The organism is Cnuibacter physcomitrellae (genome assembly GCF_014640535.1).
In the GTDB taxonomy this organism is placed as follows: Bacteria; Actinomycetota; Actinomycetes; order Actinomycetales; family Microbacteriaceae; genus Cnuibacter; species Cnuibacter physcomitrellae.
In genome coordinates this window covers 737,621-793,572 of sequence record NZ_BMHD01000001.1, presented here as the reverse complement: position 1 = coordinate 793,572, position 55,952 = coordinate 737,621, and the positions used below count along the sequence as shown (strand labels likewise).

The window sequence follows — 55,952 nt, the reverse complement described above, 5'->3', positions numbered from 1 at the left end:
TGGCGGTGCCTCCTGCACAGGGCGCCGCGCCTCCTGCACAGGCTGCGGCGCCTCCACAGAGCGGGGTCGGGCGGACCGGGCGTCGGATGCTGCCGATAGTGTGCTGGCAGTCGCAAGGAGCAGGTCGATGATCGTCGTACGCGAGGGCGAAGCCCCCACCACGGTGCTGTACAGCGCCTCCGACCTCACCGCGGCCGCGACGTGCGAGTTCGCCCTGGTCCGGACGCTCGACGCCAAGCTCGGCCGGATCCCTCCGCTCGAGGAGTCCGTCGACCCGATGCTCGACCGCGCCGCGCGCCTGGGCGATCTGCACGAGGAGCGCACGCTCGAGCGGTACCTCGACGAGTTCGGCCGGTTCGACGGGAGCCGTCCGGGCGGCGTCGCCCTGATCGAGCGTCCCGACGAGCGGCCCACCGTGGAGATCCTGCTCCGCGGGCAGGAGGCCACGCTCGCCGCGCTCCGAGGGGGCGCCGACGTCGTGTACCAGGCCACCTTCTATGACGGACGATTCCTGGGCTACGCCGACTTCATCCGCCGCATCACCACGGCCGACGCCGCCGAGCACGTGTACGAGGTGTACGACACCAAGCTCGCCCGGCGGGCGAAGGTCACCGCGCTGCTGCAGCTCGCGGCCTACGCCGACCAGCTCACGCGGCTCGGGATCGCGACCGGGCCACAGGTGCACCTGCTCCTCGGCGACGGCACGACCTCCAGCCACGACCTGGTCGACGTCCTCCCGGTCTACCTCGAGCGTCGGTCGCGCCTGGAGAGCATGCTCGACGAGCGGCTCGCCGATCCGGTGCCCGTGGCGTGGGGCGACCCCCGCTTCGCGGTCGACGGGCGGTGCGACGTGTGCGCCCCCGAGGTCGAGGCGCACCGCGACCTCCTCCTCGTGGCGGGCATGCGCGCCACGCAGCGTGTGCGTCTCCTCGAGGCGGGCATCGGCACGATCGACGAGCTCGCACGGTCGACGGGTCAGGTCTCCGGCGTCTCGGCCTCGGCGCTCGAGGCGCTGCGCGATCAGGCGCGGATGCAGGTCGACCACCCCGACGAGCTCGTCGCCAGGGTCTTCGAACCCGCAGGTCTGGCGGCCCTGCCCGCCCCCGACGTCGGCGACGTCTTCTTCGACTTCGAGGGCGACCCCCTCTACACGGAGGGCGCGGGCGAGGAGTGGGGGCTCGACTACCTCTTCGGGGTGGTCGAGCACGACGGCGCGGGCGGCACGCGGTTCAGGCCCTTCTGGGCCCACGACTACGCCGAGGAGAGGGAGGCGCTGCGCGCGTTCCTCGACTACGTCACGCAAAGGCGGGCCGAGCATCCCGGCATGCACGTCTACCACTACGCCGACTACGAGCGCGCTCATCTCCAGCGCCTCACCGCCCGGCACGGGGTGGGGGAGAGCCAGCTCGACGACCTCCTGCGGGGCGATGTGCTGGTCGACCTGTACCCGGTCGTGAAGCGCAGCATCCGCGTGAGCTCGCGCTCGTACGGGCTGAAGAAGCTCGAGCCGCTCTACATGGGCGACCGGCTTCGCGAGAGCGACGTGACCACCGGCGGCGACTCGATCCTCGCCTACGTGAGGTACGCCGAGCTCCGCGACGCCGGGATGACCGCAGAGGCCGAGGCGCAGCTGCGGGAGATCGCGGACTACAACGAGTACGACTGCGAGTCGACCCTCGGGCTGCGCGACTGGCTGCTCGCGCGGGCAGCCGAGCACGCGGTGGCGCCGGCGGCCCTGCCCGCGCTGCTGGCCGAGCTCGACGACCGGCCGAGCGACCTCACCGCTCGCCTGCGCGACGGTGTGCCCGCGAAGGCGGCCGACCGGACGGCCGACCAGCAGGCCCTCGCTCTCGCCGCGGCGGCCGTCGACTACCACCGCCGCGAGGCCAAGACCTTCTGGTGGGAGCACTACGCCCGTCTCGTGCAGCCCCTCGACGACTGGGCCGACACCCGCGACGTCCTCATCGTCACGCGCGCCACGGTCGATCAGGAGTGGGTGGCCGAGTCGCCGGGGCGGGCGCCGCGCCGCCGGCTCGTCCTGCGCGGAGACCAGGCGCCCGGCTCCCGGTTCGACGTCGGCGACCGGGGCCGCTTCCTGTTGTACGAGCCGCCGCATCCGTGGCACGACCCCCGCGCCACGCCGACCGATCGTGCCGCGAGCCCGCGCAACGAGATCGTCGAGGTCAGGTCGGGCGACGACGGGGCGACCGAGCTGGTGGTCGAGGAGTGGCTCCGTTCCGGCGACGAGCCGTTCGACGCCCTCCCCGTGGCCATGACGCCGTCCGCGCCTCCCGCCACCGTCTCGATCCAGGGCGCGATCGGCGAATGGGGCGAGCGGATCGCGGCTGCGCTGCCCGCGCTGCCGCGCGATCCCGCCCTCGACCTGCTGCGGCGCCGGGCCACGACGTCGTCGGGTCCGGCCGACGTCACCACCGCCTCCGGCACGAGCGACGACGCGGTCGCGGCGATCACCTCCGCGCTGCAGGATCGCGACGGCTCCTTCGTCGCCGTGCAGGGTCCGCCCGGTGCCGGCAAGACCTACACGGGGGCGCGGGTGATCGCGCGGCTCGCGCGGGAGCTGGGCTGGCGGATCGGCGTGGTCGCGCAGTCGCACGCGGTGGTCGAGCACCTGCTCGAGTCGGTGGTGGCGGCGGGCATGCCCGCCGAGCGCGTGGGGAAGTCGGCGGCGCCTGAGTCCGCCTCGTTCTCCGACGTGCCCCGCAACGGGTACTCGAGCTTCCTCCGCGACGCACGAGAGCGGGCCCAGGGCGTGGTGCTCGGCGGCACGGCCTGGGACTTCACCAACCTGGGGCGGGTCTCCCGCCGGGAGCTCGACCTCGTCGTGATCGACGAGGCGGGCCAGTACTCCCTCGCGAACACCATCGCGGTGAGCATGGCGGCGCGGCGCATCCTCCTCCTCGGCGACCCGCAGCAGCTGCCGCAGGTCACGCAGGGCACGCATCCCGAACCGGTCGACCGGTCCGCCCTCGGCTGGCTGGGCGACGGCCACGACGTCCTCCCGGCCGAGCTCGGGTTCTTCCTCGCCGAGACGTGGCGGCTCCACCCGGCGCTCTGCGCGCCCGTGAGCGCCCTGTCGTACGAGTCCCGCCTCCGCCCGCGGCTCCCGGAGACCAGCGAGCGCTCGCTCGACGGAGTCCGGCCCGGCCTCCACCTCGAGCCGGTGTCGCACCTCGATCGATCGACGCACTCGCCCGAGGAGGCGGATCGGGTGGTCGCGATCATCGACGATCTCGTGGGCCGCACCTGGACCGACCTGCCGGCCGGTCGCAGCGGACCGCTCCGCGACGACGACATCATCGTCGTCGCGGCCTACAACGCGCAGGTCGAGCTCATCAGGGCCGGTCTCGACGCGGTGGGCCGCACGGGCGTGCAGGTCGGCACGGTCGATCGGTTCCAGGGCCGGGAGGCCGCGGTGGCGATCGTCTCGCTGGCGGCGTCGAGCGCCGTCGACGTCCCCCGGGGCATCGGCTTCCTGCTCATGAAGAACCGCCTCAACGTGGCCCTCTCACGGGCGAAGTGGGCGGCCTACCTGGTGCACTCGCCCGCTCTCCGCGACCATCTGCCCTACAACGCCGCGGATCTTGCCGCGCTGTCCGCGTTCCTGCTGCTCACGGCCGACGAGGGGACGACCGTCCCGGGGGCGCTCGCCGCCAGCGCATGAGCGGAGCGGCGAGGGAATCGGCGAGCGTCGATCGCGATCGGGGGGCGCCGGCGTGACCGGCATCCTGATCACGGGAGCCCGCGCCCCGGTCGCCCTCGACCTCGCTCGCGTGCTGGCCGCGCGGGGGAACCGGGTGGTCGTCGCCGACAGCACGCGATCGATCACGGCGTCGTCGCGCGCCGTCAGTGCCGCCTACCGGATCCCGGCGGCTCGGTACGATCCGCTGGGCTTCCGCGACGCGGTGACGGGCATCGCCGCGCGGCACGGTCTCGACCTCGTCGTGCCGACCTGCGAGGAGGTCTTCTGGCTGGCGGGCACGATGACCTCGCGTGACGGAGGCGGCCCGGCGCTGCTCGCGCCACCGCTCGACGTGCTCCGGACGCTGCACGACAAGGCCGCCTTCTCGGTGCTCTGCCGGCGCATCGGGGTGTCGCACCCGGCGACGGAGGTGATCCGGTCGGCGCACCAGTGGCGCGACGCGCGGAGCCGCCGGCGCGGCGACGCCCGGGCCGGTCTCGTCGCGAAGCCGGCCTTCTCCCGCTTCGCGGCCGAGACGATCCTGCTTCGTGAGGGCGATCCGCTGCCGGAGCCGCCACGGCTCACCCGCGACAGGCCCTGGCTGCTGCAGGAGCGGGTCGACGGCGACGAGGTGTGCGTGTCGGCGGTGGCCTCGTCGGGGCGGCTCACGGCGGCTGTGGTGTACCGCCCGGGCTGGCGCGCGGGCCGAGGGGCGGCGGTGGCGCTGGTGCGGGTGCCCGACGGAGATCCGATCGCGGTCGGTGCTCTCGACGTGGCCCGTCGCATCGTGGCCGAGACGGGCTACACCGGCCTGATCGGCTTCGATCTGCTGGCCACCGACCGGGACGTCGTCGTGCTCGAGTGCAACCCCCGCGCCACGAGCGGGCTGCACCTGTTCTCGTCCGCCAGCGGACTGGCCTCCCGCATCCTTGAGGCCGGCGTCCGGGCGACGTCGATCCCGGCGGAGGCTCGTTCGGACACCGGCGCCTCTCCAGGACCACGCCGTACCGATCTCGTGCGCGCCGATCGCGACGAGGTGAGGCTCGCGGTGCCGTACGCGCTCTTCGCGGTGCCCGGGATGGTGGCCGGTGGTTCGCCTCGTCGGTGGGTACGCGGGCTCGCCGCTCCCGACGTCCTCCGGGTGCCGGGCGACCGCGTCCGGCGGGGCGCGCTGGCGGGCGCGTTCGGCGCCCAGGTGCTCGCCGCGGTACGCACCCGCCGTCCGCTCCTCGCCGCCTCGACGCACGACATCGAGTGGAACGGCGATCCCCTGCCCGGCGACGTCGCACCGTCGGCGTGGCAGGCGGCCGCCACGCGTGCCCTCGTCGCCGTCGACCCGGTCTCGGTGGCGGAGAACCTCCCGGTGACCATGGAGTCGGTCACGATCGGGGAGCACGAGCTCCCTGTCACGGTCACCCGGCACGATGATCCGCGGCGCGACCGCAGCTACGTGGTGTCTCCGATGGCCCACTACGTCGACTACAGCCGGGAGGAGCTCCGCAGGCTGCCGTCGGCCATGGCACGGCGGATGCTCGCTCCCGTGGTCGACGCGATCGGTGTCCTGCTCGACCGGGCTCGCGCCGACGACCTGGTCGTGATCGGGAACCACCTGGTCTCCACGAACCTCCACGCGTCGTGGACCGCATCCGACCTCGCCCGAGCGGTCGACGAGCTGGTGCGCCGCCATCCCTCGTCGGCGATCGCCGTGCGGAGCGTCCACGCGCGGCTCGGCCGGCTTCCCGACCTGCTGCGGTCCGAGGGCTGGACGCTGGTGCCGTCGCGGAGCATCCTCCTCGTGCCCACGGCCGACGACGACTGGCTCCGGCGCCGCGACGTGCGCCGCGACCGCGCCCTCGCCGCGCGATCGGAGTACGTGGTCGAGCGCCTCGCGCCGGGATCCGAGCTCTCGCCTGGCCTCGCCGAGCGGCTGGTCGAGCTGTACTCGATGCTCTACCTCGAGAAGCACTCCAGGCAGAACCCGCGCTACACCGCCGACTTCGTGCGGGTCGCGGTGCGCACCGGCCTCCTCGAGCTCAGCATCCTGCGGCGGGGCGACCGCATCGACGGGGTGGTGGGCACGTACGCGGCGCACGGCTGGCTCGCCGCGCCGTTCCTCGGCTACGACACCTCGCTGCCGGCCGAGCTCGGTCTGTACCGGATGCTGTCGCTGGCCATGGCCGACGACGCCCACGCTCGCGGGCTCGACCTCCACGCCTCGAGCGGCGTCGCAGCGTTCAAGCGCTCCCGCGGCGCCGAGCCCGAGCTGGAGTGGACCGCCGTGTACACCCGCCACCTCCCGCTCGCGCGCCGCGCCGCCTGGACCGCCCTCGCCACCCTCCTCGACACCGCCGCCGTCCCCCTCCTCACCCGCTACGCCCTCTGACCCCGGCCCCGCCCGCGCCCCGCCCCGCAGGCTGCAGCTCGAGCCAACTCCGGACTCTCCCGGCGACACGCCGTCGAATGTCCGGAGTTGGCTCCGAGGAGGCGAATTCTCCGGAATTGGCTCCGTGGGCGTCCGGGATGCTGTGTGCAGAACTCCAGAATCGGCGGCGGAGGGGAGCCGAGCACTAAGGTACAAACGCATTTAGCACGAAAGCGTCGGTGGGGAACGCTCTGGTTCGGTTCGCGGGCGGCAGGTAGTCATGAGGTGTGTCATCTGCCCACTCGGAGGCCGCGCGGCTGCTCGGCTCGCGCATCCGCGAAGAGAGGCAGCGGTTCGCCATCAACCAGATGGAGCTGGCCGAGCTGGCCGGACTCCACTTCACGAACCTCGGCAAGATCGAGCGAGGCCAGGCGAACCCCTCCCTGCACACCATCCTGCGGATCGCGGGTGCGCTGAACGTCGATCCGGCACGCCTCGTCGAGGGGATGACCGCGGAGATGCTGCCCGACCGTCCGCACAAGATCACCGTCGCCGACCTCATCAAGGCACGCGAAGAGGCTCAGCGCGCCGACTGACGTCGGGCGACCGCGGAGACGATCGCCCGACGTCGGCGGCCTCAGAAGCTCACGCGCCAGAGGTACTCGTCGTCGTTGGGGCGGAACCAGCGCACGATCAGCACGCCCGAGCGGGGGAGGTCGTCGGCCCGGATCGTGAGCCGCACCTCCTGACCGGGGCGGAGCAGGAGCGGCGCCGTCGCCCGCATCACGGCACCGCCGAGCAGGCTGAAGGAGAGCCCGCTCAGCGGTTCGGGACTGACGTTGCGCAGCACGTAGCTGCGTGGTGCGTCGTGTCGGTCGAGGCGGAGCGGCACGGGGTAGGCGGTGATCTCGGTGTCGTATGGGGAGGTGTGACTGCTTGCCATGCGGTGAACGTAGTGGTGGCCACTGACGGGGGAGGTGAGCTGCGAGGAAGGGGCGCCCACCTGGGGAGAAGCCGAGTACGCGGCGGCGTCGTGGAGGAGCCGAGTGGATGTCTCTATTCTGTTCCGTGAACATCCGGCGACGTCGGTTGCTGGCAGAATCGTCGGTGGCGTCATGCGGGGACGACGGCCGTGCGCGGTCTCGATGCGATTGATAGGTTGGTGCGGTGAGCCCAGAGTCAGAGACACCGAGCGACCAGGGCTCCACTGGGCCGGACGGCGCGGAGGCCCGAGCGCCTCGAGCGCGGACCGCTCCTCGTGCGACGGGCACCAAGCGTCCCGCGGCGAAGACCGCCGCCGCTCGGACGACCGCGGCCAAGCCGCAGGCGGCCGCGAAGCCGCGCACCCCGTCGAAGCCGCAGAATCCGGCCAAGCCGACGGTGCAGCGCCCGACGAAGTCGACCGCTCGCCCGGCGGCGCGCTCCGCCTCGAAGGCGGCGCCGGCCTCCGCCGCGCCTGCCTCGACGGAACCGGCCGACGGCTCGATCACCGTGGAGGAGCTCTTCTCCGACGCGTCGGCGGCCCCTGACCTGCCGCAGACGGTGACGGTCGAGGTCATCGAGCCGACCGAGCCCGAGGCGGCGCCCGAGCCCGAGCCGACCGAGCCCACCGCGACAGCAGGGCCCGAGGCCGCCGCAGCGGCCGAGCCCGCCGGCCAGGCCGCACCGAGCGCCCCCTCCGACGCCGACCCCCTGGAGCCCGCCCCCGCGAAGCCCGCGCGTCCCGCCTCGGCGCGGAAGCCCTCGGCCCCTCGCGCCCCGGCGAAGTCGGCGGCCGCCCCCGCCGCCAAGGTGGCTCCGCGCCGCCCCGCGAAGCCGCGTCCGGCCGCGCGCTCGAAGGCAGCGGCCGCGGCCGTGCCGAGCGTCGTGCGCGACCTCGACCCCTCGGTCATCGCACTCTCGATCAGCGGTCTCACCAAGCGCTTCGGCAGCACCGTCGCCGTGGCCGGCATCGACCTCGACGTCCCGCAGGGCTCGTTCTACGGCATCGTCGGCCCGAACGGCGCGGGCAAGACCACCACGCTGTCGATGGTCACCGGCATGCTCCGTCCCGACGGGGGGAGCATCACGGTCCTCGACACCGACGTGTGGCGCGACCCGGCCGCGGCGAAGCGGCTCCTCGGTGTGCTGCCCGACCGTCTCCGCCTGTTCGACCGCCTCACCGGTCGCCAGCTGCTCTACTACTCCGGCACGCTCCGGAAGCTCGACAACAAGACGGTGACCGCGCGGAGCGCGGACCTCGCCGCGGCGCTCGGGCTCGAGGATGCGCTGGGTCGCCTGGTCTCCGACTACTCGGCGGGCATGACCAAGAAGCTGGCGCTGGCCTGCGCGATGATCCACTCCCCGCGGGTGCTCGTCCTCGACGAGCCGTTCGAGTCGATCGACCCCGTCTCCGCCGCCAACGTGACCGAGATCCTCGAGAAGTACGTGGCGGGCGGCGGCACGGTCGTCGTCTCGAGCCACAGCATGGACATGATCCAGCGGGTCTGCGACCGGGTCGCGATCATCGTCGAGGGCTCGGTGCTCGCCAAGGGCACGGTCGACGAGGTGCGCGCGGGCGAGACGCTCGAGGAGCGCTTCATGGAGCTGGCGGGAACCCGTCGCACGACGGAGGGGATGGAATGGCTGCTGAGCTCCTCAGACTGAGGCTCCGCATCCTCGCCAACGCGCTGAGGCCGGGGGCGGGCAATCGCGGATGGTCGGTCGTCGGGGCTCTGGTCGCGATCGCGGCGACGGTCGCGGCCTGCGTGGCGCTGGTGTCGCTGCGCGGCTCGGAGATCGACGTCGCCCGCGAGGCCGTCGTGATCGCGGGCTCCGTGGTGACCCTGTCGTTCCTCGTCGGGCCTCTGCTCTTCGGCGTGGCCGGGACGATGGACCCCCGCGCGCTCGGCATCCTGGGCCTGCGCGAGGGCGAGATCGCCCGGGGGCTCGTGCTGACCGGGCTGCTCACGATCCCGAGCGCCGCCGTCATCGTGACCGCGCTGGTGACCGTCGTCACCTGGTCGAGCTCCCTGGCCGTGACCCTGGTCGCCGTGCTCTCCGCGCTCGTCGCCGCGGCCACCTGCGTCCTCTTCGGGCGCATCGCGAGCGCGTTCTCGGGCTTCCTCCTCGACACGCGACGCGCCCGGGAGATCGGCGCCGTGCTCGGAGTCGTCCTCGTCCTGTTGCTCACGCCGGCGCTCGTGCTGCTCGTGCTCTCCGCACAGGGGGAGCAGGACGGTCTCGCCGCCTCCCTCGAGTCCGTCCTGAGCTGGACTCCGCTCGGCGCCGCCTGGGCGGCTCCGGCCGATGCCGCCGCGGGCCAGTGGGTGGTCGCCGTGCTCAAGCTCCTGATCGCCGCCGCGGTCCTGGCCCTGGCCTGGCTGGCCTGGCGCGGCCTCGTGTCGGTGATGCTGGTCGCTCCCGAGCGTCGCGAGGCGGCGACGGAGCCGGGCGGACTGGGCTGGTTCGGTCGTACCCCCACGACGCCGGCCGGAGCGATCGCCGCGCGTTCCCTCACCTACTGGGCCCGCGACTCGCGGTACTACGCGCAGATGGCGATCGTCCCCGTGGTGCCGATCGTCACGGTCTTCGTCTTCGTGTTCGTGGGCGTCCCCGTCGAGATCACGGCGCTCCTGCCCCTGCCGCTGATCTGCCTCTTCCTCGGCTGGGCCGTGCACAACGACGTCGCCTACGACAACACGGCGGTGTGGCTGCACGTCGTCGCCGGGCGGATCGGTCTCGCCGACCGGGTCGGTCGCATGGTGCCCGTGCTCCTCATCGCGATCCCCGTGGTCGCGATCGGGTCGTTCCTCAGCGTGCTCTTCGCGGGCGACGTGGATGCGCTGCCCGCGGTGCTCGGTGTGGCCACCTGCCTGGTGCTCAGCGGTCTGGGCTTCGCGAGCACGTTCTCGGCGGTCTTCCCGTATCCGGCCACGCGGCCGGGCGACAGCGCCTTCACCTCGCCGCAGTCGACGGGAGCCCGCCCGTTCCTGGCCCAGGGCGTCTCGCTGGTGGGCACGGTGCTCGTGTCGCTCCCCGCCATCCTCCTGGGCATCGCGGGGCTGCAGGGCGACGTCGACGCGTACTGGATGGCGCTGTGGGTGGGCCTCGGCACGGGAGTCGTGGTGCTCGTGCTCGGCACGGCGCTCGGCGCCAGGGTCTTCGATCGCCGGGGTCCCGAGATCCTCGCTGCGGCGCAGCGCAACTGAGGTCCTCCGAGCGGCGGCGAGCCTCGGATCCGCGTCTAGACTCGGTCCATGGTCCTTCCGGTCTCAGCTCGAACCTCCGATCCCTCCGATCTGCCGGACGGCGGATCGACGGCGGTGCTCGACCGCGAACTCGAGGAGCTCCTCGAGTCGGAGAGCATCGACCCCGGGGATCACGACCGCTTCTCGCACTACGTGCGCAAGGAGCAGATCCTGGAGTCCGCCGTCACGGGCAAGCCGGTGAAGGCGCTGTGCGGCAAGAAGTGGACCCCGGGGCGCGACCCCGACAAGTTCCCGGTCTGCCCGACCTGCAAGGAGATCTACGAGCGGATGCAGGCCGAATAGCTCGGACGCGCGCCGCGCAACGGGTCACACCACGTAGACGGTGGGGATCGCGGGCTCGCCCGCGGCCAGCCGGAAGGCGCGATCGGGCAGCTCGGCGACGGCCTGCCCGCGATGCTCGCGAGCCGCGGCCACGCCGTCCGGTCCCATGGCGCTCGCCTCGGGCACTCCGGCCGCCATCAGCGGGACGTGCAGGGCACGGGCGGATGCGGGTGCCTCCGCCGCGGCCACCGCGATGGTCTCCGAGACGGCCCGGCCGCCCTCCAGGACCCGGTAGGGGTGCTTCGACCCGCCGTGCGTCTGCTTGTGCGCCGAGCGCTTCTCGACGGGGAGCCAGGACCCGTCGTCGAGCTGCTTCGCGACGAGCTTGTAGACCATCCCCGCGGCGGGCGACCCGGATCCGGTGACCACCGACGTCCCGACCCCGAACGAGTCGACCGGGGTCGCGGCGAGGGCGGCGATCGCGTTCTCGTCGAGGTCGTTCGTCACCGTGATGCGGGTGCGCTGGTTGCCGAGCGCGTCGAGCTGTTCGCGCACCTCGCCCACGAGGGTGAGGAGGTCGCCGGAGTCGAGGCGCACGGCGCCGAGCTCGGGTCCGCCGGCGCGCACGGCGTTCTCGACGCCGGTCGGGATGTCGTAGGTGTCGACCAGGAGGGTCGTCGAGGGCCCCAGCGTGTCGACCTGAGCGCGGAAGGCGCTGAGCTCGTCGTCGTGGAGCATCGTGAAGGCGTGGGCCGCGGTGCCCATCGTCGGCACGCCCCACTCGCGTCCGGCCTCGAGGTTCGACGTCGCGCCGAAGCCGGCGATGTACGCGGCCCGGGCGGCGGCGACCGCGGACCGCTCACCGGTGCGGCGGGAGCCCATCTCGGCCAGCGGACGTCCGCGGGCGGCCGACACCATCCGGGCGGCGGCGGTGGCGACGGCGGAGTCGTAGTTGAGCACGCTCAGGATGAGGGTCTCGAGCAGCACGCCCTCGCCGAACGGCGCCTCGACGACGAGCAGGGGAGAGCCGGGGAAGTAGACCTCGCCCTCCCGGTAGCCGCGGATGTCGCCTCGGAACCGGAAGTCGGCCAGCCACGCCAGCGTCGCCTCCGAGACGATGCGCGCCTCGCGGAGGTACTCGAGCTCCTCGTCGCGGAAGCGGAAGCGCTCGATGAGCTCCAGCAGCCGTCCGGTGCCGGCCACGATGCCGTACCGTCTCCCGCCGGGGAGCGAACGGCCGAAGGCCTCGAACACGCACGGTCGCTCGTGGGCGCCGGAATGGAGTGCGGCGTCGAGCATGGTGAGCTCGTAGCGGTCGGTCAGCAGCGCCGTCGAATCGGTCACCCTCCCGAGCCTAACCGGGCCTCCCGGTTCACGCGGGTAGGCTGTCTCCTCGTGAGTGACGCGCCCATCGGTATCTTCGACTCCGGAGTCGGCGGACTCACGGTGGCCCGGGCGGTCCGCGACCAGCTGCCGCAGGAGTCGATCCTCTACATCGGCGACACCCGGCACTCGCCGTACGGGCCCAAGCCCCTCGCCGACGTCCGTCGCTTCGCCCTCGAGGTGCTCGACGACCTGGTCGAGCAGGACGTGAAGATGCTCGTGATCGCCTGCAACACGGCGTCCGCCGCGATGCTGCGGGATGCGCGGGAGCGCTACAGCGTCCCGGTCATCGAGGTCATCCAGCCGGCGGTCCGCACCGCGGTCTCCGTGACGCGCAACGATCGCGTGGGCGTCATCGGCACCACGGCCACCATCACCTCGCGTGCCTACGAGGACGCCTTCGCCGCGGCCCCGCACCTGCGCCTGTTCACCCAGGCGTGCCCTGAGTTCGTCGAGCACGTGGAGGCGGGCGACACCACCAGCGACGAGCTGGTCCGCCTCGCCGAGGGCTACCTGCGGCCTCTGGTCGAGCAGGACATCGACACGCTGGTGCTCGGCTGCACGCACTACCCCTTCCTCAAGGGCGCGATCTCCTACGTCGTCGGCGACGGCGTGCGGCTGGTGTCGAGCGACACCGAGACCGCGAACGACGTCTACCGCACCCTCGTGGGGCGCGGCATCCAGCGCACGTCGCCCCTTCCGCCCACCTACCGCTACGAGGCGACGGGGGAGAGCGCGGAGGAGTTCCTCCGCCTCGCCGACCGCTTCCTCGGTCCTGAGGTCTCGCGAGTCGAGCTCGTCGAGACCGGGACCATCACCATCCCCGCCCGCGCCCGCCTCCAGGAGGACCACTCGTGACCACCACCCGTGCCGACGGACGCACTCCGTCCGAGCTCCGCCCCGTGACGATCGAGCGAGGCTGGAGCGACCAGGCTGAGGGCTCCGCGCTCATCTCGTTCGGACGCACCCGCGTGCTCTGCACCGCCTCCTTCACCGGCGGCGTCCCCCGCTGGAAGCAGGGCAGCGGCAAGGGCTGGGTCACCGCCGAGTACGCCATGCTTCCCCGCTCGACGAACGACCGCACCGACCGCGAGTCGGTGAAGGGCCGCATCGGCGGCCGGACGCACGAGATCTCGCGCCTCATCGGCCGGTCGCTGCGTGCCGTGGTCGACATGAAGGCTCTCGGCGAGAACACCATCGTGCTCGACTGCGACGTCCTTCAGGCGGACGGCGGCACCCGCACCGCCGCGATCACCGGAGCCTACGTGGCGATGGCCGACGCCATCCAGTGGGCCCGCGGTCAGAAGCTCGTCGGGCAGCGGTCGCGTCCGCTGTTCGACAGCGTGTCCGCGGTCTCGGTCGGGATCATCGACGGCGTGCCCATGCTCGACCTGCCCTACGTGGAGGACGTGAAGGCGGAGACCGACATGAACGTGGTCGTGACCGGGCGCGGACTGTTCGTCGAGGTCCAGGGCACCGCCGAGCAGGCCCCCTTCGATCGCAGCGAGCTCGACACGCTGCTCGACCTCGCCGTGGCCGGGAACGCCGACCTGGCCCGCATCCAGCGCGAGGCGCTCGGCTACGACCCGCTCGCGCCCGCCTCATGAGCGCCGTCGTCCTCGCCACCCACAGCGCGCACAAGGTGCGCGAGTTCCAGCAGATCGTCGACTCGGCGGGAGCCGGGATCGAGGTCCTGGCCTACGACGGGCCCTCGCCGGTCGAGGACGGCACCTCGTTCGCCGCGAACGCCCTCATCAAGGCCCGCACCGCGGCAGCCCACAGCGGACGCCTCTCGCTCGCCGACGACTCCGGGTTGAGCGTGGACGTCCTCGGCGGCGCGCCGGGGATCTTCTCCGCTCGCTGGGCCGGCCACGGCCGGGGTGACGTCGCGAACCGGCTGCTCCTCCTCGACCAGCTCGCCGACATGGCGGATGAGCACCGCGCCGCGACCTTCTTCTGCACCATCGCGATGGTCGACCCGACCTCCGGAACCGAGCGTGTCGTCGAGGGCCGCTGGCCGGGTCGCCTGCTGCACGAGGAGCGCGGCGAGGGCGGCTTCGGGTACGACCCGATCTTCTTGCCGGAGGGACAGACGCGTTCAGCGGCCGAGCTGGCTCCGGAGGAGAAGAACGCCCTGAGCCATCGGGCGCGGGCGTTCGCGCTGGCGCTGCCCGTCCTGCGGGAGCTCACCGGCGCCTGAGGCCGAAGGGCCCGAGGACCGCGCGGTCCTGTTGAGAACGAGCCTCGTTCCCGAGAAGGCGACACGGGCCTCCTCGAGCTGCCACGGGCTCTACCCTGGTCCTGATGACCGAGAACCACGGGCACGCCCACTCCCACGACCACGCCGCAGGCGCCAATCGCACGCGCCTGATGGCGGCGATCTGCATCGTCGCGGTGGTGCTGGTCGTCGAGGTCGTGGGTGCGCTCGCCACGGGGTCCCTGTCGCTGCTGGCGGATGCCGGTCACATGCTGTCCGACCTCGTGGGCCTCATCATCGCGCTCATCGCGACTATCATCGCCGCGCGTCCGGCGACCGACCGGCTGACCTACGGCTATCAGCGCGCGGAGGTCTTCGGCGCGCTGATCAACGGGGTCATCCTGGTGGTCGTCGCGGTGTCCGTCACGGTGGAGGCGATCACCCGCCTCATCGATCCAGCGCCGGGGGAGATCGCCGGCGGACTGATGCTCGGCGTCGCGGCGATCGGTCTGGTCGCCAACACCGTCAGCCTCCTGATCCTCCGCGGTGGCGCCAAGGAGTCGATCAACATGCGCGGCGCCTACCTCGAGGTGCTCGGCGACCTGCTCGGATCGCTCGCGGTGATCGCCGCCGCCCTCGTGATCCTCACCACCGGGTTCGAGAAGGCGGATGCGATCGCGTCTCTCCTCATCGCGGCGATGATCGTCCCCCGCGCCGTCTCGCTCCTCAAGGACGTCGTCGGCGTGCTCGCGCAGTCGACCCCGCCGTCGATGGACGTCGACCAGATCCGGGAGCATCTGCTCGCCCAGCCCGGAGTCGCGGCGGTGCACGACGTGCACATCTGGTCGATCACGTCGGGCCGGTACGTGTTCTCCGCCCACGTCGTCTGCCGACAGGAGGTGTTCGAGTCCGGCGGCACCGCCGCGCTGCTCGAGTCGCTCGACTCGTGCCTGGCCGAGCACTTCGACGTCGAGCACTCGACCTTCCAGCTCGAACCGGCAGAGCGCGCCGAGAACGAGGACCGCACGCACCGCTGACCCGCGGGCCGGATGCGCCGGGGATCGGGTCGTCGTCAGTCGGCGTTCTTGCGGGTGCTCGGGTCGTCGAAGACGTCGGGCTCGAGGGTGAGCTGCTCGGCGGCCCCCGTGATCTCGACCTCCTCGGCCTCGGCGGCGCCGGCCTCGCGCTTCGCGCGACGCGACTCCCGGACGTAGTGGAAGACCGTCGGGATCACGGTGAGGACGACCACGCCGATGAGCACGATGTCGAGGTACTTCTCGGCGAACTCGCGCACGAACGGGATCTGGCCCAGGCCGAACCCGAGGAGCGTGACACCGGATCCCCAGATCAGCGCGCCGATCGCGTTGTAGAGCGAGTAGCGCCGATAGTTCATGTGCCCGACGCCCGCGGCGATGGGGGCGAACGTGCGGACGATGGGGACGAACCGGGCGACGATCACGGCGAAGCCGCCGTAGCGCTCGAAGAAGGCGTTGGTGCGCTCGACGTTGCGCACGCTGAAGAGGCCCGACTCCTTGCGCTCGAAGACGCGCGGGCCGAGCTTGTGGCCGATGAGGTAGCCCACCTCGCCGCCGAGGAACGCGGCCAGGGAGATCGCCAGGCAGACCCACCAGATGTCGACGCCGAACTTGCCGGTGGTGGCGAGCACGCCCGTGAAGAACAGGAGCGTGTCGCCGGGGAGCAGGAAGCCGACGAGGAGGCCCGTCTCGGCGAAGACGATGGCGCAGACGACGACGAGGGCCACGGGGCCGAACACGCCGCCGAGCAGGGTGTTGGGATCGAGCCAGGGGATGAGTGCTGCGGGCACGGAATGCGGGATCACGGGGTCTCCTGTCGGCAGGGCGTGGGCACACTGCGGCGGTCGACGACCGCGACCGGAGTCAGGTCGTCGTGCGGAAGGAGGGACTTGAACCCTCACGCTCGAAAGCACAGGAACCTAAATCCTGCGTGTCTGCCAATTCCACCACTCCCGCTGAGGCGATTCCAAGTGTAGGGCGTGCGAGTCAGCAGACTCACGGCTGAACGCTCCTACGGCGTTGCGGGGCGCCGGGGCAGGTAGCGGGGGATCCACCGGGCGAGCATGGCGGCGCCCGCCAAGCCGGTGACGCCCACCAGGGCGGTGGCGAGGGGCAGCGAGGCCACCGCCACGACGCCGGCGACGAGGACGGGGGCGGCCGCGCTGCCCGCATCCGCCGTGAACCGGAAGGCGCCGAGGAAGGGCGCCGGATCCGTGCGGGGAGCCAGGTCGGCGCTGAGCGTCATGATGATGCCGCTGCCGATGCCGTTCGCGACGCCCATCGCGATCGCGATCACCGTGAACCAGATCGTCGAGGCCGAGAGGTCATGGGTGAACGACAGCACGACGAGGGCGATCCCCATCCCGACCATCGACGGGATGACGCTCCAGAGCCTGCCGAAGCGGTCCATGATCTGTCCGCTGGTGTAGAACAGCGCGAAGTCGGCGGCGGCTCCGATGCCGATCACCAGAGCGGTCGTCGAGTCGCCGAGCCCGATGCTCACGGCCCACAGGGGCAGGATCGCCATGCGGCTGGCGCGGAGGGCGCCGACGATCGACGCCCCGGCGCCCATCGTGGCGAGCACGCGTCGGTGCTGCCAGATCGTCGGCAGCAGGCCCCGCGACTCGGCCTCGACCTCGCGTGCCCCGGCATCCGGCTTCGCCAGTCGAGCGGTGGGGTCGGGCATGACCAGGAGCAGGATCGTCACCGCGACGGCGGCGACGATCTGGACGAGGAACGCGGCGTGCGGGGATCCGGTCAGCGCGATCACGCCGGCGCCGAGGAAGGGGCCGATGAACCAGCCCGCGCGGAACGCCCCGCCCAGCGTGGAGAGCGCCCTGGCGCGGATGCGCAGCGGGACGAACGCGGTCATGAAGGCCTGACGGGCTAGGGCGAAGACCGCTGCGGCCAGCCCGATCAGGAAGACGCCGACGCCGAACACGACGGCGTTCGGGGCCAGGAGGGAGATCAGCACGGCGACGACGGCGAGGGCGGCGGCCCCGATCATCGCGCGCCGCTCGCCGATCCGCGACACCACCCACCCGCTCGGGATGTCGCCGGCGAGCTGTCCGACGACGAGCATGGAGGCGATGAGCCCGGCGCCGGCCAGGTCGGCCCCCAGCGACGAGGCGATCGCCGGGACGACCGGGATGACGGCGCCCTCGCCCGTGGCGAAGAGGAACGACGGGAGGAGAGCGGGCAGGGCGATGGAGCGGAACCGGAAGTCGTCGCCTGCTGTCGTGCTCATCCCTTCTAGTTTACGCCTGTGAACTATTGCGCGGTCCCGAGGGCGCGTGCAGCCGGTCACCCCTAGGATTGGTGGCACGATGTTGGACCTTGACCTCTCAGACCAGATCTCCCAGCTCCGCGCCACGTTCGCAGACATCCGCAGCGTCGTCGACGTCGACTCGCTGAAGGCGGAGATCGCTCGCCTCTCCGACGAGGCCGGCGCCCCCGACCTCTGGGAGGACACGGAGAAGGCGCAGAAGGTGACGAGCGCCCTCAGCCACAGGCAGTCCGAGCTGGCCCGGATCGAGGGCATCGAACGACGCCTCGACGACCTCGAGGTGCTGGTCGAGCTCGCGATCGAGGCCGACGACGCCGACTCGGCCGAGGAGGCCCGCAACGAGCTCGCCTCGCTCGAGAAGGTGCTGGGCGACCTCGAGGTCCAGACCCTGCTGAACGGCGAGTGGGATCCGCGTCCGGCGGTCATGACGATCCGGGCCGGAGCCGGTGGCGTCGACGCCGCCGACTTCGCCGAGATGCTCATGCGCATGTACCTGCGCTACGCGGAGAAGCACGGCATCGCCACCACGGTCATGGACACGAGCTACGCCGAGGAGGCGGGCATCAAGTCCACGACGATCGAGTTCGATGCGCCGTACGCCTTCGGTCAGCTGGGCGTCGAGGCCGGCACCCACCGCCTGGTGCGCATGAGCCCGTTCGGTGCCGCGGGGAAGCGGCAGACGAGCTTCGCCGCCGTCGAGGTGATCCCGCTGATGGAGGAGGCGCAGGAGGTCGAGATCCCGGAGACCGACATCCGCGTCGACGTCTTCCGCTCCTCCGGGCCGGGTGGTCAGTCGGTCAACACCACAGACTCCGCGGTCCGCCTCACCCACCTCCCCACGGGGATCGTGGTGTCGATGCAGAACGAGAAGAGCCAGATCCAGAACCGGGCCGCCGCGATGCGCGTGCTCCAGTCCCGGCTGCTGCTCCTGCAGCGCGAGCAGGAGGCCGCGCAGAAGAAGGAGCTGGCGGGCAACATCACCGCCAGCTGGGGCGACCAGATGCGCAGCTATGTGCTGGCGCCCTACCAGATGGTCAAGGACCTCCGCACCGAGCACGAGGTCAACAACCCGTCCGCGGTCTTCGACGGCGACCTCGACGGGTTCATCGCGGCGGGCATCCGCTGGCGCAAGCGCCCGCAGGACGACTGACCCCGATCGAGACGTCACGCGGTGTCCTCCTCATAGAGGACGCACATGTTCCGGCGCGCCGCGAGTCGCGCCGGAAATCGGAGTCGTGGATGCTTACCCTCTCTACGAAATGATTCGGTTCGATCGCGTCACCAAGACCTACAGGGGCTCCACGAGGCCGGCCCTCGACTCGGTGAGCATGGAGATCCTGCGCGGGGAGTTCGTCTTCCTCGTCGGCGCCTCCGGCTCCGGGAAGTCGAGCTTCCTCCGGCTGATCCTCAAGGAGGACAAGCCCACTCGCGGCGACATCCACGTCCTCGGACAGGATCTCGGCGCCATCTCGAGTCGCAAGGTGCCCTACTTCCGGCGCAATCTCGGGGTCGTCTTCCAGGACTTCCGCCTGCTGCCGAACAAGAGCGTCTACGACAACGTCGCCTTCACGCTGCAGGTGATCGGGAAGTCGCGCGGCTTCATCCAGGAGGCCGTCCCGGACGTGCTCCAGATGGTCGGGCTGGCCGAGAAGGCCGGTCGACTCCCGCACGAGCTGTCCGGTGGTGAGCAGCAGCGTGTGGCCATCGCCCGCGCCGTGGTCAACAAGCCCGCCATCCTGCTGGCCGACGAGCCGACCGGAAACCTCGACCCCTCGACGAGCGCGGGCATCATGACGGTGCTCGAGCGGATCAACGCGGGCGGAACGACGGTCGTCATGGCCACCCACGACAGCGCGATCGTCGACCACATGCAGCGACGCGTCGTCGAGCTCGTCTCGGGCCAGGTCGTCCGCGACGAGAGCCACGGCGAGTACGGCATGACCGCGGAGGTGGCGCTGAAGGACAGCGGGCTGACCGCGGAGATCGCCTTGGCCGAGGGGTCGATCCACCCCGTGGCGCCGCGCCCGGTGTCCCGGGCGGCCTCGGCGCCCGCAACGGGGTCCGTGTCGACGGGCACCGCCTCGACGGGCGCCGTGTCGACGCTCACCGTCCCGGCGTCCGAGGGCGAGTCCAGCGTGTCTGCGCCCGACGATGTGGAGCTGGCGTTCGGCTCCGTCCTGCTCCCGGGCGAGACCGAGCCCGCGATCATCCCGGCGCAGGAGGCGGCTCCGGTCACCGCTCCGCCGGCCACCGGCTCCGTCCTCGTGGAGGACGCTCCCGAGCTCGAGGAGGAGCGTCAGCAGCTCGAGCGCCAGCGCGCCGCTCTGGAGGCGCAGCAGCGCGCCGTCGAGGCGCAGCGCCAGGCGCTGGAGGCCCAGCGTCAGCGCGCGGCGCGACAGCGCCAGGAGGACGAGGCAGCCGCCGCTCAGCGCTCGGGACGCATCCCCGTGCAGCAGCCGCTGCCGGCCGACCCGTCCGATCCCGCGACGGCGTCGCTGTCGCTGGCGGAGAAGCTCGGGCTCAGAGCACCCGGCTCGAGCCCGTCCGACGACGACCAGAATGTGGGGCCGACGCGATGAGGTTCGCGCTGATCTTCTCGGAGGTCGGGACCGGCCTCCGGCGCAACCTGAGCATGGTCGTCTCGGTCGTGCTCGTGACGTTCATCTCGCTCACCTTCGTGGGTGCCGCCATCCTGCTGCAGATGCAGATCGGCCAGATGAAGAGCTACTGGTACGACAAGGCCCAGGTCGCCGTCTACATGTGCACGGCCACGTCCATCGGGACGAACTGCGGCGGGGGAGAGGCGTCGCAGGAGCAGATCGACGCCGTGCAGGCCGCTCTGCAGTCGCCCACGCTGGCGCCGTTCATCGAGCAGTTCTACTTCGAGAACCGCGACCAGGCGTACCAGAACTTCCAGGACCAGTTCAAGGGCGACCAGGTGGCCGAGTACGTCACCCCCGACCTCCTGCCGCAGGCCTTCTGGGTCAACCTGAAGGACCCCTCGCAGTCGGACGTCCTGATCGAGAGCCTCTCCGGCACGGCGGGCGTCGACAGCGTCACCGACCAGCGCAGCTACCTCGAGCAGATCTTCTCGATCCTCAACGCCGCCAGCTACACCGCCATCGGCATCGCGGCCCTCATGCTGGTCGCCGCCGTGCTGCTCATCGCGACGACGATCCGGCTCTCCGCCTTCTCCCGTCGCCGGGAGCTCGGCATCATGCGCCTGGTGGGAGCGTCGAACCGCTTCATCCAGACCCCGTTCATCATCGAGGGCGTCATCGCCGCGCTGATCGGATCCGTCCTGGCGGGTGCGGCGGTGTGGGCGATGGTGACGTTCTTCGTGCAGGGCTACCTCGGGCAGCGGATGAGCTTCACACCGTTCGTCGGCGCCGACGCGACCATCGTCGTGGTGCCGATCCTCGTGGTGATCGGTGTGCTGCTGGCTGCGCTGTCGGCGAAGTTCGCGATCTCGCGCTACCTCAAGGTCTAGACTGGTTCGCTGCCGGTTTTCCGCCGGCAGCGTTCGAGCCGAGGAGGAGCCATGCCGCGCGAGAAGGGTCAGAAGGTCGTCGCGACCAACCGTCGTGCGCGCCACGACTACTCCATCGAGGACACCTATGAGGCGGGGCTCGTGCTCACGGGCACCGAGGTGAAGTCGCTCCGTCAGGGTCGTGCGTCCCTGGTCGACGGCTACGCCTTCATCGACGGGGGAGAGGCGTGGCTCGACGCCGTCCACATCCCGGAGTACAACCAGGGCACCTGGACGAACCATCCGCCTCGCCGCAAGCGCAAGCTCCTCCTGCATAAGGATCAGATCGTCAAGATCAGCCACAAGACGAAGGAGGGCGGGTACACGCTCGTCCCGCTGTCCCTCTACTTCAACGACGGCCGCGCCAAGGTCGAGCTCGCCGTCGCGAAGGGCAAGAAGGAGTACGACAAGCGCCAGGCCCTCCGCGAGAAGCAGGACAAGCGCGAGGCCGCCCGCGCGATGTCCACCCGCTCCCGCCTCGGCGAGTAGCCTCCCGGCTCGCGCCGCGGCGCGCGTCAGGGGAGGTGGTGGGGGACGCCGGTGAGGCGCTCGATCTCCGTCCAGAGGCGCCCGGCGACCTCGGGGTCGCGGGCGTAGGGCTTCGCCGCGACGACCGCGGGGGCTCCGCGCAGCTGACGCCATCCGTCGGGGCCCCAGTACTGACCGCCGTGCGCCTCCGGATGCGTCGCTGCCGCCACGATCGGGCGGGCGCCTGCGTCCTTGCCCTGCGCGATCAGGCGCAGGCCGAGGCGCGACAGCGCGGTCCCCGTCTTCGGGGTGGGCTCGATGTCGCGGCGCGGCGCGAGCTCGTCGACCGCGTAGCCCGGATGCGCGACCAGGCTGTGCGCGTCGAGGCCGGCCAGGCGCATCCGCCGATCGAGCTCGAACGCGTACGTCATCACCGCCAGCTTCGAGCGCGAGTACGTGCGGAACTCCCGGAAGTCCGTGCTCTGGAGGTCGTCGAGGTCGAGGCGGGTGAACTCGTGCGAGATGCTCCCCAGGTGCACGAGCCGGATGCCCGGACGCGTCGCGATCGTCGACATGAGGTGGGCGATCAGGGCCGCGTGTCCGAGCGCGTTCGTGCCCAGCATCATCTCGAAGCCGTCGGCGGTCGTGGAGCGCCCACCGGTGGAGAGGACGCCGGCGTTCGCGATGACGGCGTCGATCCGCGGGAGAGCGGCGATCTCCTCGGCGGCGTCGGCGACCGAGGAGAGGTCGGCCAGATCGAGTCGGACGACGTCGACCGGTGCGTCGGGGACGCGCGACCGGATGGACCGCACCGCCGCATCCGCTCGCCCGAGATCGCGGGTGGCGATGACCACCGTCGCGCCGGCCCGGGCGAGCTGCTCGCTCGCCCAGTATCCGAGCCCGCCACTGCCGCCGGTGACGACGTAGCAGCGCCCGTCGAGGTCGGCCAGGTCGCTCATCGGGTGTCGGTGACGTCGGGTGCCGCGGTGAAGCGCACGTGCACGGTCGTCTCCACGGTGATCGCGGCGGGGCGGAGCTCCATGCCGCCGCCCACGGCCCGTGCGGTCGGCGCGTACGGCACCACGGGCACACCGCCGTCGAGGAGCCCCGGGTCGGCGATGGCGAGCGGCACGAGCTCTCCGAGCCCGAGAGCGGACGCGTAGTCGTCGGCCTTCTCGAGGGCGTCCGCGACGGCGCCCCGACGCGCCTCTGCGGCCAGAGCGGCCTCGGTGGCGGGCGCGAGCATCCACTCGATCCCGTCGATGGCGATGCCGTCGCGTGCCGCTGCGACGTCGATCCACTCGGAGAGCGCCTCGAAGTGGCTGAACTCGGCGTCGAGGAAGACCGCGCTGTGGAACTCCACCGGAAGCCGGGTGCCATCGGGGGCGGCGTGGCGCTCGCCCCAGACGCGGATGGTCTCCGAATGCCACGCCACCACGGGACCGACCTCCTCGTCGAGGATCGTCGCGAGCGAGCCGGCGAGCGAGTCGAGGGCGGCGCGGGTGGCGGCGAGCACGCTGTCGCGCTTGGATCCTTCGAAGCCGATGCCGACCCTCACCCTCGCCCGTTCGGGGTCGTGCACCACTCGGTGCGAGCCGGCGACGGTGATCACGGTGTCGGGCATGCCTCCACGATAGCGTTCGGCTGTATACTGGAGGGCCGCTCCAGGAGCGGTTTGGAAACTCAACAGCGTGTGACGGCGGCCCGCATGGGGATGATCGGTTTCGACATCGTCTGTGAACCTGCGAGAAGCGGGCCGAGAATGCGGAGTCAACTCGTTAATGTCCTCCGCAAAACCATAAGTGCCGAATCTAACGACACTGCCTCGCAGAAGATCACCCAGGACCAGTTCGCCCTCGCGGCGTAGGTTCTGATTCTTCAGCACTAAACAGGCCGTCGGCCCGGGAATGTCTTCTACCCGGGTTCCGGCGTAATCTAGAGGGCTTGCTGCGCGACTGAGCCTCAGGGTCGCGCGGGACTCTTCCTGAGACTGGGCTCGTCGGTCGCGTTGCCAATGACAACGACCGGGGCCGAGTAGAACGCACCATTGGCTGCACCCGGAGAAGGCGCAGACTCTCAGCGATGGACGGGGGTTCGATTCCCCCCATCTCCACCACCCGCCGCCGTCACACGCCGTTGTCCCGATCACGCCTTCCGAGCTCCAGGCGCTCCGCGAGCGCGAGCGCATTCCAGGGCGCGCGGCCGTCGGAGTCGTTGTCGAAGTACGCGTAGACGTCCCGGCCCTCCGCCAGCCAGCCGCGCATGCGCTCCGCCCAGCCGTCGAGCACGCGATCGGAGTAGTCGCCGCCGTAGAGGCGCTCCGTACCGTGCAGCCGCACGTAGACGACGTCCGTCGTCACCCCCTCGAACATCGGGAAGCGGCCGGCCGAGTCGGCGATCACGAGCCCCGCCCGGTGCTCCTCCAGCAGCGCGCGGAAGCGGTCGTCGTCGAAGCTCTCGTGCCGCGGCTCCAGGACGTGCCGGAGCGGCCGCACGCTCGTGATCTCGAGGTGGCTCCGCCCCTCGACTCTGCCGTCGTGCTTCCGGGCGAGGGTGAGGGCGGAACGGGTCGTGCGGGGGAGCAGTCGCAGGAAGTCGCGGATCCTGTCCTCCTCGAACTCCAGCGACTCGGGCAGCTGCCAGAGGAGTGGACCCAGGCGGGGACCGAGGGCGAGCACGCCCGAGGCGAAGAAGTTCGCGAGAGCGGTCTCGACGCCGCGGAGCCGCAGCATGTGCGTCACGTAGCGGCTGCCCTTGACGGCGAACACGAAGCCCCTGCCCACGGCGTCGTGCCATCGTTCGAACGACGTCGGTCGCTGCAACGAGTAGAACGTGCCGTTCAGCTCGACCGTGTCCATGCGCTCGGCGATGTAGGAGAGCTCCTTCGCCCGCGCCAGCCCCTGCGGATAGAAGTCGCCTCGCCACCGGTCGTACGTCCACCCGGACACCCCGACGTGCGCGCGACCGGGGGACTGCATGCCCTCGACGCTACGCCCGCTCCGGCCGATGCACAGCGAATGCGAAGATCTGATGAATGCTCGGATCTGGTACAGTCACGCTAGATCCGAACATTCCTCATCACGAAAGCAGAACCCATGAGCGTCACCACAGCTCGACGCGCCCTGGCCGCAGCCGCCCTCGGCGTCGTCGTCGTCCCCCTCGCGGCGTGCTCCTTCGGCGGGGGTGGCGCGAAGAGCGGCGCCGCCGACTTCGCGGGCGTGCAGTCGGCCACCATCCAGATCGAGTCGGAGGGCACGTTCGTCGACCCCGAGGACGGCCAGATGGCCGAGGAGACCGGGCGGGGCTCCGGCTTCTTCATCTCCAAGGACGGCCTCGCCCTCACGAACAACCACGTCGTCGCCGGCGCCGGGACGGTGAAGGTCTGGGTCGGTGGAGACGACTCGAAGGAGTACGACGCCAAGCTCCTGGGGTCGTCGGAGTGCCTCGACCTCGCCGTGGTGCAGGTCGACGGCGAGTTCCCGTACCTCGACTGGTACCAGGGCGACATCACGACGGGTCAGGAGGTCTACGCCGCGGGCTTCCCGCTGGGTGATCCGACCTTCACCCTGACCAAGGGGATCGTGTCGAAGGCCGAGACGATCGGGCAGACGAGCTGGGCGTCGATCGACTCGATCATCGAACACGACGCCAAGATCAAGCCCGGCAACTCGGGTGGTCCGCTAGTCACGGCCCAGGGCACCGTCGTCGGCGTCGACTACGCCGGCAACAACGAGCTCGACACCAACTTCGCCATCCACCGCGACGAGGCGCAGAAGGTGCTCGACCAGCTCATCGCCGGCGACGACGTCGAGAGCCTCGGCATCAACGCGCAGGCCCTGCCGCCCGGCGACGACGGCAGCCCGCTGGGTGTGTGGGCGTCCTCGGTCAAGGCCGGTTCACCGGCCGACGAGGCGGGCATCCAGCCGGGCGACCTCATCCTGCGCATGGCCGGGACGACCCTCGCCGCCGACGGCACGCTCGAGGAGTACTGCGACGTGATCTCCACGCAGGGCAGCGACGGCACGATCGACGTCGAGGTCTACCGTCCGAGCGACGACACGTTCTACCGCGGCCAGTTCAACGGCAAGCCGCTCGCGCCGGTGACGGTCCCGGGGCTCGGCGCCTCGGCCGGCGGCTCCTCGGAGGGCATGTCCTTCCGTACCGTGACCGACGACTCCGGGGTGCTGAGCGTCGAGATCCCGTCCACCTGGTCCGACGTCAACGGCGCGCCCTTCACGGCCGACGACGGGCGCCAGTTCCTCTCGCTCGACGCGAGCACCGACCTCGCCGGGCTCGCCTCCTCGTGGGCGTACTCGGGCGTCACGTTCCAGGTCACGTCGCCGTCCGACGGGATCACCGCGCAGTCGGTCTTCGACCTGTTCGCCGGCTACACGGCGCAGTGCACGCTCGACACCGCCGACGAGTACAGCGACGGCGTCTACAGCGGTCAGTACCAGTACTACACGGGATGCGGTGGCTCGAGCGACTACATCATCCTGGCGGCCCAGCCCGACGATGGCAGCTACACGGTCATCCTCACGCTGACCATCGCCGGCGAGGCCGACATCCCCGCCATCGAGCACGTCTTCGGAAGCTTCGCGGCCGACTTCTCCTGACGGGAGACGACAGAGCGGGGTACGACCGACCAGGCCGTACCCCGCTCCGACGTGCGGGAAGGACTACTTCGCGGCGCCCTTCAGCGAGCCGACGGTCTTGCCACTCGGGTCGCCGATCAGGCAGGAGACGAGGCGGTCGTCCGCCTGGGTCCACGACGACTCGGTCGGGGTGAAGGGCACGGAGCCGTACATCGACTGGTCGTAGGGCACACCCACGAAGGCCTCGAAGGCCTCCTGGCAGCCCTGCTCGGCCTGGGTGCTCACGGCGTCGTCACCGGGGTACTCGTCGCCGGTCAGCTCGAAGTCGTGGTAGACCTCGTAGTCGTGCTCGTCGGCGCAGTCGACGATCGGGACCTCGCTCACCTCGGTGCCCGACACGTCGTTCATGCAGTCGCCGACGGCGAGGGTGAACACGTCGGTCTGGGTCTGCTCGATCTCCTCGCCGGTGGTGGAGTCGGTGGCGGGCGGGGTCGCGGGCTGGGACGAGCATCCGGCGAGGGCGAGACCTGCCACCAGTGCTCCGATCGCCATCCATCCGGCTCGCGTGGACATCGACTTCACGGACATGCAGGACTCCTCTGTGATTGCGTGTGTTTCGGTGCGCCGTCCCCCGACGAGGCTGAATGCCCGCTGAGAACACGGCCTGTCACCCATTATGGGGTGGCCGGCCGGGCGCCGCAAAAACAGCGAGTGCTCAGTCGAGTCCGGCGAAGGGCAGCCCGGCGTCCGCGCCGAGGCGTGCGAGCACGGCATCGTGCAGGAGCCCGTTGGTGGCGAGGGCGCTGCCCTGCCAGGGGCCGGGTGCCCCGTCGATCGAGGTGAACCGGCCGCCGGCCTCCTCGACGATCGGCACGAGAGCCGCCATGTCGTACGGCTGCAGATCGAACTCGGCCGCGACCTCGAGCTGACCCTCCGCCACCATCATGTAGGACCACATCTCCCCGTAGGCCCTGGTCCGCCAGACGTGCCTCGACAGCGCGACGAGCGAGGGGAGCCGGTGGTACTCGTCCCACCCCTTGAGGCTGTTGTAGCTGATCGAGGAGTCGGCGAGGTCCCGCACCCCGGAGACGGCGAGGCGGCGGTCGGTCTCGCCGGTCAGGAGGTCGGAGGCGTGGGCACCCTCGCCTCGCGCCGCCCACCAGCGCTTGCCGAGGGCCGGGGCGCTCACGACGCCGACCACCGGGATGTCGTCGACGGCGAGGGCGATGAGCGTCGCCCAGACCGGGACGCCGCGGAGGAAGTTGGCGGTGCCGTCGATCGGGTCGAGGATCCAGCGGCGGGAGCCCGTCCCCTCGGTGCCGTACTCCTCGCCCAGGATGGCGTCGCCGGGACGCTCGGACTCGATCAGGGCCCGCAGAGTCCTCTCCACGGCCTGATCGGCATCCGTCACGGGCGTGCGGTCGGGCTTGGTGGTGACCACGAGGTCGGTGGCGCGGAAGCGGTCGGCGGACACGGCGTCCGCCGCGTCCGCCATCAGGAGGGCGAGCGCGAGGTCGGAGACGAGGGAGTCGGTCACCCCTCCAGGCTACGGGGTGGGTCGGTCCGTCCTCGTCTCGAGCAGCTTCTGCAGCGACTCGATCCGGGCCCGTCCGCTCTCGCCGAGCTCACCGGCCTCGAGGCGGTCGATGATCTCCCAGTCGTGCGCGTCGCTGAGCGGGATGCCGTCCGGCGGCTCGCCAGGGGGGATGACCGCCGAGACCGCGAACGATCGGATGATGTTCTCCGGATCCACGTGCCCGAGTCCGAAGGAGCGCACGCCGGGGGTGTCGACGATCCAGCCCTTCCTGCCGTCTTCGGCGGTGAAGCGCAGGCAGAGGGTGGACGAGGACGTGTGCCGGCCCCTCCCGGTGACGGCGTTCACGTGTCCGATCGCTCGGTCGGCGCCGGGGACGAGGGCGTTGACGAGCGTCGACTTGCCGACGCCCGAGTGCCCCACGGCCACCGTGGTGTGCCCGGCGAGCAGACCGTCGAGGCGCTCGTGGGGGATCGCGTCCTTCGACAGGGTGACGACCGTGAGATCGAGCGCGTCGAACTCCGCGAGGAACTCGGCGGGATCGGCGAGATCGGTCTTGGTGATGCACAGGATGGGGTCGATCCCCGCGTCGAACGCCGCCACGAGGTAGCGGTCGACGAGTCGCGCACGGGGTTCGGGGTTGGTCGCGGCGACGACGATGAGCATCTGATCCGCATTGGCGACGATGACTCGCTCCACCGCGTCCGTGTCGTCCGCACTGCGACGCAGCACGGTCGAGCGCTCCCGCACCCGCACGACCCGAGCCAGGGAGCCCGGCTCGCCGCTGACGTCCCCCACGACGTCGACGAAGTCTCCCGTGACGATGGGCGTGCGCCCGAGCTCGCGGGCCCGGGAGGCGATGATCTCGTGCTCCGAGTCGGTGTCCTCGTCGACCAGCACGCCGAAGCGCCCGCGATCCACGGTCATCACCCGGCCGACGACCGCGTCCTCGTGCTTCGGCCGCGTCTTCGACCGCGGCCTCGTGCCACGGGGGTTGGGGCGGATGCGGACGTCGGACTCGTCGAGCTCCGGCTCGTCGTCGTCCTCGTCGTCCGCCCACCAGCTCACCGCGTCGACCTCACCAGGTCGTGCCACAGCTCGGGGAACTCGGGGAGCGTCTTCGCCGTCGTGCCGATGTCCTCGATGTCGACGTCGGGGATCGCGAGCCCGATGATCGCACCGGCCGTGGCCATCCGGTGGTCGTCGTAGCTGTGCCAGACGCCGCCGTGCATCGGCCGTGGGGTGATCCGGATGCCGTCCGGCAGCTCCTCGGCGCCGCCCCCGAGGGCGGTGATCTCGGCGACGAGCGCGGCGAGCCGGTCGGTCTCGTGGTGCCGGATGTGGCCGATCCCGGTGATCTCGCTCGGGCCGTCGGCGAGCGTCGCGAGAGCGACCAGGGCCGGGGCCAGCTCGCCGCCGGTGCTGAGGTCGACGGTGACCGCGGTGATCGTCCCGCTGCCCCGGACCACGAGGGCCCCGTCGACGCGCTCGACCGTTGCACCGAAGAGCGGCAGGAGGTCGGCGAGGTCATCCCCGACCTGGGTCGTGCTCTCCGGCCAGCCGTCGATGCGGACGGTGCCTCCGGCGACCAGTGCCGCCGCGAGGAACGGCGCCGCGTTGGACAGGTCCGGTTCGATGTCGACCGTGCGGCCCGCGATCGGACCGGGGGAGACGACCCACCGGCCCGGCTCGGGGGTGGACACGTCGACCCCGCGGGCGCGCAGCGCCGCGACCGTCATGTCGATGTGCGGTTGGCTGGGGAGCCGCGCGCCGGAATGCGTCAGCCGCAGCCCGTCGTCGAACCGCGCACCGGCCAGCAGCAGACCGGAGACGAACTGGCTGGATGCCGAGGCGTCGATCTCGAGGTCGCCACCGGCGACCCGGCCGCTGCCGTGGACGGTGAACGGGAGCGCCCCGAGCCCGTCGTCGGCGACGTCGACCCCCAGCGCGCGGAGCGAGGAGATCGTGGTGGACATCGGGCGACGCCGGGCGCCCTCGTCGCCGTCGAACGTCGTGGGGCCGAGCGCCAGCGCTGCGACCGGCGGGGTGAACCGCATGACCGTCCCGGCGAGGCCGCAGTCGATCGTCGTCGAGCCGGCGAGCTCCTCGGCCGGCGTGATCGCGAGGTCTGGTCCGAAGCGGCCGTCGCCGGCGACCCGATCCACGACCGTGCCGAACGACCGGAGCGCCTCGACCATGAGGTCGCTGTCGCGCGAGTGGAGCGGCGCCCGAAGCAGGGACGGCCCGTCGGCGAGTGCCGAGAGCACCAGCTCCCGGTTGGTGATCGACTTCGACCCCGGGAGTCGCAGTCGCGCGTCGAGCGGCCCCTGCGGACTCGGCGCAGGCCAGTTCGCCGCGTCGGCGGCGGGCGTGGAATCGCCGTACGGATCGAAGCGCGGCGTGGAATTTCTGGAGACGGACATCGGTTATCAGAGTAGTCGGCGGTCAACCGACGAGAGGAGATCGCGCGTGAGTGTCACTGCGGCGGCGGTGCTGGAGCGCCCGTCCGAGATCGCGGACCGGGCCCCGGCCGTAGACTGGGCGGCGATGAGCACCCCATCTGAGTCGGTCGACGACGCGACCGAGCGCAGCGACGCATCCCCTCGCGACCCGCGAGAGCTCTTCGAGGAGCAGGCGATCCCCTTCCTCGATCAGCTGTACGGCGCAGCCCTCCGCATGACCCGCAACCCCGCCGACGCCCAGGACCTGGTGCAGGAGACCTACGTCAAGGCGTATGCCGCGTTCGGCCAGTTCGAACAGGGCACGAACCTCAAGGCGTGGCTGTACCGCATCCTCACCAACACGTACATCAACACCTACCGCAAGAAGCAGCGCGATCCCTACCAGGGCTCGACGAGCGAGCTCGAGGACTGGCAGCTGGGCACCGCCGAGTCGGCGACGACGACCACGACGGGTCGGTCGGCCGAGGCGGAGGCCATCGACCACCTCCCCGACAGCGACGTGAAGGCGGCTCTGCAGTCGATCCCCGAGGACTTCCGGCTGGCCGTGTACCTGGCCGACGTCGAGGGCTTCTCGTACCAGGAGATCGCCGACATCATGAAGACCCCCGTCGGCACCGTGATGAGCCGCCTGCACCGTGGCAGGAGGCTGCTCCGCGGTCTGCTCGCAGACTATGCGCGTGAGCGCGGGCTGACGGTCCCGGATGCGAAGAGGAGCGCGAAGTGAGTGACGTGACCGCCGCGGACGACTGCGGCTGCGACAAGGCTCGAGCGGAGCTCGAGGAGTACCTCCGGCATGAGCTGTGCCGCACCGACGTGGAGCAGATCCGTGCCCACCTCGAGACGTGCGACGGATGCTCGTCCGAGCTCCACGTGAGCGTGACGCTCACCGAGACCGTGCGCCGGGCCTGCAAGGAGCAGGCGCCCGAGACGCTGCGCTCCACCCTCATCGCCACGCTCCGCACGCTCTGACCCGTCGCGCGCGGCTGACCGCCTTCGACGGGGTCAGCGGGCGGCGCCCTTGAGGGTGCCCTTGACCTTCCCGGCCGGGTCGGCGATGACACAGCTGACAGCACGGTCATGAGCCCCGGTCCACGACTGAGCGGTGGGCTGATAGGTCCCGTAGGTCAGCGTGGACTCCTCGTAGGGGATGCCGACGAAGCTCTCGAACTGCTCCTCGCATCCCGCAGCGGCGTCATCATCGATGGTCGCGGCCGGGAACGTGTCGTCATCGGGGAGGTCGAACTCGTAGTAGACCTCGGAGTCGTGCTCCTCGGCGCAGTCCACGAGGGGGAGCTCAGAGACCTCGTGCGCGGCCGTCGCGTCGTTCAGGCAGTCGCCGATCTCCAGGGTGAAGACGTCCGTGTCCTGCTGCTCGATCTCGGCCCCGGTCGTCGAGTCGACGGCGGGCGGCGCGGAGGATCCGGAACACGCGACCAGCGTGGACAGGCCGAGGAGGAGCAGCGGCGTGGAGAGCAGGACTCGAGTCGTCGTCTTCATGAAGACGAGGATAGCTCATGTCGAGGGGTCTCTGGCACGTCGAAGGCCGGGCCCCCGCGGGAGCCCGGCCTTCGACGTCTGCAGTCCTACGCCAGGGCGCGCGCGATCAGCTCCGTCTGCTCGGCCGCGTGACGCTTCGCCGAACCCGCCGCCGGCGAGGCGGAGGCCGGCCGGGAGACCACGCTGAGGGCACGGCCGCCGAGGTGCGGGGTGAGGGACGACTGGATGAACGGCCAGGCGCCCTGGTTCTCGGGCTCGTCCTGCACCCAGCGCAGCTGCGCGTTCGGGTACGAGTCGGCCACCGCGCGCAGCTCCTCGAGGGGCAGCGGGTAGAACTGCTCCACGCGGACCAGCGCGACCGTGTCGTCGGGGTTCTTCGACAGCTCCGTGGCGAGGTCGTAGTGGATCTTGCCCGAGTGCAGCAGGACCGTCTTCACGGCCTCGCGATCGGTGATCCGGGCGTCGTCGATCACCGGCTGGAAGCGGCCGCTGGTGAGATCGGAGACCGAGCTCGTGGCCCCTCGGAGTCGCAGCATTGCCTTCGGCGTGAACACCACGAGCGGCTTGCGCGGGCGGGCGTAGGCCTGTCGGCGCAGCAGGTGGAAGTAGGACGCCGGAGTCGACGGGCGTGCGACCACCATGTTGTTCTCGGCGCACAGCTGGAGGTAGCGCTCGATGCGGGCCGACGAGTGGTCAGGCCCCTGCCCCTCGTAGCCGTGCGGCAGCAGGAGCACGAGCGAGGAGCGCTGTCCCCACTTCTGCTCGGCCGAGGAGATGAACTCGTCGATCACCGTCTGCGCCCCGTTGGCGAAGTCGCCGAACTGGGCCTCCCACAGCACCAGCGCGTCCGGGCGCTCGACCGAGTACCCGTACTCGAAGCCCATCGCGGCGTACTCGGAGAGGAGCGAGTCGTAGATCCAGAACTTGGCCTGGTTGTCGCTGAGGTTCGACAGCGGCAGCCACTCCTGTCCGTTCTCACGGTCGTGCAGCACCGCGTGACGCTGCACGAACGTGCCGCGACGCGCATCCTGGCCGGCCAGGCGCACGGGAGTGCCCTCGACGAGCAGGGAGCCGAGCGCCAGGAGCTCGCCGAACGCCCAGTCGATCCCGCCGTTGCGGCTCATGTCGTGGCGCTTCTGCAGCAGCTGCTGCAGCTTCGGATGCACGCTGAAGCCCGCGGGCGGGTTCTGGAACGCGTCGCCCACCAGCTGCACCGTCTGCTCGGACACCCCGGTCTCGAACGCGCCCGACGAGGCGTCGTCGCGCTGCGCCTCGGGTCGCTCGAGGTCGGCCACCGCGTTGGTGTCGCCCGTGATCACCGGGATCGACGAGGTCTGCGCGGCGTGCGTCTCGGCGAAGGCGCGCTCGAGACGGTCCTGGAAGTCGTGCTGAGCGGCCTCGTACTCCTCCTCGGTGATGTCGCCGCGACCGACGAGCGCCTCCGCGTAGAGCTTGCGGACGCTGCGCTTGGCCTCGATGAGGTTGTACATCAGCGGCTGGGTCATCGACGGGTCGTCGCCCTCGTTGTGGCCGCGTCGGCGGTAGCAGATGAGGTCGATGAACACGTCGCGGTGGAACTGCTGGCGGTACTCGAACGCGAGCTTGGCCACGCGGACCACCGACTCGGGGTCGTCCCCGTTCACGTGGAAGATCGGCGCCTGGATCGACTTCGCCACGTCGGTCGAGTAGACGGACGACCGGGACTCCGACGGGGGAGTGGTGAAGCCGACCTGGTTGTTGATGTTGAGGTGGATCGTGCCGCCGGTGCGGTAGCCGCGCAGCTGCGACATCTGCAGGGTCTCGTAGACGATGCCCTGACCGGCGAGCGCGGCGTCGCCGTGCACGAGGATCGGCAGCGTCGTGAAGGTGCCGACCGGCTTGCGGTCCTGCTTGGCGCGGACGATGCCCTCGAGCACTCCGTCGACCGCCTCGAGGTGGGACGGGTTGGCGGCGAGGTAGACCGGGATCTCCTTGCCGTCGATCGAGGTGAAGGTGCCCTCGGTGCCGAGGTGGTACTTCACGTCGCCGGAGCCCTGCACGGTGCGGGGGTCCTGGGTGCCCTCGAACTCGCGGAAGATCTGCCCGTACGTCTTGCCCGCGATGTTCGTGAGCACGTTGAGGCGGCCGCGGTGGGCCATGCCGATCGCGACCTCGTCGAGGCCGGAGTCGGCCGCGCCCTGGATGATCTCGTCGAGCGCCGCGATGACCGACTCGCCGCCCTCCAGGCTGAAGCGCTTCTGCCCGACGTACTTGGTCTGCAGGAAGGTCTCGAAGGCCTCGGCTTCGTTGAGCTTCTCGAGGATCCGCATCTGCTCGTCGTGGCCGGGCTTCGCGTAGGGCCGCTCGACCTTGTCCTGCAGCCACTTGCGCTGCACCGGGTCCTGGATGTGCATGTACTCGATGCCGATCTTGCGGCAGTACGAGTCGCGGAGCACGCCGAGGATGTCGCGGAGGTAGGCCTGCCGGGTGAGGCCGAACTCGCCCGTGACGAACTCGCGGTCGAGGTCCCAGAACGTGAGGCCGTGCGTGGCGATGTCGAGGTCGGGGTGCGAGCGCTGCCGGTACTCCAGCGGGTCGATGTCGGCCATCAGGTGGCCGCGCACCCGGAACGCGTTGATGAGCTCCTGCACGCGAGCGGTCTTGTCGATCGCGCTGGCCTCGTCGACGTTGATGTCGGCGGCCCAGCGGATCGGCTCGTAGGGGATGCGGAGCTCGGCGAAGATGCTGTCGTAGAAGCCGCGCTCCCCGAGGAGCAGCTCGTGCACCTTCTTCAGGAACTCACCCGATCCGGCGCCCTGGATGACTCGGTGGTCGTAGGTGCTCGTGAGGGTGATGACCTTGCCGATGCCGAGGTCGGCGAGGGTCTTCGGCGACGCGCCCTGGAACTCGGCCGGGTACTCGAGGGCGCCGGCGCCGATGATGCAGCCCTGGCCCTTCATGAGCCGGGGCACCGAGTGCACGGTGCCGATCCCGCCCGGGTTGGTGAGCGAGATCGTCGCGCCCTGGAAGTCTGCCGCGGTGAGCTTGTTCGCGCGGGCGCGCTTCACGAGGTCCTCGTAGGCGGAGAGGAACTCGTTGAACCCCATGGTGTCGGCCCGCTTGACGCTGGGCACGAGGAGCGCGCGCGATCCGTCGGGCTTCGGCACGTCGATCGCGATGCCGAGCCCGATGTGGGCGGGCGCCACCACGGAGGGCTTGCCGTCGACCTCGTCGTAGTAGACGTTCTGGCTGGGGAAGTCCTTCAGGGCCTGGACCAGGGCCCAGCCGATGAGGTGCGTGAACGAGACCTTGCCGCCGCGCGCACGGCGCAGGTGGTTGTTGATGACGATGCGGTTGTCGATCATCAGCTTGGCCGGGATCGAGCGCACGCTCGTGGCCGTGGGGACCGAGAGGCTCGCGTCCATGTTCGTGGCCAGCGACTTCGCCATGCCGCGCAGCGGGCTCACGACGTCCTTCTCGGCGTCCTCGGCGACGTCGCGAGCGGTCTGGTCGGGGTCGGACCGTCGCGTGCTGGGCGCCTCCGCCGGGATGGGCTGCGGCTTGGCCTCGATGCTCGTGGTCTTCGCGACCGGCTGGGTCGCGGCGGGGCGGGCCTGGTCGGCCGGCGCCTCGGCGGCGGCGACCTGGGCGGACTCCGTCTGCGGGACGGGCGGCGTCGTGACCGGGTCAGCGCCGCCCTGGTCGGCCGGCGCGGCGGCGCGCTTGGCCTCCACGTGGGCGTGGTAGCTCTCGAGCACCGGCCACCACGACTGGTCGACCGACTGCTTGTCGGTCAGGTACTGCTCGTACAGCTCCTCGACGAGCCACTCGTTGGCGCCGAACTCGGCTGCCGTTCCCTCTTCTGCGCCCACACTCGTCAACTGGCCTGCCACAACCGTTTCGCCCACTCTCCGTCGCCTCTTCGATGGCACGTGCCGGGTCTGCTGCGCTGCACTCTTCCACGCCGTGACACGTGCTCTCCAAGCCTAGACCTCCCGAGTGGGCCGCAGGCGCGAGGCCGGCCTGGACTACCGTTGTTCCCATGGAGTTCTACGGTTCCACGGCCACGCACGACCTGACCTACTCCGACGTGTTCCTCATCCCGTCGAGGTCGGGCGTGTCGAGCCGTCTCGACGTGTCGCTCGCTCCGGAGGACGGCACCGGGATGACCATCCCCATCGTCTCGGCCAACATGAACTCCGTCACCGGCCCGCGCCTGGCGGCCTCGCTCGCCCGTCGCGGCGGACTCGGCGTCCTGCCGCAGGACATGCCCCTCCAGGACCTCGACGCCGCCATCCGCTGGGTGAAGTCGCGGCCGGTGGTCTACGACACGCCCTTCGAGTTCCGCGCCGACGACACGGTCGAGAACGCCAGGATGCTGCTGCCCCCGGTCCCCGGTCAGGGGCTCGTGATCCACGACGCCGCCGGGGACTACGTGGGCTGCCTGACGGCGATGCGTCTGGCGAGCGCTCCCGCCGACGCACGGCTGGGTGATCTCGTGCACGGTGCCTCCCCCGCCCTCGACGCGGAGGACGTCGACTCCCCGCGTGCCGCCTTCGACGCGATGGCGGCGGCGGACCTCGATTTCGTGCCGGTGCTCCAGCACGGCGCGGTCATCGGCACGCTGAGCCGGACGAGCGCCCTGCGCGCGACGATCTACGGCCCGGCGGTCGACGCCGACGGCAGGCTGCGGGTCGCCGCGGCCGTGGGGATCAACGGCGACGTGGTCGCCAAGGCGCGGGCCCTGGTTGCCGCGGGCGTCGACGTGCTCGTGCTCGACACCGCTCACGGCCACCAGGAGGGGATGCTGCGCGCGCTCCGCGCGGTGTCCGACGCGAAGCTCGGCGTGCCGATCGCCGCGGGGAACGTGGTCACGGCCGCCGCGGTGGTCGATCTAGTGCGCGCCGGCGCCGACATCGTCAAGGTGGGTGTGGGGCCGGGCGCGATGTGCACCACCCGGATGATGACCGCGGTCGGGCGTCCTCAGTTCTCCGCGGTGCTCGAGACGGCGGCCGCGGCGCGCGAGCTCGGCGCCCACGTCTGGGCCGACGGCGGGGTGCGCTATCCGCGCGACGTCGCCCTGGCGCTGGCCGCCGGCGCGTCCTCGGTGATGATCGGATCCTGGTTCGCGGGCACGATCGAGGCTCCGGGGCTGCTGAGCGCCGACGAGGCGGGACGCGTCTACAAGGAGAGCTGGGGGATGGCCTCGACCAAGGCCGTGCAGGAGCGGTTCGGCCGTCTCGACGCGTACGAGCTCGCCCGCAAGACCCTGTTCGCGGAGGGGATCTCCTCCAGCCGCATCTACCTCGACCCGCTCCGTCCGTCGCTCGACGACCTCCTCGACATGATCACGTCGGGTGTGCGCAGCTCCTTCACCTATGCGGGCGCGTCGACGCCGGCCGAGTTCCACGCCCACGCCCTGGTCGGCATCCAGTCCGCGGCCGGGTACGAGGAGGGCAAGGCGCTGCCCGTCTCCTGGTGACGGGCCCCCCGCACCGGTAGGATGGGCCGGACAATGGACGACCCTCCTTCTGCGCATACCCTGTCCGTCCCCGCCGGAGGGTGCCGCGGTGCTCTTTGAGTGGATCATGGTCGGCGTCGGAGTGCTGCTCACCGTCGGCACCGGCTTCTTCGTCGCGTCGGAGTTCTCGCTCGTCAACCTCGACCGCTCCGAGCTCGAGGCCCGCACCGAGCGGGGCGAACGCGGACTCGCGCCGACCATCACCGCCCTCCGTCACACCTCGACGCACCTGTCCAGCGCTCAGCTGGGCATCACCCTCACCACTCTCCTCACCGGGTTCACGATGGAACCGGCGATCAGCGCCCTGCTGACCGGGCCGATGACGGCGGTCGGCATCCCCGAGGTCGTCGTCCCGGTGCTCGCCACCGTGATCGGCATCGTCATCGCCACGCTGCTGTCGATGATCGTGGGGGAGCTCGTCCCGAAGAACTTCGCCCTCGCCCTGCCGCTCCCCACGGCACGCATCGTCGTGCCCTTCCAACTCGCGTTCACCATGGTGTTCCGCCCTGCCGTGGCGCTGCTCAACAACAGCGCGAACGTGCTCCTGCGGGCCATGGGCATCGAGCCGAAGGAGGAGCTGTCGGGAGCGCGCACCGCCGACGAGCTGTCCTCGCTGGTCAGGCGCTCGGCGATGCAGGGCACCCTCGAGGAGGACACCGCCACCCTCCTCGACCGCACGCTGCAGTTCTCCTCCCACACGGCGGCCGACGCGATGACCGCCCGGCCCGCCGTGGTGAGCGTCCGGCGCTCCGACCCGTCGGTCGCGGTGCTCGACCTCGCGGCGGCCACCGGGCACAGCCGGTTCCCCGTGATCGACGACAACATCGACGACATCGTGGGAGTCGTCCACGTCAAGCAGGCGGTCGCCATCCCGCGTGACCGTCGCCGCGACGTCCCCGTCTCGGCGATCGCCACCGACATCGTGCGGGTGCCGGAGACGATGATGCTCGACTCCCTCCTCGGCGAGGTGCGCGGCCGCGGGTACCAGATGGCCGTGGTCGTCGACGAGTACGGCGGCACGGCCGGCGTGGTCACCCTCGAGGACGTGGTCGAGGAGCTGGTGGGCGAGCTCGTCGACGAGCACGACCGCCGGTTCGCCGCGATCGTCACGAGCCGCGGCGCCACGACCTTCCCCGGGATCCTCCGCCCCGACGAGCTCGCCGATCAGGCGGGCATCCACGTCCCCGACGACGGGCCCTACGAGACCGTGGGCGGGTTCGTGATGGCGCGCCTGGGCAGGCTGCCGGAGGTCGGTGACCGGGTCGGCATCGACGACGGCGCGCTCGTGGTCGAGCGCCTCGACGGCAGGCGGATCGACCGCATCCGCTTCCTGCCCGCCCATCCCGAGGGCGCCGCCCCGGCCTCGACCGAGGAGGTGCGCGATGTCTGATTGGCTCGGGATCCTCTGGCTCGTCCTGCTCCTGGCCGGCAACGCGTTCTTCGTGGCCGCGGAGTTCGCGGTGATCTCGGCGCGTCGTTCGCAGATCGAGCCGCTCGCCGAGGCCGGCTCGGCTCGCGCGCGCACCGCGCTCTGGGCGATGGAGCACGCGACGCTGATGCTCGCGACGTGCCAGCTCGGCATCACGGTCTGCTCGCTGCTCATCCTCAACGTCTCGGAGCCGGCGATCCACCACCTCCTGGAGGTTCCGCTCCACCTGACCGGGCTGCCGGAGGAGGTGATCGGCACGATCGCGTTCGTCATCACGCTTGTGCTGGTGTCCTTCCTCCACGTCGTGCTCGGCGAGATGGTGCCGAAGAACCTGTCGTTCACGGTGCCCGATCGGGCGGTGCTGCTCCTCGCGACCCCGCTCGTGGCCATCGGCCGCGTGGTCCGGCCGATCACGGTGGCTCTGAACGCCACGGCGAACGCGGCGCTGCGGCTGTTCCGCGTCGAGCCCAAGAGCGAGGCGGCGAGCGCGTTCACCCTCGACGAGGTGGAGACGATCGTCGAGCAGTCGACGAGAGAGGGCATGCTCTCCGACACCGCGGGCACTCTCTCCGCCGCCTTCGAGTTCACGACGAAGAAGGTCAAGGAGGTCGCCGTGCCGCTGTCGGAGCTGGTGAGCCTGCCGCCCACCGCCACGCCGACCGACGTCGAGCGCGCCGTGGCGAAGTACGGCTTCTCCCGGTACGTCGTACTCGACGCGTCGGGCGAGCCCGCCGGGTACGTGCACCTGAAGGACGTGATCGACCTCGACGACGACGAGTTCGACCTGCCGATCCCGGCCAAGCGGATCCGTCGGATCCCCGGCGTCTACGAGGGCACCGACCTCGAGGACGCCCTGGCGGCGATGCGCCGCACGGGGAGCCACCTGTCGCGGTCGTTCACGCAGGAGGGAGCGACGACGGGCGTGCTGTTCCTGGAGGACATCATCGAGGAGCTGGTGGGAGAGGTGCAGGATGCCACGTCACGACGATGACCCGGCCGAGGGCTGGACGGAGCTGACCGAGCTCGACGCCGCACGGTGCGTGGCCGTTCCGGGGCCCGACGACGACAAGTACTCGCGCGGTGTCCTCGGGATGCTGACGGGGTCGCCCCAGTACCCGGGCGCGGCGGTCCTGGGGGTCGAGGCCGCGACGCGCACCGGGGTGGGGATGGTGCGGTACCTGGCGGAGGACCGACCCACCGACTTCGTGCTGCGTGCCCGGCCGGAGGTCGTGACGTCCGACGGGCGCGTGCAGGCCTGGCTCGCCGGCTCCGGGACCGACCCGGGCTCACGGTCGGCGGAGGCCTCCGCACGGCTCGGCGAGGCCGTCGCGAGCGGGCTCACGCTGGTCCTCGACGCGGGGGCGCTCGATCGCGTCGACGACGTCCGGGGGCCCTGCGTCCTCACCCCTCACGCGGGAGAGCTGCAGCGCCTAATCGAGGCCCACGGCGAGACGGTGGATCGCGCGACGATCTCGGCCGACCCGCGGCGGTGGGCGCTGACGGCCGCGCGCCTGACCGGATGCACGGTGCTGCTCAAGGGCTTCGTCACCCACATCTGCTCGGCCGAGGGCGAGCGTCTGACCGTGACCTCGACGACCTCGTGGACGGCGACGGCGGGCGCCGGCGACGTGCTCGCGGGCGCCATCGGCGCGCTCCTGGCGACGAACGCCCAGCGCATCGCCGACGACCCCGGCTCCCTCGTCCCGCTGGCGGCGACCGGAGCGCTCCTGCACGCCCGCGCCGCGGCGCGCGCCTCCGGCGGCGGCCCGATCGTGGCGCTCGACATCGCCGAGGCGCTGCCCGCCGTGGTCGCGGAGCTCAGTTCGCGTCGGCCAGGGTGAGGGTCATGTCGAAGTACGCCGAGGCGCCGTTGGCGGCCGGGACGCCGTAGTCCGACAGCTCCATCGGGATCGACGCGACCAGGCTGCCGCTCGAGCCGTCGATCGTGACCTCCGCGACCGCGGAGACCGGGATCGCCTTGCCCGACACGGTGAGGGTGCCGACGAGCGGGGTCGTGTAGGTCCCGTCGCCGGCACCGACGCTGGCGGGCGCGGTGAGCACGAACGTGGCCATCGGATTGCCGGAGGCCGCGGCGGCCAGCGCGCTCATCAGCCCGTCGTCGGCGCGCGCGGACTCGATCGGGGTCGAGGCCAGGTCGACGACGAACTCCGCCTGCGAGAGCACCCCGTCGGCCAGGGTGAGGGACCCGGCGATGTCGGTGGCGGCGCTCGAGATGACATCGTCGTCGTCGCTGTCGACGACCCGGAACCGCACGCTGGAGCCGCTTCCCAGGGTCCACACCGGCGCATCCGCGGCGACGGGGGCCACGTCGTCGTCGCTCTGGTCGGTGCCGACCACCGTGGGGACCACGCCCTGGACGGACGCGGGCGAGCTCGACGCGAGCGAGCTGGAGAGGATGGGGGCCGCGACGACCACGACGACGCCGACGGCGAACACGCCCGTCAGCGCGACGACGGTCATTCTGGTCGTGTTTCTCAACAGCACTTCTCTCGGATCGGTCCGGGGGAAGTCAACCAAGCCCACGTGAGCGAGGGCTGGGAGCGGACGGAGCATCGGCAGGGAAGGCGCGGTCCCGCCTGGCTCCGGCGCCCGGCGGTGCAGGGTGCTCGATCGGCCGCCCCCTAGGATGTTCGTCGTGCTCTCCGTGATCCGTCGACTCGGCGCGAACCCCATCCTGCTCTGGGCGGTGTTCCTCGGCGTGCACGTCTGGCTGGGCTGGGACGGCCTCACGCATCCGAGCATGCCGTTCGGCGACGTGACGAACGTCTACCGCGGCTGGGTCGAGCAGTGGCTCTCCGGCGACCGGCTCGGCATCGACGGTCCGTGGGTGTACCCGCTGCTGGCCATCGTGCCCATGCTCGCGTCGCTCGTGCTCGGGGTCGACGACTACGGCATCGGCTGGATGATCGTGGTCACGCTGGCCGACGCGGTGGTCTTCGCCTACCTCGTGGGTCGCATCCGGCCCGGTGGCGCGGGCCGCGTGGCGCGCCTCGCCGCGGCCTGGTGGTGGCTGGTCTTCCTGCTGCTCCTCGGGCCCGTCGCCGTGGGGCGCATCGACATCTTCACGGTCGACCTCGTGATCGGAGGACTGCTCGTCGTGGCGAGCCGTCCGGCGCTGGCGGGCGTCCTGCTCGCGCTCGCCACCTGGGTGAAGGTGTGGCCCGCGGCCGTGCTGGTGGGCGTGGTCATCGCGGTGCGGCGGCGGATGCGGGTCCTGGTCGCCGCCGGCATCACCCTGGTGGCCGTGCTGGCGGTGGCCCTCCTGCTCGGCTCGGGCATGAACGCGTTCAGCTTCGTGACGGAGCAGACCGGGCGGGGGCTGCAGATCGAGGCGCCGTTCGCGTCGGTCTGGCTCTGGCTGGCCTACGCGGGCCAGGGACAGGTGTACTACTCGACCGAGATCCTCACGTTCCAGGTCACCGGTCCGGGCTCCGATCTCATCGCGGCGCTCACCACGCCGCTCCTCGTCGTGGCGACCGCGGTCGTCCTCGTGCTCGCCGTGGTCGTCGTGCGCCGCGGCGGATCGCCGACGGCCGTGCTCCCGCCCCTCGTCCTGGCGATCATCACGGCGCTCATGGTGTTCAACAAGGTGGGGTCGCCGCAGTTCGTGGTGTGGCTCTCCGCCCCCGTCATCCTGGGTCTCGTCACCCTCGGACGTCGCTTCCTGGTGCCGGCGCTGCTGATCCTGGTGCAGGCGCTGCTGACGCAGGTCATCTATCCCATCGGGTACGACGAGATCCTCGGCCTCGACCCGGTGATGCTCACGGTGCTGACGGTGCGCAACCTCCTCACGGTCGTCCTCTTCGGGTACGCGCTGGTGCTGCTGTGGCAGAGTAGGAGAGCGCGCGGCGATCGTCATTCCGGCGGTGTCGACCACGTGGTCGGCGAGACGAGCCGACCGGTCGCCTGATCCCGCCTCGCGCGGGAGGTCCACCGTGCTCGTCGCCTTCTCCGTCGCTCCGAGCGGCACCGGACGCGCCGACGGCAGCGTCCACGACGCCGTCGCCGCCGCCGTCAAGGTGGTCCGCGAGTCGGGCCTGCCGAACCAGACCGACTCGATGTTCACCACCATCGAGGGCGAGTGGGACGAGGTCTTCGACGTCGTCCGCCGCGCCACCGAGGCCGTGCTGCCGTTCGGCTCGCGTGTGTCGCTCGTCCTGAAGGCCGACATCCGCCCCGGCCACACGGGCGAGCTCACCGGCAAGCTCGACCGCCTCGAAGCCGCCCTCGACGACCTCGGCTGACCTTCTGCCGAAGTCGTGGGACGGGTGTCGCTCGGTCACGGCGCGGCTCGAGAGGCGCGGACAGCCCGCCGGCATACGCGAACGTCCGGTCGGTGAGGGGCGTTGCTATGCTCTGGTCACTGATCCTGAGGGGGAACGATGGCGGGGACGCCTGCGGGCTACTACGACGACGGCACGGGAACGGTCCGCTGGTACGACGGGCAGAAGTGGACCGAGCAGGTGCAGGCGCCGCCGCCCGCGCGGCCCGGTCTCGGCGGGTTCGTGGACCGAGCCCAAGCGGAGGCGGTGTCGCAGGCTCAGCCGCGTCCTGCTCAGAACGGGTACAGCTACGTCGTGCTGCAGGTCGTGTTGAAGGAGAAGTTCTTCGGCACCGGTTCCGGCAACCTCACTGACCTGGAGAACGTGATAAACAAGCAGACCGCGCAAGGCTACCGGCTGCACACGATCACGACCGCGTCATCCGGGTCCAAGGGCATGGGCGGCGGCGACCGGATCCAAGCGACGATGGTGTTCGAGAAGCTGTCCTGACGTCGGCGATGGGCGGGTGGCCCGACGACGGTCACGTCGCTCCCGTGTTCACACAGACGTAACGTCGGAGGGCTCCCTCGCCCGCGGCGACCGGAGCAAGATTGAGCATGGGCCACCAGCCAGGCGATCGGGTGCACGTCGACGGGCAGATCGGGACCCTGGTGCATGCCTTCGAACCGGGCCTCCTCGCGCACCCCCACCGGCTCTGGCTGTTCGCCCCCGATGATGCCGACCCCACCGATCCACCCGACCTGATCAGTGAGAACCAGCTCGGCTGATCGGTAGATCGTGGGGAGTGTGAGTCCCATCCGATTCCCGCTACTCTCCGTGGAACGACCCTCAGTTCGCCGCGCGGGCTACCCGACGGCGTGGCACAACGCGTACCATCCCGTCGGCGAAGCGACTGAAGCGGATCGCGCGAGGCACGCTGGTGAGTGGGGGGGGCGACAGCGACGACTGAAGCGTCGTGCCGCGGCCATGGGACCGATCTCGACTGGCATACCCTGCGGCAGCTGCCCGGACCGTCGGCCCGAAGGGCGTGTCCTCGCCGCACCCCATCCGCCGGCGAGAAGCAGCCCTCCCCGCCCGCGCTCACGGGCGTGTCCTCGCCGTTCGGCGCTACTGGCGCAGGTCGCTGTGCGTCGCGACGCGTGCGTCCTAGCGACCAGCGCCCGGGCGGGCATGCTGCATCACGAGGACGGCGGTCAGTCGAGGGGTTCGTCGTCGTCGATCATCGGGGCGGGGCTGGTGAGGAAGTCGTCGCGGGGGAGCAGGCCGTCCTGGATGGCGCGCTTCCGCAGGGCCACCTTCGTGCCCACGTCGATGCCCACCAGCCGGTACTTCTCGCGGATCCTCTTGAGGTACGACTTCGCCGTCTCCTCGGAGATGTCGAGCGCCTTCGCCACCTGCTTCACGGGCTCGCCGCCGCCGTACAGCGCCATGACGCGGCGCTCCTGCGCGGACAGTCGCGGAGCGGAGTCGAGGTCCTCGGCCGAGATCGCGAGGTCGAGCTCGGTGGAGATGAAGCTGTCTCCCACCGCCGCCGCCCGGATGGCCTCGACGATCATGTCGGCCTCCTCGGTCTTGACCAGGTAGCCGAGCGCGCCGGCGGCGATCGCCTCGCGCACGATGCCCGGCTCGGAGTACGTGCTCATGAGCACGGTCCTCACGCCGGCCGACTTCAGGGCCCGCAGCTTCACCGAGACCGGGAGGTTGTCCTTCAGGTCGAGGTCGAGCAGCACCACGTCGACCGGGAACGCCTCGTGCGTGAGGAGGTCGGGCCACGTCGAGACGGCGGCGCTGACCTCGATGTCGTCGGCCGCGCCGTCGATCCACTGGGTGAGCGCTCCGAGCAGCATGCGGTGGTCGTCGACGATGGCGAGTCGGATGCGATCACGCGCGGGTGTGCTCATCGTGTCGGCGGTCGTCACTGGTCCCCTCCTCGTAGCCCCCTCACCGGGAGGCGTCAGGTACCGCGACGACAGCATCGACGCGGATCCGAATGCGTTCCCTGCGCGCATCCTCGGTGTAGCGGCCGACGCGTTCGAGGGCCGGCCAGACAGCCGGATCGACGCGCCGCCTCGCGAGACCGGTGATCGAGAGCACGATCGGCAGCACCATCATATCGACGGCCACGCTCTGCTCCGATCCGCGACGCCGTCCGACGGTGATGTGGAGCCGCGGGTCGGAGAGCGCGCTGTCGTCGGCCAGGAGCCAGATCGCCGAGAGCAGGCCGTCCCGCTGGCGCGGGTCGAGATACGCCGCGCTGCCGTCCGGATCCTCGAGCGTCACGACCGGACCGAGCACCTCCGACTCCGCGAGCGCATGGTGCAGCCAGGTCTCCTTGCGGCCGCCGATGAGGCGCACCCGCAGTCGCGACGCCAGCGCGGCCGCGCGATCCGCCTCGACGGAGGGGAGCGGAAGGGGGAGGTCGCCCTGCGCGACGTCGCGCAGCAGCTCCTCCGCCTCCAGGTCGAGGCGGCTGAGCTCCTTCGAGGCGAGGATGCCGGTGCTGAAGCGGGCGGTGCCGATCGTGCTCTCCACCACGCTGCGGTCGAGGGTGCGCTGCACGAACGTGCTGAACGCGCGCACGAGCCACACGGCGGCGTAGGGCGGCACGACCGCGACCATGGCGTACGCGACCCTGCTCCCCGGCTCCACCCCCGTGGCGACGGACTGGGCGACGATCACCGCGAGCAGTATCGCCCCGAGCGCGGACGTGGCGCCGAGGATCTCCACGGTCGACCTGACGGCGACGCAGCCCACCAGCGTGGCCCCCACGCCGATGGCGATCGTGAACGACGCGGCGGAGGGCGACACCGCCGTGACCCAGAGGTCGGCGGCGAGCGCGACGGCATCGCAGGCGAGCAGCCCGGCGAAGGCCCGCGACGGCAGACGACCTCGCGTGGAGCGGACGAGGACCTGGACCGCGACGAACGCGACGATGACGAGCGCCCAGGCCACGCCGAGCACCAGGAACCCCGGGTCGGTGTGCCACGCCGCGAGATACGCGGTGACGCCCCGCACGAGCATGAGGACGCCCACTAGGGTGGCGCCGACGCCGAGGTACGACAGGCCCAGCGTCGAGTCGCGCTCGATGCCCGCGCGCACCTCGTCGACCGCCTGGGGCCCGAGACCCCGCGCACGGACCAGGCGGGTGAGCACTCCGGTCTCGTCGGCCTTCGGATCGACCGAGCTCATCGCGGCACCTCCAGCACGACGGTGGTCCCGGAACCCGGCGCCGAGAAGAGCCTGACGTTGCCTCCGACGTCGCGGATGCGCGCCATGACCGACTCCGCGATCCCCAGCCGTTCGACGTCGACGGAGGAGAGGTCGAACCCCACCCCCTCGTCCGTCACCATCGCCCTAACGGTCGTGTCGTCCTCGGTGATCGTGACGTCGGCCGCCCCGACCCCCGAGTGCCTGCGGACGTTCTCGAGGCACTCGGAGAGCGACAGCAGGAAGGCGTCGAGGACGTCGCTGCGGAGGAGGATCTGACCCGTTCCGTGCCACGCCACCTCGAGACCGAGATGCCCGAAGCGCTGCTTGACCGACTCGAGGGTGTGCCCGAGATCGCTGGTCGCGACCGGCTCGAGGTTGTAGCTCCCGGAGGCGGTGGGCGTGGGGGAGTCGCCGAGCCGCAGCTGCCGGAGCAGCCGCGCATCCTCCTCCGCCTGGTGCCGCAGTGCCGCGGCGTTCACCCCCACCCCCGAATGCGCCAGGAGCGTGAGGGTGGCGAGGACGGTGTCGTGGAGCAGGCGAGCGCTCCGGCGCCGGGCCGCCTCCCGCTCGCTGGCCAGGCGCTCGCCGGCGTGGGCGTGCTTGAGCCGCTCGATGCCGGCCGAGGCACGGTCGATGCTCGCGCCGAGCCAATGGGACACGATCGAGAACGCGACCCAGCCGAGCACGACCGAGAGCGCCGTGAGCCCGAGCGGCTGCGCCTGGGCCGTCGCGAGGAGGGTGAGGACGACCACGGGGAGGAAGGAGCCGACGATCACGGGGATCCGCCAGCGCTGTCCCGACAGGGTGATGAGGAGCGCCGGCATCGCCGTGGAGGCGAAGAGCTGGATCCCCGCCGCCTCGATCTCGTCGCGGGGGAGCGTCGCGGGCAGGCACGAGGAGGCGAGCACGAGGACGCCGAGCACGTACGTCAGGAGGGGGCGGAACCATGTGCGCCCACGTCCGACGAGGACGAACGCCACGCCGACGGCGATGAGGAGGATCGCCGGCATGACGACCCGCTCGAGCGCGGTGGCTCCGGAGACCGCGACGAGCACGAACGAGCACCCGGTGAAGGCGAGCCCGAGCACCCGGACCGTCCGCGTGATCAGACGCCTGCGTTCGCGGTCGGGCCGTGCCATCAGCTCTCGATCGTAGGGCGACAGGGGATCACACTCCGCATCGTACAGGTGGCTGCCCCCACAACTGGGGGACGCCCGTCTGGGAACGGGAACGTAGCCTGGCAGGGGACCTGGGGGGAGTGCAGCCGGGGAGCGCGCAGGAGATGCGGGCTCCCCGGCTTCCTGCTCTCCGCCCTCTGTCGCCCGATCCCGGATGCGATCACGCCGCGCCGAGGAGCCGCGACAGGTGCCGACCCACCTCGTCGAACTCGATGAGGAACCCGTCGTGTCCGAACGGCGACTCGAGGACCACGGGATCCCTCCCGTGCACGGTGGTCGGGATGTGCCGGGCGATGAGCTCCTGGTCGGCGACCGGGAAGAGCCTGTCGCTGTCGATGCCGAGCACGAGCGTGGTCGCGGTCACCGACTCCAGCGCCTCGACCACTCCGCCCCTGCCGCGACCGACGTCGTGGCTGTTCATCGCCTCGACGAGGGTGATGTAGCTGTTGGCGTCGAACCGTCGCGTGAACTTGTTGCCGTGGAAGTCGAGGTACGACTCCACGGCGAATCGTCCGCCGTGCCCCAGCGGGCTGATGCCGCTCTGCCAGCTCCGCTGGAACCGGTCGTTGAGCTCCGACGGGCTGCGGTAGTTGAGCAGAGCCATCCGTCTGGCCAGCGCGAGGCCGCGGTGGGGGCCCTCGCCGTCGATCTCGTCGTAGTAGGCGCCGTCGTGGAACAGCGGGTCGGTACGGACCGCCTCGACCTGCACGGAGTTGAGGGCGATCTGGTCGGCGGACGACGCGGCGGGCGCCGCGATGACGGCGAGCCGCTCGACCTCCTCGGGGTGGGTCACCGCCCACTCGAGGGCGTGCATCCCGCCCATCGAGCCTCCGACCACCGCCGCCCACCGGGTGATGCCGAGGTGCTGGGCGACGGCGCGCTGCGCGGCGACCTGGTCGCGGATGGTGGTGTACGGGAAGCGCGCTCCCCACTCGACGCCGTCGGGCGCGATGGAGGACGGCCCCGTCGTCCCCTGGCAGCCGCCGAGCATGTTCGGTGCGACGACGAACCAGCGGTCGGTGTCGAGCGGGAGGCCCTCGCCGACGATGCCGGGCCACCAGCCGTCGGTCGGATGCCCCGGCTCGGCCGGGTGGTTGAGGTTGCTGTCGCCGGTGAGGGCGTGCAGCACCAGGACGGCGTTGTCACGGGCGGGGGAGAGCCGCCCGTAGGTCTCGTAGGCCACGCGGATGCGGGGCAGTCGCTCCCCGGACTCGAACGGGAAGTCCACGACGTCGACGAACCTCCGTCGGCCGACCGGGTCGCCCTCGCGCCAGGCTCCGGTCGCGGGTGGGAGCGCGTGTCCCAGCGTCCGTTGGACGGCGTCGGGGACGAAGCCGCTCGGGACGGTGTCCTCGGGTGTCTGCCAGTCCATCGTGTCCATTCTGGCGACGGGCGTGGGCCCGCGCGCGATTGTTACGTCCTCACCTCGACGCAGGGATCCGGCTTTGTCCAGGTTTCCGTCGCGAGATCCGAGATTCGCGACGGAAACCTGGACAAAGCCCGGGCGGTACGGGACGACGAGAGAGCGCCCCGTGCCGGGATCGACACGGGGCGCTCGGGGGAGCGCGGTCAGACGCGCGCGGCCTCCGCCGTGCGGCGGGCCGCGGCGAGGCCCTGCTCGAGGTCGGCCTTGAGGTCGTCGATGTTCTCCAGCCCCACGGAGAGCCTGACGAGACCGGGCGTGACCCCCGTCGTGAGCTGCTGCTCGGGCGTCAGCTGCGAGTGGGTGGTCGACGCCGGATGGATGACGAGGGACCGCACGTCTCCGATGTTCGCCAGGTGGCTGAACAGCGACAGGCTCTCGACGAACGTGCGCCCCGCATCCACACCGCCCTTCAGCTCGAAGCTGAGCACGGCGCCGACGCCCTTCGGGGCGTACTTGTTGGCCGCCGAGTACCACGGGCTCGACGGGAGTCCGGCGTAGTAGACCGTGGCGACGTCCTCGTGCGAGTCGAGCCACTCGGCGATCTCCTGCGCGTTCTGCACGTGCCGCTCGATGCGGAGGGAGAGCGTCTCGATGCCCTGGATGAGCTGGAACGCGCTCGCCGGGGCGATGGAGGAGCCGAGGTCGCGGAGCAGCTGCACGCGGGCCTTGATGATGTAGGCGATCGCATCGCCGAGGACGCCCGTGTAGCTCGCGCCGTGGTACGACGGGTCGGGCTCGGTGAGACCCGGGAAGCGCTCGACGTTCTTCGACCACTCGAAGCGGCCGCCGTCGACGATGACTCCGCCGATGACGGTCCCGTGACCGCCGAGGAACTTGGTCGCGGAGTGGACCACGATGTCCGCTCCGTGCTCGAACGGGCGGATGAGGTACGGCGTCGCGATCGTGTTGTCGACGATCAGCGGCAGTCCGTTCTCGTGGGCCACGCCCGAGACCAGCTCGATGTCGAGGATGTTGATCTTCGGGTTTCCGATGGTCTCGGCGAAGAACAGCTTGGTGTTCGGGCGCACGGCGCGACGCCACTCCTCGGGGTCGTCCTGGTTCTCGACGAAGGTGGTCTCGATCCCGAGCTTCGCGAGCGTGTACTTGAAGAGGTTGTAGGTGCCGCCGTAGATCGACGACGACGAGACGATGTGGTCGCCGGCCTGGGCGATGTTGAGCACCGCGAACGTCTCCGCCGCCTGCCCCGACGAGACCAGGAGCGCGGCCGTGCCGCCCTCGAGCGCGGCGACGCGCTGCTCCACGACATCCTGCGTGGGATTCTGGATGCGCGTGTAGATGTTGCCGAACTCCGCCAGGGCGAAGAGGTTCTTGGCGTGGTCGGCGCTGTTGAAGACGTACGACGTCGTCTGGTAGATGGGCGTGGCCCTGGCGTTGGTCACCGGGTCGGGCTGGGCACCCGAGTGGATCTGCTTGGTCTCGAACTTCCAGTCCGCGGCGTTCTCGCTCATGGGTCCTCTCCTGACGACGGTGTACTGGTCGATCCCGAGAGTAGGGAGGCCTCTCGTGGCGTTCAAGAGCGGCCGACACGCGCCGTAACCTGGATCCATGAGACGTGCCGTGGTGACAGGAGCCAGTTCCGGGATCGGGGAGGCGACCGTCCGGTCGCTCCGCAGCAGCGGATGGGAGGTCGTGGCCGTCGCGCGCCGTGAGGACCGACTGCGTGCTCTGGCCGAGGAGACCGGCGCCGACGTGTTCGTCGCCGACCTCACGGTGGACGCCGACGTGGAGGCGCTCCGCGATCACCTGCGGGCCACGGGCGGGATCACGACGCTCGTGAACAACGCCGGCGGTGCGATGGGCCAGGATGCCGTCGGCGAGGGCAGCCTCGACGACTGGCGCTGGATGTACGAGATCAACGTGCTCGGGACGAAGCGCGTGATCACGGCGCTCCTGCCCCTGCTCCGCGAGTCCGTCTCCGCCGGGCACGCCGACGGAGCCGACATCCTCACCGTCACGAGCGTGGCCGGGTTCTTCCCCTATCAGGGCGGCGGCGGGTACAACGCCGCCAAGTTCGGGGAGCACGCCCTCGTGGAGGCGCTGCGCATCGACCTCTCGGGCGAACCGATCCGCGTGCTCGAGATCGCCCCGGGCATGGTCAAGACCGAGGAGTTCTCGCTCAACCGCTTCGGCGGCGACCAGGCGCGGGCCGACGCGGTCTACCAGGGGGTCGTCGACCCGCTGAGCGCGGACGACGTGGCCGCGACCATCCGCTCGATGCTCGAGATGCCGGCCCACGTCAGTCTCGACCTCGTCATCATCAAGCCGGTCGCCCAGTCGACGGTGTACAAGATCGCGCGAGGCGAGCTCGCGGTCAAGCAGCCGGACGGCCGGTAGGCGCGGCCGCGACCAGGGTCTCCGCCTCCGGGTCGGCGAACGCCAGCTTCGGGACGAAGAAGAGCAGGACGGCCGCGACGAGTGCGGTGCCGCCGCAGACCGCCCACACCACGAGGTAGCCGCTGAGGCTCGACGCCGTGGCGTCGACCGCGGTGGCGGCGCCCTGGAACAGCACGACCGCGAACACCGCGGAGGCGAACGAGCCGCCGATGGTCTTCGTGGTGTTGGTCATCCCCGCGGCGATGCCGGTCTGCCCGACGGGGGCCGCCGCCGCCGCGGCCGCGGGAAGGGCGCCCACCAGGGCGCCCGAGCCGAGCCCGGCGATGACCATGTTCGTGAACCCCTGCCAGACCTCGTCGTGGAACGGCAGCCAGAGGCAGTAGCCGATGGCGACGAGGAAGGTCCCGACGATCATCGCCACGCGGGGGCTCGCCCGTCGCGAGAGCACGGGGAAGAGGAGCGCTCCCACGATCATCGCGATCAGGTACGCGCCGATGAGGGTCGAGATGTCGCTCGAGTCGAGGCCGAGCCCGTAGCCGTTGGCGGGGTCGGTCCCGGCGTAGGTGCTGAGCGGGGCCTGCGCTCCGAGGATGCTGATGCCCACCAGCCCCGCGGTGAGCTGGACCGGCCACATGGTCGGCCGGGCCAGCATCCTCAGGTCGATCGCGGGGTCGCGGTGCCGCAGCTCGTACCGGCCGAACGGGTAGAAGGCGGCGATGCCGACCGCGATGACGAGCCAGACCCACCACGCTCCGGGACCCTCGAGACGGAGGAACGTGAGTCCGCTCGTCACGAGCAGCAGCGCGAGGGTGAGGAGGACGAAGCCTCCGGTGTCGAGGCTGCGGCCGCGCACGGGCTCCGACTCGGGCACGCCGAACAGGATGGCCACGATCACGAGGGTGGTCGCCACGGCGGGGAGCATCAGGGTGAGCGTGACATCGCCGCCGAAGGCGCTGAAGAGCCTCCCGCCTGCCAGCGCTCCGACGATCGCCCCGGTCTCGAGGGCGACGACCAGCAGGCCCGCCGCCCGCCGGGTCTGCGACGGGCCATGGCCCGTCCTGCGGCCGCGGTCGAAGATGAGCGCCACCTCGAGCGGCAGCCAGACGACGTAGAAGCCCTGCAGCGCCCAGGCCACGAGGAACGAGGTGAAGTCGCCGGCGAAGGCCAGCCACCAGGTCGCCGCCGCGGTGACGATCGAGGAGATCAGCAGGATGCGCTTGTGCCCGACCATGTCGCCGAGCTTCGCCAGAACGGGGACCACGATCGCCGAGAGCAGCAGCTGAGCGGCCTCGAACCAGTTGAAGTCGGCGTCGTGTATGCCGAGGTGGTCGACCAGGTCGGGGATCAGAGGGACGTAGTAGCCCTGGATGATCCCGCTGGTCAGCTCGACGAAGAAGAGGTACCCGATCAGGCCGGCCGTGACGCCCAGGGCGGTCGTGCGGCGACGAGGTCCGGCGGCGGTGGTCCCGGTCATCTTCGGATGCTAGGGCATCCGGTACCGTTGTCGCATGGCATCGACCACGCAGGACTCGAACGCAGCGGAACCGGATGTCGCGGAGGGCAGCGGCGAGGCCGTCCCCGAGCGCGAGGTGCTCACCTGGGCCGACTTCGGAGACGCGACCCGAGAGCTCGCGCAGCGGATCGCCGACGACGGGTTCATCCCCGACTTCGTGATCGCCATCGCCCGCGGCGGCCTCATCCCCGCGGGAGCGCTCGCCTACGCGCTCGGCACCAAGAGCTGCGGCAGCCTGAACGTGGAGTTCTACACCGACGTCGAGGAGACGCTGCCGGAGCCCATCATCCTGCCGCCGCTGCTCGACAACGAGCCGCTCATCGGCAAGCAGATCCTGCTCGTCGACGACGTCGCCGACTCCGGGCGCACGCTGGCCCTGGTGGTCGACCTCCTCGAGCGGGTGGGCATCACGGTCAAGTCGACGACCCTGTACATCAAGCCCCGGTCGGTCATCGCCCCGCACTACCACTGGAAGACCACGGATCGGTGGATCGTGTTCCCGTGGTCGGCTCAGGCGCCGGTGACCGCCGCGTGAGCATCCATCTCGTCGGCGGCGGCTGGCCCGACGTCACGGACGGCGCCGTCTACCGCCGCTTCTTCGACGAGGTCGAGGCGCACGCCGTCTCGGCCGGCGTCCTCGAAGGCGCGCGTCTGGTCGTCGTGCTCGTCCGCGACCACGACGGTCCCGAGAAGTACGCCGAGCTGGTGGCCTACTACTCGCAGTTCACGCAGCTCGACCCGGTGGCGGTGCTGGCGCCGGAGAACGCGCCGATCGACCCCACGGCCCTCGCCGGCGCCGACGGCATCGTCGTGTGGGGCGGCCTCACCCCCGCGTACCGCGTCTCGCTCGAGCCGGCCTTCCTCGAGATCCGTCGGCTGGTCGCGTCAGGGGTCCCGTACCTCGGCTTCTCGGCGGGGGCGGCCCTCGCCGCCGAGCGCGCGATCGTGGGCGGCTGGCGCATCGGCGGTGTCGAGGTCGCGCCGGAGGAGGCGAACGAGGAGCTCGATGAGGTCACGGTCGAGCAGGGCATCGGCCTCATCGACCTCGCGGTCGACGTGCACGGGACGCAGTGGGGCACGGTCACGAGGCTCCTCGCCGCGACGGAGGCCGGCGCGGTCGACGGCGGGGTGGCCATCGACGAGCACACGGCCCTGATCGTCGGCGACGGTCCGCTCGCCGTGGTCGGGCGCGGCAGCGTCTGGAAGGCGACGCCCGACGGGGGCAGCGTGAGGGTCTCGACCGCGGGTTCCGACGACCCGGGCGCATGACCGCCCTCTCCCTCCCGCAGCTCGCCGAGGCGGGTCTCGTCGATCCCGGATGGGCGGCGGCGCTCGAGCCCGTGGGGCCGACGCTCGCCGCGCTCGGCGACTTCCTTCGTGCCGAGACCGCCGCAGGCAGGGGCTACCTCCCCGCCGGTCCGGATGTGCTCCGGGCGTTCCGGACGCCGCTGGCCGACGTTCGGGTGCTCATCGTGGGGCAGGATCCCTACCCGACCCCGGGGCATCCGATCGGGCTCTCGTTCGCCGTCGAGCGTCACGTCCGCCCGGTGCCTCGCAGTCTCGGCAACATCTACCGCGAGCTCCGCGACGACCTCGGGATCGAGCCGCCGCCGCACGGCGACCTGACGCGGTGGAGCCAGAACGGGGTCATGCTCCTCAACAGGGTCCTCACGGTGCAGCCGGGGCAGCCCGGATCCCACCGGGGTCGTGGCTGGGAGCAGATCACCGACCGCGCCATCGAGGTCCTGGCCGGTCGCGGCGGCCCCCTGGTCGCGATCCTCTGGGGGCGCGACGCGGCCTCCCTCCGCCCTGCGCTCGGCTCCGTGCCGTCGGTATCGAGCCCGCATCCGAGCCCGCTCTCGGCCTCCCGCGGCTTCTTCGGCTCGAAGCCGTTCTCCGCGGTGAACCGCCTGCTCGTCGAGCAGGGTGCCGACCCGGTCGACTGGCGCCTGGACTGATCGTGTGCCGGTTCGCGGCGCGCGGATAGGCTGGGGGGATGCTTGAGGAGGAGTACCAGCCACGACGACGGCTGCCCCCGGCGCTGAGGAAGCGCGAGGAGCCCGAGCGCGGCTTCGAGTACTCGCTCCGCGACGCCACCGCGGCCGACCTGCCCTACATCCGCGAGATCTACAACCACTACGTCGCCAACACGGTGGTCACCCTCGACGAGGATGCGATGACCCTGCGCGAGTGGCGCAGCAAGTTCGCGTGGACCCAGAAGCTGAACTACCCCTTCCTGGTGGCGGTCTCCCCGATCGACACCATCCTGGGCTTCGCGTACGTCTCTCCCTGGCGCCAGAAGGCGGCCTACCGGCGGACCGTCGAGATCTCGATCTACCTCGGCCCCGCGGCCACGGGCAAGGGCCTCGGGAGCGCGCTCCTCGGCGAGCTCATCGTGCGGGCGAAGGCCGCGGGCATCAAGGAGATGCTGTCGGTCATCGCCGACCAGGGAGCGGAGGCATCGCTGCGGCTGCACCAGCGCTTCGGGTTCAAGGAGGTCGGCCGGCTCGGCCGGGTGGGCTTCAAGTTCGGCCACTGGCTCGGAACGGTGCTGCTGCAGAAGTCGATCAAGTGAGGACGCGATGACCGATCTCCACGAGCTCACGGCCCTCGAGCAGTGGCGCCTGCTGCAGCGCGGCGAGGTCGGCGTCCTGGAGCTCACGGACCACTACCTCGACCGGATCGACACGCACGGCGAGGCCGTGGGGGCCTTCGTGACGGTGACCGCGGAGCGGGCCAGACGGCGCGCGGAGACGGTCCAGTCGTCGGTGCCCCGCACGGCGCCGCTCTGGGGCCTGCCGCACGCCGACAAGGACCTCGTCCGGACGGCGGGGGTGCGGACCACCTTCGGATCGCGCCTCTTCGAGCACTTCGTGCCGGAGGAGTCGGATGCGCTGGCGGTGCAGCTCGACGAGGCGGGTGCGGTCAGCCTCGGGAAGACGACCACCCCCGAGTTCGGACTGCCGAGCTACACGGAGTCCCGGGTCGCCCCGCCGACGCGGACGCCGTGGGACCTGAGCCGGGGTGCGGGCGGCTCGAGCGGGGGAGCGGCGGCCGCGGTGGCGGCCGGTCTCCTGCCGTTCGCGACCGGCAGCGACGGCGGGGGCTCCATCCGCATCCCGGCCGCCGCCTGCGGTCTGGTCGGCATCAAGCCCTCCCGCGGGCTCGTCCCCGCCGGCTCGGGTCTCGGGGCGCCGGCCGGACTGCCCGTCGCGGGGACCATCGGACGCACGGTCGAGGATGTCGCGTTCCTCCTCGACGGCATCATCGCGAAGGACGGCGACCGCATCCGCTTCGATCACACGCTCCGGGCGCCCGCCCCGGAGGACGGGCTGTTCCTCGGCGCGGCGGTCCGAGGCGAGGGACGCTTCCAGATCGGGGTGCTCACCGACTCGCCGTGGCGCCACGACTACGACATCGTGGTCGACCCCGAGGCGACGGCGGCCCTCGACGTGGCCGTGTCCGCGCTGGATGCCCT

51 protein-coding genes, 1 tRNA gene and 1 other RNA gene (1 of these 53 cut by a window edge) are annotated in these 55,952 nt (G+C 71.1%); 32 read left to right on the top strand and 21 right to left on the bottom strand.

All coding sequences use genetic code 11. The features are described from left to right. Positions 1-127: 127 nt before the first annotated feature. From IEX69_RS03805 to IEX69_RS03795, 3 genes are all read left to right on the top strand, one after another. Positions 128-3,682, top strand: a complete 3,555-nt coding sequence (locus IEX69_RS03805; RefSeq protein ID WP_085019787.1) for a TM0106 family RecB-like putative nuclease — start codon at positions 128-130, stop codon at positions 3,680-3,682. A 52-nt stretch (positions 3,683-3,734) separates the two neighbouring features. Continuing rightward, positions 3,735-6,083 carry a GNAT family N-acetyltransferase gene (locus IEX69_RS03800; RefSeq protein ID WP_085019786.1) on the top strand — a complete coding sequence of 783 codons (2,349 nt, stop codon included), beginning with the start codon at positions 3,735-3,737 and terminating at the stop codon, positions 6,081-6,083. 266 nt (positions 6,084-6,349) lie between these two features. Continuing rightward, positions 6,350-6,658: a helix-turn-helix domain-containing protein gene (locus tag IEX69_RS03795; protein WP_085019785.1), complete on the top strand. Its 309-nt coding sequence runs from the start codon at positions 6,350-6,352 to the stop codon at positions 6,656-6,658. Between the two features lie 41 nt (positions 6,659-6,699). Here the strand turns inward: IEX69_RS03795 and IEX69_RS03790 are convergent, their stop codons facing one another. After that, a complete protein-coding gene (locus tag IEX69_RS03790) occupies positions 6,700-7,005 on the bottom strand; it encodes a hypothetical protein (RefSeq protein WP_085019784.1) in 306 nt (101 codons plus the stop codon). 848 nt (positions 7,006-7,853) lie between these two features. Here IEX69_RS03790 and IEX69_RS20805 point away from each other — a divergent pair. The 3 genes from IEX69_RS20805 to IEX69_RS03775 are packed head-to-tail and all read left to right on the top strand — an operon-like array spanning position 7,854 to position 10,594. After that, a complete protein-coding gene (locus IEX69_RS20805; protein WP_373284483.1) occupies positions 7,854-8,708 on the top strand; it encodes an ABC transporter ATP-binding protein in 855 nt (284 codons plus the stop codon). Continuing rightward, positions 8,684-10,252: a hypothetical protein gene (locus tag IEX69_RS03780; RefSeq protein ID WP_085019783.1), complete on the top strand. Its 1,569-nt coding sequence runs from the start codon at positions 8,684-8,686 to the stop codon at positions 10,250-10,252. The genes IEX69_RS20805 and IEX69_RS03780 overlap by 25 nt, the downstream gene beginning before the upstream one ends. 48 nt (positions 10,253-10,300) lie before the next feature. After that, entirely contained in the window at positions 10,301-10,594 is a 294-nt protein-coding gene (locus IEX69_RS03775; protein WP_085019782.1) for a DUF3039 domain-containing protein, read from the top strand. A 24-nt stretch (positions 10,595-10,618) separates the two neighbouring features. Here the strand turns inward: IEX69_RS03775 and IEX69_RS03770 are convergent, their stop codons facing one another. Next, positions 10,619-11,917 carry a nicotinate phosphoribosyltransferase gene (locus IEX69_RS03770; protein WP_085019781.1) on the bottom strand — a complete coding sequence of 433 codons (1,299 nt, stop codon included), beginning with the start codon at positions 11,915-11,917 and terminating at the stop codon, positions 10,619-10,621. A gap of 51 nt (positions 11,918-11,968) precedes the next feature. Between IEX69_RS03770 and murI the strand changes: the two genes are divergently transcribed. The 4 genes from murI (at position 11,969) to IEX69_RS03750 (ending at position 15,190) form a co-directional block, all read left to right on the top strand. Then, positions 11,969-12,814, top strand: a complete 846-nt coding sequence (gene murI, locus IEX69_RS03765) for a glutamate racemase (protein WP_085019780.1) — start codon at positions 11,969-11,971, stop codon at positions 12,812-12,814. Then, complete coding sequence (gene rph, locus IEX69_RS03760) at positions 12,811-13,563, top strand: ribonuclease PH (RefSeq protein ID WP_085019779.1); 753 nt, start codon at positions 12,811-12,813, stop codon at positions 13,561-13,563. The genes murI and rph overlap by 4 nt, the downstream gene beginning before the upstream one ends. Beyond that, positions 13,560-14,156: an RdgB/HAM1 family non-canonical purine NTP pyrophosphatase gene (gene rdgB / locus IEX69_RS03755; protein ID WP_085019778.1), complete on the top strand. Its 597-nt coding sequence runs from the start codon at positions 13,560-13,562 to the stop codon at positions 14,154-14,156. The genes rph and rdgB overlap by 4 nt, the downstream gene beginning before the upstream one ends. A 104-nt stretch (positions 14,157-14,260) precedes the next feature. Then, complete coding sequence (locus IEX69_RS03750) at positions 14,261-15,190, top strand: cation diffusion facilitator family transporter (RefSeq protein ID WP_085019777.1); 930 nt, start codon at positions 14,261-14,263, stop codon at positions 15,188-15,190. A 35-nt stretch (positions 15,191-15,225) separates the two neighbouring features. On the opposite strand, the gene IEX69_RS03745 is transcribed toward IEX69_RS03750, so the two are convergent. From IEX69_RS03745 to IEX69_RS03735, 3 genes are all read right to left on the bottom strand, one after another. Further along, positions 15,226-15,993 carry a DedA family protein gene (locus IEX69_RS03745; protein ID WP_085019776.1) on the bottom strand — a complete coding sequence of 256 codons (768 nt, stop codon included), beginning with the start codon at positions 15,991-15,993 and terminating at the stop codon, positions 15,226-15,228. Positions 15,994-16,062: 69 nt separating this feature from the next. Further along, a tRNA-Leu gene (locus tag IEX69_RS03740) sits at positions 16,063-16,144 on the bottom strand. 55 nt (positions 16,145-16,199) lie between these two features. Next, positions 16,200-17,435 (bottom strand): MFS transporter, encoded by a 1,236-nt coding sequence (locus IEX69_RS03735; protein WP_085019775.1) that lies wholly within the window; start codon positions 17,433-17,435, stop codon positions 16,200-16,202. Between the two features lie 79 nt (positions 17,436-17,514). Here IEX69_RS03735 and prfB point away from each other — a divergent pair, with 79 nt between their 5' ends. From prfB to smpB, 4 genes are all read left to right on the top strand, one after another. Next, positions 17,515-18,624, top strand: coding sequence for a peptide chain release factor 2 (gene prfB, locus IEX69_RS03730; protein WP_085019774.1), 1,110 nt, complete (start codon positions 17,515-17,517; stop codon positions 18,622-18,624). Between the two features lie 109 nt (positions 18,625-18,733). Next, entirely contained in the window at positions 18,734-20,053 is a 1,320-nt protein-coding gene (gene ftsE / locus IEX69_RS03725) for a cell division ATP-binding protein FtsE (RefSeq protein WP_085019773.1), read from the top strand. Then, complete coding sequence (gene ftsX / locus IEX69_RS03720; RefSeq protein WP_085019772.1) at positions 20,050-20,964, top strand: permease-like cell division protein FtsX; 915 nt, start codon at positions 20,050-20,052, stop codon at positions 20,962-20,964. The genes ftsE and ftsX overlap by 4 nt, the downstream gene beginning before the upstream one ends. Before the next feature lie 51 nt (positions 20,965-21,015). Then, complete coding sequence (smpB, locus tag IEX69_RS03715) at positions 21,016-21,492, top strand: SsrA-binding protein SmpB (RefSeq protein WP_085019771.1); 477 nt, start codon at positions 21,016-21,018, stop codon at positions 21,490-21,492. 26 nt (positions 21,493-21,518) lie between these two features. Here the strand turns inward: smpB and IEX69_RS03710 are convergent, their stop codons facing one another. Together IEX69_RS03710 and IEX69_RS03705 are read right to left on the bottom strand one after the other, a co-directional pair. Next, positions 21,519-22,430 (bottom strand): SDR family NAD(P)-dependent oxidoreductase, encoded by a 912-nt coding sequence (locus IEX69_RS03710; RefSeq protein ID WP_085019770.1) that lies wholly within the window; start codon positions 22,428-22,430, stop codon positions 21,519-21,521. Then, positions 22,427-23,095, bottom strand: coding sequence for an SIMPL domain-containing protein (locus IEX69_RS03705; RefSeq protein ID WP_085019769.1), 669 nt, complete (start codon positions 23,093-23,095; stop codon positions 22,427-22,429). The genes IEX69_RS03710 and IEX69_RS03705 overlap by 4 nt, the downstream gene beginning before the upstream one ends. An 86-nt stretch (positions 23,096-23,181) precedes the next feature. On the opposite strand from IEX69_RS03705, the gene ssrA reads away from it, so the two are divergent. Next, positions 23,182-23,587: a transfer-messenger RNA gene (gene ssrA, locus IEX69_RS03700) on the top strand. A 10-nt stretch (positions 23,588-23,597) separates the two neighbouring features. On the opposite strand, the gene IEX69_RS03695 is transcribed toward ssrA, so the two are convergent. Beyond that, entirely contained in the window at positions 23,598-24,449 is an 852-nt protein-coding gene (locus IEX69_RS03695; protein ID WP_085019768.1) for a DUF72 domain-containing protein, read from the bottom strand. Between the two features lie 117 nt (positions 24,450-24,566). Between IEX69_RS03695 and IEX69_RS03690 the strand changes: the two genes are divergently transcribed. Next, the gene (locus IEX69_RS03690) at positions 24,567-26,087 is read left to right on the top strand and encodes a S1C family serine protease (RefSeq protein ID WP_085019767.1); all 1,521 of its coding nucleotides are present in this window, start codon (positions 24,567-24,569) and stop codon (positions 26,085-26,087) included. A gap of 63 nt (positions 26,088-26,150) precedes the next feature. On the opposite strand, the gene IEX69_RS03685 is transcribed toward IEX69_RS03690, so the two are convergent. The 4 genes from IEX69_RS03685 to aroA all read right to left on the bottom strand — a co-directional run bounded on the left by IEX69_RS03685 (position 26,151) and on the right by aroA (position 30,023). Then, positions 26,151-26,654 (bottom strand): septum formation family protein, encoded by a 504-nt coding sequence (locus tag IEX69_RS03685; RefSeq protein WP_162818571.1) that lies wholly within the window; start codon positions 26,652-26,654, stop codon positions 26,151-26,153. Positions 26,655-26,781: 127 nt separating this feature from the next. Beyond that, positions 26,782-27,561, bottom strand: a complete 780-nt coding sequence (locus IEX69_RS03680) for an inositol monophosphatase family protein (protein WP_085021459.1) — start codon at positions 27,559-27,561, stop codon at positions 26,782-26,784. Positions 27,562-27,612: 51 nt separating this feature from the next. After that, positions 27,613-28,668, bottom strand: a complete 1,056-nt coding sequence (gene rsgA / locus IEX69_RS03675; protein WP_085019765.1) for a ribosome small subunit-dependent GTPase A — start codon at positions 28,666-28,668, stop codon at positions 27,613-27,615. Continuing rightward, positions 28,665-30,023, bottom strand: coding sequence for a 3-phosphoshikimate 1-carboxyvinyltransferase (aroA, locus tag IEX69_RS03670; protein ID WP_085019764.1), 1,359 nt, complete (start codon positions 30,021-30,023; stop codon positions 28,665-28,667). The genes rsgA and aroA overlap by 4 nt, the downstream gene beginning before the upstream one ends. Before the next feature lie 124 nt (positions 30,024-30,147). Between aroA and IEX69_RS03665 the strand changes: the two genes are divergently transcribed. Together IEX69_RS03665 and IEX69_RS03660 are read left to right on the top strand one after the other, a co-directional pair. Beyond that, positions 30,148-30,786, top strand: coding sequence for a sigma-70 family RNA polymerase sigma factor (locus tag IEX69_RS03665; protein WP_085021458.1), 639 nt, complete (start codon positions 30,148-30,150; stop codon positions 30,784-30,786). After that, positions 30,783-31,031, top strand: a complete 249-nt coding sequence (locus IEX69_RS03660; RefSeq protein WP_229756221.1) for a zf-HC2 domain-containing protein — start codon at positions 30,783-30,785, stop codon at positions 31,029-31,031. Before IEX69_RS03665 ends, IEX69_RS03660 begins: the two co-directional genes overlap by 4 nt. A 33-nt stretch (positions 31,032-31,064) precedes the next feature. Here the strand turns inward: IEX69_RS03660 and IEX69_RS03655 are convergent, their stop codons facing one another. Further along, complete coding sequence (locus IEX69_RS03655) at positions 31,065-31,559, bottom strand: septum formation family protein (protein ID WP_085019763.1); 495 nt, start codon at positions 31,557-31,559, stop codon at positions 31,065-31,067. 86 nt (positions 31,560-31,645) lie between these two features. Further along, positions 31,646-35,431, bottom strand: a complete 3,786-nt coding sequence (locus IEX69_RS03650; protein WP_085019762.1) for a multifunctional oxoglutarate decarboxylase/oxoglutarate dehydrogenase thiamine pyrophosphate-binding subunit/dihydrolipoyllysine-residue succinyltransferase subunit — start codon at positions 35,429-35,431, stop codon at positions 31,646-31,648. A 149-nt stretch (positions 35,432-35,580) separates the two neighbouring features. Between IEX69_RS03650 and guaB1 the strand changes: the two genes are divergently transcribed. The 4 genes from guaB1 (at position 35,581) to IEX69_RS03630 (ending at position 40,329) form a co-directional block, all read left to right on the top strand. Continuing rightward, entirely contained in the window at positions 35,581-37,020 is a 1,440-nt protein-coding gene (gene guaB1 / locus IEX69_RS03645; protein ID WP_085019761.1) for a GMP reductase, read from the top strand. A gap of 106 nt (positions 37,021-37,126) precedes the next feature. Beyond that, positions 37,127-38,449, top strand: a complete 1,323-nt coding sequence (locus IEX69_RS03640) for a hemolysin family protein (RefSeq protein WP_085019760.1) — start codon at positions 37,127-37,129, stop codon at positions 38,447-38,449. Then, a complete protein-coding gene (locus tag IEX69_RS03635; protein WP_085019759.1) occupies positions 38,442-39,479 on the top strand; it encodes a hemolysin family protein in 1,038 nt (345 codons plus the stop codon). Before IEX69_RS03640 ends, IEX69_RS03635 begins: the two co-directional genes overlap by 8 nt. Further along, positions 39,460-40,329: an ADP-dependent NAD(P)H-hydrate dehydratase gene (locus tag IEX69_RS03630; RefSeq protein WP_085019758.1), complete on the top strand. Its 870-nt coding sequence runs from the start codon at positions 39,460-39,462 to the stop codon at positions 40,327-40,329. Before IEX69_RS03635 ends, IEX69_RS03630 begins: the two co-directional genes overlap by 20 nt. Here IEX69_RS03630 and IEX69_RS03625 read toward each other — a convergent pair. Then, positions 40,307-40,987, bottom strand: coding sequence for a YceI family protein (locus IEX69_RS03625; protein ID WP_174604447.1), 681 nt, complete (start codon positions 40,985-40,987; stop codon positions 40,307-40,309). The genes IEX69_RS03630 and IEX69_RS03625 overlap by 23 nt on opposite strands. 157 nt (positions 40,988-41,144) lie before the next feature. Here IEX69_RS03625 and IEX69_RS03620 point away from each other — a divergent pair, with 157 nt between their 5' ends. The 4 genes from IEX69_RS03620 (at position 41,145) to IEX69_RS03605 (ending at position 43,559) form a co-directional block, all read left to right on the top strand. Further along, complete coding sequence (locus IEX69_RS03620; RefSeq protein ID WP_174604446.1) at positions 41,145-42,419, top strand: glycosyltransferase 87 family protein; 1,275 nt, start codon at positions 41,145-41,147, stop codon at positions 42,417-42,419. Positions 42,420-42,444: 25 nt separating this feature from the next. Further along, positions 42,445-42,753, top strand: a complete 309-nt coding sequence (locus IEX69_RS03615; RefSeq protein WP_085021456.1) for a thiamine-binding protein — start codon at positions 42,445-42,447, stop codon at positions 42,751-42,753. Positions 42,754-42,891: 138 nt separating this feature from the next. Beyond that, the gene (locus IEX69_RS03610; protein ID WP_085019755.1) at positions 42,892-43,281 is read left to right on the top strand and encodes a DUF2510 domain-containing protein; all 390 of its coding nucleotides are present in this window, start codon (positions 42,892-42,894) and stop codon (positions 43,279-43,281) included. 107 nt (positions 43,282-43,388) lie between these two features. Next, entirely contained in the window at positions 43,389-43,559 is a 171-nt protein-coding gene (locus IEX69_RS03605) for a hypothetical protein (RefSeq protein ID WP_157127178.1), read from the top strand. A gap of 426 nt (positions 43,560-43,985) precedes the next feature. Here IEX69_RS03605 and IEX69_RS03600 read toward each other — a convergent pair whose 3' ends face one another. The 5 genes from IEX69_RS03600 to IEX69_RS03580 form a co-directional block, all read right to left on the bottom strand. Continuing rightward, the gene (locus tag IEX69_RS03600) at positions 43,986-44,693 is read right to left on the bottom strand and encodes a response regulator (RefSeq protein ID WP_085021455.1); all 708 of its coding nucleotides are present in this window, start codon (positions 44,691-44,693) and stop codon (positions 43,986-43,988) included. 40 nt (positions 44,694-44,733) lie between these two features. Continuing rightward, positions 44,734-45,981: a hypothetical protein gene (locus tag IEX69_RS03595; RefSeq protein WP_085019754.1), complete on the bottom strand. Its 1,248-nt coding sequence runs from the start codon at positions 45,979-45,981 to the stop codon at positions 44,734-44,736. Further along, on the bottom strand, positions 45,978-47,141 hold the full coding sequence (locus tag IEX69_RS03590) for a sensor histidine kinase (RefSeq protein WP_085019753.1): 1,164 nt from the start codon (positions 47,139-47,141) through the stop codon (positions 45,978-45,980). Before IEX69_RS03590 ends, IEX69_RS03595 begins: the two co-directional genes overlap by 4 nt. A gap of 199 nt (positions 47,142-47,340) precedes the next feature. Next, positions 47,341-48,552 (bottom strand): homoserine O-acetyltransferase MetX, encoded by a 1,212-nt coding sequence (metX, locus tag IEX69_RS03585; protein ID WP_085019752.1) that lies wholly within the window; start codon positions 48,550-48,552, stop codon positions 47,341-47,343. 197 nt (positions 48,553-48,749) lie between these two features. Further along, positions 48,750-50,075: a bifunctional o-acetylhomoserine/o-acetylserine sulfhydrylase gene (locus IEX69_RS03580; RefSeq protein ID WP_085019751.1), complete on the bottom strand. Its 1,326-nt coding sequence runs from the start codon at positions 50,073-50,075 to the stop codon at positions 48,750-48,752. Between the two features lie 97 nt (positions 50,076-50,172). On the opposite strand from IEX69_RS03580, the gene IEX69_RS03575 reads away from it, so the two are divergent. Continuing rightward, complete coding sequence (locus tag IEX69_RS03575) at positions 50,173-50,961, top strand: SDR family oxidoreductase (RefSeq protein WP_085019750.1); 789 nt, start codon at positions 50,173-50,175, stop codon at positions 50,959-50,961. On the opposite strand, the gene IEX69_RS03570 is transcribed toward IEX69_RS03575, so the two are convergent. Then, complete coding sequence (locus IEX69_RS03570) at positions 50,939-52,435, bottom strand: MFS transporter (RefSeq protein ID WP_085019749.1); 1,497 nt, start codon at positions 52,433-52,435, stop codon at positions 50,939-50,941. The two genes, IEX69_RS03575 and IEX69_RS03570, sit on opposite strands and share 23 nt — an antisense overlap. A gap of 34 nt (positions 52,436-52,469) precedes the next feature. On the opposite strand from IEX69_RS03570, the gene IEX69_RS03565 reads away from it, so the two are divergent. The 5 genes in view from IEX69_RS03565 to IEX69_RS03545 are tightly spaced (at most 38 nt apart) and all read left to right on the top strand, a layout consistent with a single transcriptional unit that may run on beyond the window. Continuing rightward, complete coding sequence (locus IEX69_RS03565) at positions 52,470-53,009, top strand: phosphoribosyltransferase (protein ID WP_085019748.1); 540 nt, start codon at positions 52,470-52,472, stop codon at positions 53,007-53,009. After that, complete coding sequence (locus IEX69_RS20800; protein ID WP_085021454.1) at positions 53,006-53,743, top strand: type 1 glutamine amidotransferase family protein; 738 nt, start codon at positions 53,006-53,008, stop codon at positions 53,741-53,743. Before IEX69_RS03565 ends, IEX69_RS20800 begins: the two co-directional genes overlap by 4 nt. Beyond that, on the top strand, positions 53,740-54,432 hold the full coding sequence (locus IEX69_RS03555) for a uracil-DNA glycosylase (RefSeq protein ID WP_085019747.1): 693 nt from the start codon (positions 53,740-53,742) through the stop codon (positions 54,430-54,432). The genes IEX69_RS20800 and IEX69_RS03555 overlap by 4 nt, the downstream gene beginning before the upstream one ends. A 38-nt stretch (positions 54,433-54,470) precedes the next feature. Further along, a complete protein-coding gene (locus IEX69_RS03550) occupies positions 54,471-55,049 on the top strand; it encodes a GNAT family N-acetyltransferase (protein WP_085019746.1) in 579 nt (192 codons plus the stop codon). Between the two features lie 7 nt (positions 55,050-55,056). After that, positions 55,057-55,952: the 5' portion of an amidase gene (locus tag IEX69_RS03545; protein ID WP_085019745.1), read on the top strand. It continues 535 nt past the right edge of the window; 896 of the gene's 1,431 nt are visible here — the first part of the coding sequence; its start codon is at positions 55,057-55,059; its stop codon lies beyond the right edge, outside the window.

Excerpts from the sequence above, each read along its gene's own strand:
- IEX69_RS03805 (WP_085019787.1), top strand. The coding sequence starts at position 128 with ATGATCGTCGTACGCGAGGGCGAAGCCCCCACCACGGTGCTGTACAGC.
- IEX69_RS03790 (WP_085019784.1), bottom strand. The coding sequence starts at position 7,005 with ATGGCAAGCAGTCACACCTCCCCATACGACACCGAGATCACCGCCTAC.
- IEX69_RS03780 (WP_085019783.1), top strand. The coding sequence starts at position 8,684 with ATGGCTGCTGAGCTCCTCAGACTGAGGCTCCGCATCCTCGCCAACGCG.
- IEX69_RS03775 (WP_085019782.1), top strand. The coding sequence starts at position 10,301 with ATGGTCCTTCCGGTCTCAGCTCGAACCTCCGATCCCTCCGATCTGCCG.
- rdgB (WP_085019778.1), top strand. The coding sequence starts at position 13,560 with ATGAGCGCCGTCGTCCTCGCCACCCACAGCGCGCACAAGGTGCGCGAG.
- IEX69_RS03750 (WP_085019777.1), top strand. The coding sequence starts at position 14,261 with ATGACCGAGAACCACGGGCACGCCCACTCCCACGACCACGCCGCAGGC.
- IEX69_RS03735 (WP_085019775.1), bottom strand. The coding sequence starts at position 17,435 with ATGAGCACGACAGCAGGCGACGACTTCCGGTTCCGCTCCATCGCCCTG.
- prfB (WP_085019774.1), top strand. The coding sequence starts at position 17,515 with ATGTTGGACCTTGACCTCTCAGACCAGATCTCCCAGCTCCGCGCCACG.
- ftsE (WP_085019773.1), top strand. The coding sequence starts at position 18,734 with ATGATTCGGTTCGATCGCGTCACCAAGACCTACAGGGGCTCCACGAGG.
- ftsX (WP_085019772.1), top strand. The coding sequence starts at position 20,050 with ATGAGGTTCGCGCTGATCTTCTCGGAGGTCGGGACCGGCCTCCGGCGC.
- smpB (WP_085019771.1), top strand. The coding sequence starts at position 21,016 with ATGCCGCGCGAGAAGGGTCAGAAGGTCGTCGCGACCAACCGTCGTGCG.
- IEX69_RS03710 (WP_085019770.1), bottom strand. The coding sequence starts at position 22,430 with ATGAGCGACCTGGCCGACCTCGACGGGCGCTGCTACGTCGTCACCGGC.
- IEX69_RS03705 (WP_085019769.1), bottom strand. The coding sequence starts at position 23,095 with ATGCCCGACACCGTGATCACCGTCGCCGGCTCGCACCGAGTGGTGCAC.
- IEX69_RS03695 (WP_085019768.1), bottom strand. The coding sequence starts at position 24,449 with ATGCAGTCCCCCGGTCGCGCGCACGTCGGGGTGTCCGGGTGGACGTAC.
- IEX69_RS03690 (WP_085019767.1), top strand. The coding sequence starts at position 24,567 with ATGAGCGTCACCACAGCTCGACGCGCCCTGGCCGCAGCCGCCCTCGGC.
- IEX69_RS03685 (WP_162818571.1), bottom strand. The coding sequence starts at position 26,654 with ATGTCCGTGAAGTCGATGTCCACGCGAGCCGGATGGATGGCGATCGGA.
- IEX69_RS03680 (WP_085021459.1), bottom strand. The coding sequence starts at position 27,561 with ATGGCGGACGCGGCGGACGCCGTGTCCGCCGACCGCTTCCGCGCCACC.
- aroA (WP_085019764.1), bottom strand. The coding sequence starts at position 30,023 with ATGTCCGTCTCCAGAAATTCCACGCCGCGCTTCGATCCGTACGGCGAT.
- IEX69_RS03665 (WP_085021458.1), top strand. The coding sequence starts at position 30,148 with ATGAGCACCCCATCTGAGTCGGTCGACGACGCGACCGAGCGCAGCGAC.
- IEX69_RS03655 (WP_085019763.1), bottom strand. The coding sequence starts at position 31,559 with ATGAAGACGACGACTCGAGTCCTGCTCTCCACGCCGCTGCTCCTCCTC.
- guaB1 (WP_085019761.1), top strand. The coding sequence starts at position 35,581 with ATGGAGTTCTACGGTTCCACGGCCACGCACGACCTGACCTACTCCGAC.
- IEX69_RS03640 (WP_085019760.1), top strand. The coding sequence starts at position 37,127 with ATGGTCGGCGTCGGAGTGCTGCTCACCGTCGGCACCGGCTTCTTCGTC.
- IEX69_RS03635 (WP_085019759.1), top strand. The coding sequence starts at position 38,442 with ATGTCTGATTGGCTCGGGATCCTCTGGCTCGTCCTGCTCCTGGCCGGC.
- IEX69_RS03630 (WP_085019758.1), top strand. The coding sequence starts at position 39,460 with ATGCCACGTCACGACGATGACCCGGCCGAGGGCTGGACGGAGCTGACC.
- IEX69_RS03610 (WP_085019755.1), top strand. The coding sequence starts at position 42,892 with ATGGCGGGGACGCCTGCGGGCTACTACGACGACGGCACGGGAACGGTC.
- IEX69_RS03605 (WP_157127178.1), top strand. The coding sequence starts at position 43,389 with ATGGGCCACCAGCCAGGCGATCGGGTGCACGTCGACGGGCAGATCGGG.
- IEX69_RS03600 (WP_085021455.1), bottom strand. The coding sequence starts at position 44,693 with ATGAGCACACCCGCGCGTGATCGCATCCGACTCGCCATCGTCGACGAC.
- IEX69_RS03595 (WP_085019754.1), bottom strand. The coding sequence starts at position 45,981 with ATGAGCTCGGTCGATCCGAAGGCCGACGAGACCGGAGTGCTCACCCGC.
- IEX69_RS03590 (WP_085019753.1), bottom strand. The coding sequence starts at position 47,141 with ATGGCACGGCCCGACCGCGAACGCAGGCGTCTGATCACGCGGACGGTC.
- metX (WP_085019752.1), bottom strand. The coding sequence starts at position 48,552 with ATGGACTGGCAGACACCCGAGGACACCGTCCCGAGCGGCTTCGTCCCC.
- IEX69_RS03580 (WP_085019751.1), bottom strand. The coding sequence starts at position 50,075 with ATGAGCGAGAACGCCGCGGACTGGAAGTTCGAGACCAAGCAGATCCAC.
- IEX69_RS03575 (WP_085019750.1), top strand. The coding sequence starts at position 50,173 with ATGAGACGTGCCGTGGTGACAGGAGCCAGTTCCGGGATCGGGGAGGCG.
- IEX69_RS03570 (WP_085019749.1), bottom strand. The coding sequence starts at position 52,435 with ATGACCGGGACCACCGCCGCCGGACCTCGTCGCCGCACGACCGCCCTG.
- IEX69_RS03565 (WP_085019748.1), top strand. The coding sequence starts at position 52,470 with ATGGCATCGACCACGCAGGACTCGAACGCAGCGGAACCGGATGTCGCG.
- IEX69_RS03555 (WP_085019747.1), top strand. The coding sequence starts at position 53,740 with ATGACCGCCCTCTCCCTCCCGCAGCTCGCCGAGGCGGGTCTCGTCGAT.
- IEX69_RS03550 (WP_085019746.1), top strand. The coding sequence starts at position 54,471 with ATGCTTGAGGAGGAGTACCAGCCACGACGACGGCTGCCCCCGGCGCTG.